Below are 45,251 nucleotides of genomic sequence, written 5' to 3'. Positions count from 1 at the left end.
TGGAGAAGTCGCCTGCAGGCAGACGCTTCGGTCAGTGATCCAGCCGTGCCGGAAGAACCGGACCCGACGCACCCTACGCAGCCCCCGAGGATCCCGGGAAGCCACCGTCAACGCTAAATGTCAGTGCCGCGCCGTACGGTAGGCGCATGGACAGTCATGGGCAGTACGAACACCAGCTGGTGTGGGCCGTGGTCGGCACGGACATCGGTCCGCTGCTGCTGGCCGCCACTCGGGACGGCTTGGTGAACGTGGTCTTCCATGCGACGGACGCCGTGCGCGACAAGGCAGTGGAGCGGCTCGCGTCCCGGCTCGGTACGGAGCCCGTCGAGGACCCCGGCTCACCGCTCCTGACCGAGGCGATACGCCAGGTGGAGGCGTACTTCTCGGGTGAGCGGCGCGACTTCGAGCTGCCGTTGGACTGGTCCCTGATCACCGGGTTCAACCGCCAGGTGCTGCGCGAGCTGGCGTCGGGGGTGCCGTACGGCGCGGTGGTCGGGTACGGCGACCTGGCCGGCCGGGTCGGTCAGCCGGGCGCGGCGCAGGCCGTGGGGGTGGCGATGGGCTCGAATCCCTTGCCGGTGGTGGTGCCCTGCCATCGGGTGGTCGAGAGCGACGGAGGCATAGGCGGCTTCGGGGGCGGACTCGAGACCAAGCGGAAGCTGCTCGCGCTCGAGGGAGTGCTGCCGGAGCCGCTGTTCTGAGCCGGGTGGCCGTAGGGGCGTGCGTGGCCCTGTAGGCGCTCTCTGCACCTGAGGGACTGCGCGCACCTCTCGTGGTGCCGCACTAGGCGACGTGCCGGCCGGCCCGCTGCGGAACGGCCGCTCCGTGCCGCACTCACCGGAGAGATCGACACGGTCGAGACACGGCGAATTGTCCGTCACGCCCACAGGCTGGTGTCCTCCCCCAAGCCTCGCGGGGGGGTTTGGCGGGTCGCGCCGCCCGCCAGAGATGAGGGAAGACCCGAAGACAGGAGGCAGGCGCGTGCTGGTGGTGTCCGAAGAGGTACGGGAGGCGCTCGCCGCGCGCCGGCCGGTGGTGGCCCTGGAGTCGACGATCATCGCGCACGGACTGCCGCGCCCCCGCAACCTCCGGGTCGCGCTGGAACTGGAGGACGTCGTCCGGGAGGAGGGCGCCGTACCGGCGACGATCGCCGTCCTGGACGGCCGCGCCCATGTCGGTCTCGACAAGGGGCAGGTGGAGCGGGTCGCGAACGAGGAAGGGATCCGCAAGCTGGGGCATCGCGATCTGCCGCTCGCGGTCGCTGCGAAAGTGAGCGGGGCGACCACCGTGTCCGCGACCGCGCTGCTGGCCTCGCTCGCGGGGGTACGCGTGTTCGCGACAGGCGGGCTCGGCGGTGTCCACCGGGAGTGGACCGTGACCCAGGACGAGTCGGCCGACTTGGGACTGCTGGCACGGACCAGGATCACCGTGGTGTGCGCGGGTGTGAAGTCGATCCTGGACGTGCCCGCTACGCTGCAGCGCCTGGAGACCCTGGGAGTGGCGGTGGCCGGCTATCGCACGGATCGCTTCCCGGGCTTCTATCTGTCCGACTCAGGACACCCGGTGGACTGGACCCTGGAGTCACCGGAGCAGGTGGCGCAGGTCATGCGTGCGCAGGACGGGCTCGGAGGCCCTGAGTCGGCCCTCATCGTCGCCAATCCGGTTCCCCGGGAGGAACAGCTCGATCCGGGTATCCACGAGCGCGTACTCGCCGACGCGCTGCACGCCTGCGAGGAGGACGGCATCAGCGGTCAGGCGGTCACACCGTTCCTCCTCGACCACCTGGTCCGGCACACCGACGGAGCCTCGTTGAACGCCAACCTGGCAGCCGTACGGGGAAACGTACGCCTGGCGGCGCGGATCGCGGCGGCCTGGGCGGGGGCGTGAGCGGGGCGCTGCTCGTCGTCGGGGACGTCGTCACGGATGTCGTCGCCCGGCACCGCGGCCCGCTGGCATCCGGCACGGACACGGCAGCGGTCATCCGGACACTGCCCGGTGGCGCGGGCGCGAACGTCGCGTGCTGGGCGGCCCACTGGGGCTGCCCGGACGTACGGCTGCTGGGTCGCGTCGGAGCCGAGGCGGTCGCCTGGCACGAGAGGGCGCTGACGGCCTCGGGTGTACGGCCCCACCTCGTCGTCGACCCCGAGGCACCCACGGGACGGTCGTCTGCCTCGTGGACAACGGCGCCTCGGCGGAGCGCACCTTCCTCACAGACAGCGGGGCATCACTGCGGCTGACGCCCGAGGACTGGTCGGACGCGCTGCTCGACGGTGTCCGGCGGCTGCATCTGTCGGGCTACCTGTTCTTCTCCGACTCGAGCCGGGAGCTGGCGAAAACGGCACGGGGGGCAGCACGCGCGCGTGGAGTGCCGGTGAGTCTGGACCCGGCATCCGCCGGATTCCTGACGGAGGTGGGCGTCGACACCTTCCTTGCACTCGCCGAGGGGGTCGATGTGCTGCTGCCCAGCCAGGACGAGGCGTGTCTGCTGACCGGACTGCCCGACGCGGCCGACGCGGCAGCCAAGTTGAGCCGTCACGTCCCTTTGGTGGTCGCCAAGCTGGGCGCCCAGGGAGCACTGGTTGCGGCGTCGGGAGAGGTACGGGCCTGGATTCCCGCGGTCCCCGCCGCCCCACGTGACACCACGGGAGCGGGGGACGCGTTCACCGGAGCGTTCCTGGCGGCACTGCTCGCGGGAGCCGACCCGGAGGACGCGGCAACCGACGGGTGCAGGGCGGGAGCCGTGGCGGTGGAGAGGGTGGGAGGCAGACCCGCGAGCGACGCCTGGTAGGTGCCGACCGAGTCCGCCCGCCGAGGGGCGCCACTCTCCCTTGTTCCTTTACTCCTTGTTCCTTTACTCCTTGTTCCTTTACTCCTTGTTCCTTTACTCCTTGTATCCCCATGCCGAGATCATCGGTGCCGTCGCAAGATCCATGGTGCCGGAGGCGACATTGGACAGATGACGGTCGATCTCCTCGTCCGTGGCGAGGCCGGCGGAGACGAGGCGGTCCCGGATCTGACGGACCGTCGCCGCTTCGAGGGCGGTGCAGGCCGGCGAGGTGATGGGGAAGTGGGCATCGGCCTCCACGCGACGCAGGCCCGCCTCGCGCAGCAGACGCGGGAGCCGGCGGCCGTACGACAAGTCGGCGCCGCGTTCGGCGAGGAGGGTGCGGAAGCCCGTGCGCAGCCGGTTGGCAAGCTGCTGTTCGGGGCCGTACTCGTCCGGGCAGATGAGCGGCTGGAGCGCGGGGTCGGCGTCCTCGATCAGGAGCCGTCCGCCGGGACGCAGCGCCTTGATCATCGATCGCAACGCCCGCTCCCGGTCCGGCACATGGACGAGGACGAGCCGGGCGTGCACGAGATCGAAGCCCTCCCCCGGCGGTTCCTCGGCACCCACGTCGTGCGTGCGGATCTCGATCGGGGCGCGCGCGGCCGCTGCCGCCCAGGAGGTGTCGATGTCGGTCGCGAGGACCTTTCCGGTGGGGCCGACTTTCCTGGCGAGCCAGGAAATCACGGAGGTGCCTCCGGCGCCGACCTCCCAGCAACGCCAGCCGAGTCCGAGGCCGAGGTCCTCGAGATGGCGGAACGTCGTGGGGTCGAAGAGCGTGGAGAGCGCCTCGAAACGCCGGCCCGCCTCCGTCTGCTGGTTGTCGAGGAGATACCCGTCGGTTGGCGTCATGAGGAGATCATCCCAGGTGGCCCGTCCCTTCGTGCGGGGCGACTCTCCGCACGGCTCCCGCGATCGGACCCTCGAAGGGCCGCGGCAATACCCCACGCGCCCCACCGAGGTCCTGCACAACGACCGAAGCGGAACGTACCGTTTCCACAGGCTTTTCCGGCGATCGAGCCGGACTGGCAGACTGGCCCGAAAGCCGCACTTCGGCGCGGGGAGATCCACGCAAGGAGATCCAGATGTCCATGGCAGGGAATCTGCGGAAGGTCACGAGCCTCGGCAGGGTCGACGGCCTCCGCAGGGTAGCGGGGTTGGCGCGGCGTCGTGGGCGCGTCGATCTGAGCCACCCTGCCCGGTCACCTCTGGGCTCCGCGGTGGTCAACTGCGTGACGTACCGGGACGGTGTACGCGTTCCCGGCGGCCGCGATCTGGTCGAAACGGTGGAACAGGTGCGCAAGAGCGGCGACGGCTTCGTGTGGCTCGGCCTGCACGAGCCGACGGTCCAGGAGTTCGAGGGCATCGCCGATCTCTTCGACCTGCACCCGCTCGCGGTCGAGGACGCGGTGGAGGCCCACCAGCGCCCGAAGCTGGAGCGGTACGGAAACACGCTGTTCGCGGTCTTCAAGACCGTCTGCTACGTGGAGCACAAGGAGCTGACCGCGACGAGCGAGGTCGTGAACACCGGTGAGATCATGGTGTTCGTCGGCCCCGCCTTCGTCATCTCGGTGCGACACGGCCGGCACGGTTCGCTCGGCCCACTCCGGGAGGAACTGGAGGCCGACTCGCAGCAACTCGCCAAAGGCCCCGCCGCGGTGCTGCACGCGATCGCCGACCATGTGGTGGACGACTATCTCGGCGTCACCGACGCGGTGCAGCAGGACATCGACCAGGTCGAGTCGGACGTCTTCGCGGAGAACGGCGCACGACTGGATCCAGGCCGCATCTACCAGCTCAAGCGTGAGCTCCTCGAGCTGAAGCGGGCGGTGGCGCCACTGAATCGTCCCATCCAGGAGTTGGCCACCACCCCGATCCGGGTGATCGCCCCGGAGATACAGGCCTACTTCCGCGATGTCTCCGACCACCTGCTGCGCACCACCGAGCAGATAGCGGCCTTCGACGAGTTGCTCAACTCGATCCTGCAGGCGCATCTCGCGCAGGTGAGCGTGACGCAGAACGAGGACATGCGGCGGATCACGGCATGGGCCGCTCTCATCGCGGTGCCGACCATGGTCACCGGCGTGTACGGCATGAACTTCAGCTACATGCCCGAGTTGCGCTGGAAACTGGGCTATCCGCTGGTTCTGGTCGTCATAGCCGTCGGTTGTCTCGTCCTGTACCGAGGGTTCAAGCGCAACGGCTGGCTGTAGCAGCCGGTCAGCGCCTCAGCTCCCGGCGTAGACGCCCTCGACCCAAGTGGCGAGCTGCTCGGCCCTCAGATGACGGGCCAGATCGGACTCGCTGATCATGCCGACGAGACGCTTGTTCTCGATGACGGGAAGCCGGCGGATCTTGTGCTCCTCCATCTCGTTGAGCACCTCGTCGACATTGGCGTCCGCGTCGATCCAGCGCGGCGTGCCCTGGGCCATGTCGCCCGCGGTCACGCGTGAGGGGTCATGGCCCATGGCCACACAGCCGACGACGATGTCGCGGTCGGTGAGGATGCCGCAGAGCCGCTCGTTCTCGTCACTGATGGGCAGCGCACCGACGTTGAGTTCGCGCATCAACTGGGCGGCGCGGTCCAGGGTTTCGTGGGCGGGGATCCACTGGGCGCCACGGTGCATGATGTCTCCGGCGGTGGTCATGGAGCACCTCCTGATGCCGGACGGCCGGCGCGGCACGGAACGCACCGCATGTCCCGGCGCCTTTCATTCTCGCCGTGTCCCTGAGGCATTGCACCCGGAGCAGCCGGGCAGTGCAGGTGCTCGGGAGTGCCGGGTGCGGCGGTGAGCCGAGGAGGTTCGCGGTCGGGCCGGGGAGCTCTCCCCATCACATGCACGCACATGCAGAGCGGAACCAGCGCGTCAGCCGTTCCACGCGGGGTGGCGCGGGTCGTCCGCACGGATCAGTACGTCCGCGGCGGCACCCGGGTCCGTCTCGGCCTCGTACCGCTCGAAGGCGGGCAGCGTCCAGTGCTCCGCCTCCGGGGTACGGCGGCGCAGCGCGCCAGGCGAGAGGAACACGTGGACGGTCAGGTCGAAGGGGAACCAATGCCTCAGGAGGAGGGGGCCATGGAGCAGGAGGAGCCCACCGAGCGGAAGCCGTACATAGGGACTGCGGGTGGCGCGGTCGGTGACCGGGTCCCACAGGTCGGGCAGGAGGCGGCCGTCGCCACCGGGTTCGAGGGGGCCGAAGACCTCGCGCCACAGGGCGCCGGTGTCGAGCCAGCCGTCGTAATAGGCATCCAGGTCCCGGTGGCCGTGCTCAAGGCGGACGGATGCGGGACGCAGGAAGCCGTCCGTGCCGACGACGAGCGAGGGCAGGCCACGTATGCGCAGCGCATCGGATACGCGCAGGGCGAGGTCGCCGGGATGCGCCGCCGGGGCTCCGTCGAACGCGATGCGCGGCCAGGGGCTGCCGTCGGCGGGCTTCAGGTCGAGCAGCCGGTCGGCAAGGAGGTCGCCGAGCCGTTCCCAGGTGATCGCTTCGAGTCGCACAGGGCCCATGATGCCGCGCCCCGACGGGAAACCCCCGGCCTGGCCCGTGCGGGCAGGACGGAAGGGGCGCGACAGCCGGCCGGCGTCACGATCGGTGCCGGGAAGGCGACGCATCGATCGCCGAGGAGGCCGGACAGGGTCGGCCGCCCGGTTCACCGAGTCGCCCGGCGGGGCCGCGCCCGCAATGACACCGGATCGGATCGGTGCGCCGAGGTCGTCGTCGGGACGGGAGGGGAATGAAGCGGTTATGGCGCCGACCTCAATTCCTCCGCCCTGGAGCGGACTTCTTGTGTTCCAGCCGGTCAAGCGACGGCACTGTGCCCGGTGCGGAAGGGGGCCGTTACCGTTGCTGGTGCTGGAGGAGGGTGCGCCCAGATGTCTGGACTGTGCGGACCTCGGGCACCTGGTGTTCCTGCCCCGCGGCGATACGGCGCTGACCAGGCGGTCACGCGAGGCGAGCACGCTGTCCGCTGTGGTGGTGCGGTTCAATCGGCGCCAGAGCCGGTACGAGCGGCAGGGGGTGCTCGTCGAGGAGGCGGCACTGGCGCTGGCCGAGGAGCACTGCCTGGCGGACGCCGAGGCACGCCGCAGACGCCGGGCGCGGGACGCACGGCGCCGGGCGGCGGAGGATGTGCGGTTCACGGAGGCGTTCGCCCGGGAGATCCGGCGGCTGTTTCCCGGATGTCCGGCAGCGCAGGCGCAGGAGATCGCGGCCCATGCGTCGCTGCGCGGAAGCGGGCGGGTCGGGCGCAGTGCGGCGGGCCGGGCACTGTCGCCGGAGGCGGTGGCGGCCGCGGTGCGCGCCGCCGTACGTCACACGCAGACGCCGTACGACCAGCTCCTGATGAACGGGGTGCTGCGGCTCGAGGCGCGGCGGCGCATCGCGAACGACGTGGAGTCGGTGCTGCGGGACTGGCAGCTCCGGGAGGCGGCATGACCCCGGACCAGGCTGAGCGGTCGAGCGGGAACCAGCGCCGACTGCCTTGCGTCCCGTGATTCCGCGCCGATGGGCCATGGACGGTCGGGCGTGCAGCCGCGCCAGCCGTGCATGGTCACAGGTCTCGCGCGACATGTCACTTCTGGTGACGGGAAGAGATGGGAAGGATCCCCCTGTTCGGGGACCGATGCGGGAGTTGACATGACGGATTGGCCGTACGCTCTGCTGGCCGTGCTCGGGGTGCTGGGTACCGGGCTGGTGGCAGGGGTGTTCTGCGGGTTCTCCACGTTCGTGATGCGGGGGCTCGGCTCCCTGCCGCCGGCGCAGGGGATCGCCGCGATGAACGCGATCAACAAGGCGGCGGTGACACCGGCCTTCATGATCATATTCGTTGGGTCCGCGATGGTGTGCGCCGTGGTCGCCGTGGTGACGTTCGTGCTGTGGCCGGCCGAGGCGGTGGAACTGCTGGTCGGCAGTGCCCTCTATCTGATCGGTGTGTTCGGAGTGACCGCCGTGGCGAATGTTCCGCGCAACGAGGCACTTCTGCGGACAGGCCCCGGCTCTCCGGAGGCGTCCGCGTACTGGCACACATATGTGAGCGAGTGGACCATGTGGAACCACGTCCGCATGGTGGCCTCGACCGGCGCTGCGGTCTCCTATGTTCTCGCCCTCACCTGAGGCCCCCGGGAGCCCTTTCCGCAGGTCCGGCGCCGAGGAGCGGGTGGGGCGGTGGCGTCGTATCGTGACCTGAAGCGGTCCCGTACGCGCACGCAAGGGAGACGGCCATGGCCGATCCCAAGGGATTCATGAGCACACCGCGCGAGGAGTGGCCCCGCAGGCCCGTCGAGGAGCGGGTACGGGACTGGAACGAGGTGTACGTCCCGGGTGCGTTGTTGCCGATCATCAGCAGGCAGGCCAACCGGTGCATGGACTGCGGAATCCCGTTCTGCCACGAGGCCTGCCCGCTCGGGAACCTCATCCCCGAGTGGAACGACCTCGTCTCACGCGAGGACTGGCGAGCGGCGAGCGACCGGCTGCACGCCACCAACAACTTCCCTGAGTTCACGGGGCGCTTGTGTCCGGCGCCCTGCGAGGCGGGGTGTGTCCTCGCCATCAACCAGCCCGCGATCACCATCAAGAACGTGGAGGTGGCCATCGCGGACCGGGCCTGGGAGGAGGGGTTCGCTCCGCCCTGCCCACCGGAGCGGCTCTCGGGGCGGACCGTCGCGGTCATCGGTTCGGGACCGGCGGGTCTGGCGGCGGCCCAGCAGCTCACCCGTGCCGGACACACGGTGGCGGTGTACGAGCGGGCGGACCGGATCGGGGGGCTGCTGCGGTACGGGATACCGGCTTTCAAGATGGAGAAGCGACATCTGAACCGGCGGCTGGAGCAGATGCGCGCCGAAGGGACGAAGTTCCGTACGTCGACGACCATAGGGAAGGACATCGGGGCGGACGAACTGCGGGCTCGGTACGACGCCCTGGTGATCGCGACCGGTGCGACGGCCTGGCGCGAACTGGATGTGCCCGGGCGGGAGTTGGCCGGGATACATCAGGCGATGGAGTACCTTCCGCTGGCCGACCGGGTGTGCGAGGGCGACCTTGAGGTCTCGCCTCTGTCGGCGGTCGGCAAGCACGTCGTGATCGTGGGCGGCGGGGACACCGGGGCGGACTGCCTGGGAACCGCGGTACGCGAACGAGCCGCCTCCGTGACACAGCTGGACATCTACCCACTGCCGCAGGCGGAGCGGGACGAGGACACCGAGCCATGGCCGACGTATCCGAAGATCTACCGGCTCTCGGGCGCGCACGAGGAGGCGCGGGATCTGGGCACAGCGCCCGCGGCGGACGCGGACGCACGGCTGTTCGCGGCGTCCACCCTGCGGTTCACGGGCGACGCGGACGGGCATGTGCGGGCCCTGCACCTGGTCGAGGTGGACGAGCGGCGACAGCCGATGCCTGACACCGGGCGCACGCTCCCCGCCGACCTGGTACTGCTCGCGCTGGGGTTCTCGGGACCCGACCGCGGGGACGGGCTGATCGACCAGCTGGGAGTGGCACTCAATGCCCGGGGGACGATCGCACGGGACGAGGACTTCGCGACGAACGTCCCCGGCGTGTACGCCGCGGGGGACGCCGCACGGGGACAGTCGCTGATCGTGTGGGCGATCGCGGAGGGCCGGGCCGTGGCGGCGGCGGTGGACCGGGGCCTGAGCGGCGGTGCGTCGCGCCTGCCGGCACCGATCGGCCCGTACGACCGACCGATGACGGCGTAGCGACCGAGGACGCGGTAGCGACCTCCGGGGTCCACGCTCACGGCCCGGGGCTCTCAAGGCGGCCATCCGCCCGCGATCGGGGTCCACAGGGACACGACCGGGGAGAACACGTTCGGGAGGAACACGCACGTCCGGCAGGGACGCACCCTGCCGGACCACGACTCGCAGGAACACGTCCGGCTGAACGCACAGCCGCCCAGGGACACGTCCGCCGCCCGTACGACCGTTACGGCCAGGACGACCGTGGTGGCCTTGTGGCCTGGTGGCCGCGGGGTACCCAGTTGGCGCCTCCACGACCCCACGGTCATATACGGGCCTGCTCGGCCCGGTCCCTACGCCTTCCGGCCCACCGCTCCGTAGCCGGGGATGACGCCGTCGTCCTGCCCGGGAACCGGCTCGCCCAGCTCGGGGTGCCACTTGTGGACGACCTCGACACCGGGTTCGACCAGTTCAAGTCCGTCGAAGAAGCGGGCGAACTCGGCGCGGGAGCGGAGCGCCAGCGTGACCCCGGCGGCCTTGAGCTTCTCGGTCGCCGCCACCGACTCCTCCGGAGTGAAGTCGGGGGTGGCGTGGGTCATCATCAGGTAACTGCCGGAGGGCAGTTCCGACAACAGTCGGCCGACCAGTTCGTGCGCCCCGTCCTCGTCGGAGATGAAGTGGAGCAGCGCGACGAGGGAGAGCGCGACGGGGCGGTTGAAGTCGAGAACCTTCCTGGCACCCTCGATGATGGCGTCCGGGTCGCGCACATCCGCCTGCAGGTACTCGGTCACGCCTTCGGATGTGCTGCGCAGCAGGGCCGCGGCGTGGGCGAGCACGATGGGGTCGTTGTCGCAGTAGACGACACGCGCGTCCGGCGCGATCCGCTGCGCGATCTGGTGGAGGTTCGGCTCGGTCGGGATGCCTGTGCCGATGTCGAGGAACTGCCGGATGCCGCTCTCGGCCAGCCAGCGCGTGGCGCGGTGCATGAACGCGCGGTTCACCCGTGCCATCACCGGTACACGCGGGTCGAGGGCGAGCATCTGCCGGCCCATCTCCTCGTCGACGGGGTAGTTGTCCTTCCCGCCGAGGTACCAGTCGTACATGCGCGCGGGGTGAGGCTTGCTCGTGTCGATGACGACGGCGTCCTGGGCGGGGTCCTGCCCGGTCATGAGGAGCTCCGTGAGTCTGTAGGACAGTCAATGGTCAACTGAGTGTCAATTTAGCGGTGGGACAGCAACGTCATGAACCAGCAAGGGAGTTAAGAGAGCAGGAAGTCCGCCTCCCCCGCCTTGGCTCCCTCGATGAACGCGGTCATCTCGTCGGAGGTGTAGATCAGCGCGGGACCGTCGGGGTCGGTGGACTGGCGGACGGCTATGCGGCCGTCGGCGAGCTTCATGGCCTCGAGGCAGTTGCCGCCGTTGCCTCCACTCCACGGCTTGTGCCAGCCCTCGCTGCCCAGTTCGCGGGCGGGCATGCCGTTGTAGACGCGTCTGCGCGGCGTGATGCGATCCATTACAGCTCCTTGCGGAGATCCTCGAGGATCTCCTTCGTGCGTTGTGCCGTGGCGGCCTGAGCCGCCATGCGGTCCATGACCTCGAGGTGGGTCGCCACCTCGGCGCGAGCGTCCAGGTAGACGGCTCCGGTCAGGTACTCGCTGTAGACCATGTCCGGCAGTTCCGGCATGGCGAATCGGAACAGTACGAAAGGCCCGTACGTACCCGGATGGGGGCCCGAGGAGAACTCGAGCACCTGGAGCGTCACGTGGGGCAGCCGCATGACCTCGAGGAGCCGTTCGACCTGGGTGCGCATGACCCGAGGGCCGCCGACGGTACGGCGCAGCGCCGTCTCGTCCATCACGGCCCAGATGGCGGGCGCGTTCTCACGTGTCAGCAGTTCCTGGCGCTGCATGCGCAACGCCACGTGCCGTTCGATGTCCTCGGGCCTGGCCTGCCCGACGGCGCCCGACTTCAGTACGCCCCGGGAGTACTCTTCGGTCTGCATGATGCCGGGCACGAAGTGGGGCTCGTACTGACGGATGAGCGCGGCGGCGCCCTCCAGGCTCACATACATCGAGAACCAGCCGGGCAGGATGTCGTGGAACCGCTGCCACCAGCCCGGTTTGTTGGCGTCCTCCGCCAGTTGGACGAACGCCTCGGCCTCGTCGTCGTCCACCCCGTACGACTTCAGCAGCAGTTGAAGATACGGGATCTTCAGCGCGACCTCGGCCATCTCCATACGGCGGACGGTGGCGGGTGCCACACGAAGGATGCGCGCGGCCTCCTCCCGCTTGAGACCTGCCCGTTCACGCAGGTCCAGCAGGCGTCGGCCAAGGACGACCTGACCGACCGTCGGCGCCGAACGCGGCTCGCTCAACGCCGCACCTCCTCCCGTCCTCCGATGTCCTGACAGCCCGGACGCCGCCAGTAGAAACCTTTCCGCACCGCTCATCGCCTGTTCATGCCCGGCATGCGAACCGCAGCCCTGAGCGGCGGACCGGCAGGCCAGTGCTTCGGATCCCAACTGGCGCCGATCAGCGTGCTGTTGCGAGCAGTGTGCCATGCACCTTCTCGCAGTCACACTGCACTCTGCAATTTTCACAGTGACTCTTGCCAAGTGTTCACGCCGCGGCGATAGTGGCAAGCGTGATTCCGTCCGCGTCGTTAGGAACAGACGCCACCGCAGACCGGTTCGGGCCTGGTGGCGCCGCGGGAATGCCCCCCGGCGCGGCCGCTGAACGCCGGTTCCGCTTCGAGCTCGTCGCACATCCGGGCTCCGTCGCACGGGCCCGGCAGCTCACGCGCTCCCGGCTGTCCGGCTGGGCGGTGGGCGAGGACACCTGTGACACGGCGACGCTGGTCGTCTCCGAACTGGTGACCAACGCCATCGTGCACGCGGCCGGAGAGAACGTCGTCTGTGAACTGCGCGACGAGGACGACGTGGTCCGCATAGCGGTGACGGACGAGGGATGTGCTCCGGGTGAGCCACACCCCGGCCCGCAGCGGCCCGACGAGGAGCACGGGAGGGGACTGCTTCTCGTAGCGGCCCTGTGCCGGGCCTGGGGTGCTCAGACGGCGGGTTCCGGACTCCTGGTCTGGGCCGAGCTGGCACGGGACGCCGCCCGGTCGGCGTCCGGCGCCCACCTGGCACAGCCGTCCCGGGACCTGTCGAGTTCCGGCGACAGGCCCCGGGCATCGGAACACACCGCCGCGCAGTACGACCTCGGGTGGAGCGCCAAGAAGCCGCCGGTGAGCGGAGAGCCACGGGCCGACCTGGGCTGGAGCGCGAAGCGCCCTCCGGCCGACGGCGGCGGGTCCGAGGCGGAGGCGTCCTCGGAGGCGGGGCCCTCATGGGTGTGAGGAGTGCACGGGCGGCGCAGGTCCTGACCCTGGACTCGCTGGTACGCCTCAGGCGGGCACAGCCGAAGCCCGGAGCAGTGTCCCGGCGGGTTCAACTGCCCGACGGCATGGCGCTCCCGCTCGGTTGCGACGCGGTGGCGATGCCCGCGCGCCACGGCGCGCTGCTGCTGTCCCGGCTGCCCAGGGTGGGCTGCGTGTACGGCGACCGGACGGACTGGTGGTGGATCGTGCCGTCCGACTCCGATGTCGCACTGGACTGGCCGGCGCCCGCACGTTACGTACCGGGCGCGTTGCTCCCGGGCGCACCGGACAGCCCCGGGCTCGTCCACCGCCCGGACGACAACACGCCGTACACCCCGCCGATCCCGCTGTATCTGGCGCTGTGCCGGATCACCGGCACCGCCCCGGCGTGGTCGCGTCCGCTCAGCGCCTGACCGAACGACCACCGTCTACGACCAAAATCGCCCGCCACGCGAAAGTGCGGTGCCCGGCGGATGGAGGGCTGTCTTCCTGGGGAGACCCTCTTTCGTCCGCACTCGGGGGAGGTCATGCGTGGCGAGGAAGTCCCAGGAATCCGGCGAGAAGAAGGCCGCAGCGGAGGCCCCGGCCACATCCGACTCGGAGTTACTGCTCTTCGGCGGTCGGCTGCGCTACGACATGGGCTGGTCCCAGCACTCCGACGCGTTTCTCGAGCTGAACTTCCGGGCCATGGTGACCCGGCTGCCGTCGCTGCTCGCCTCGAGCTTCCGGCTCGCCTGGCAGGCGGACCGGGGCGCCGCCCGTGTCGTCCTGAGCGCCGAAGGAGGCCGCGGGTCGCCCAGGCGGTGAGCTTGCTGGCGGTCAACTCCGTGCTGGCCCGGCTGATGTCCGACGGCCCGGACGAGGACCGACTGCGCGGCGCCGTGCCGGCGCTGTTCGCGGTCGCCGCGGTCTTGCTGGTGTCCGCACTGCTACAGGCGGCGTCGGCGTACGCCACCGGGCGACTGGAGCCGAAGGTGGAGCGGGTCGCCACCGAGCTCTATCTGGAGCGGGCCGCGGCCGTGGAGCTGCCGAGCGGGGCCGGCTCCTGTGCGACGACGTCGACGCGGCGAAGGCCGACCGGCGGCAACTCGCCGAGCGCGTCGCCATGGTGGCTCAGGACTTCAAGCGCTGGCCGTTCACGGCCCGCGTCGATGTCGCGGTCGGACGCACGACCGCGCCCGTCACCGATGAACGCATCACCTCTTCGGTCGCCCAGGCCGGTGCCCAGGACGTCCTCGCGGACCTGCCCGGCGGCCTCGACACGCTGCTCGCGCGCGGTTTCAGCGGCGGGCACGACCTGTCCGGCGGCCAGTGGCAGCGGCTCGGCATCGCCCGCGCCGCCTACCGGCAGGGGCAGATCCTGATCGTGGACGAGCCGACGGCCGCGCTCGACGCCCGGGCCGAACTGGAGGTCTTCGACAGGATCCGCGCGCTGGCGGGCTCCGGCCAGACGGTCGTCCTGATCACCCACCGGCTGGCGTCGGTGCGCCACGCCGATCTCGTGCATGTGCTGGAACAAGGGCGGCTCGTGGAGTCCGGCACGCCGGACGAACTCCTCGCCGCGGGTGGCGTCTACGCCGACCTGTACGCCCTGCAGGCGGCGCAGTTCACGGCGAAGGTCACCAGCCGGGAAGCCGGCTCAGACCCGAGGACCGGCTACTCGGTGGCGTCGGCTCCGGCCACGATCACCAGGAACGCATCCGTCGCGAGGTCCATGACCACCTCCGCGGGCAGCCCCTCCAGGCGGCGCGCCTGCGCGAACTCCTCCGCGGGCCACGATCCGCGCGGCCCGCCCGCGGGAAACCGCTCCAGCACCGTTCGCCCGTTCACCCTGCACCTCCTTGCCACGCCGTCTTCCGGCGAGCCGACCCCGGTCGGCTCACAAAGTTAAACGCCCCTTCCCGCATGAACGGATCGTGAAGTGACGGTACTGAGACGTATTCGACACTCGCTCAGCACGGAATGGCCGTGGATGAACGCATAGTTCCGCTTTGCTGGAACGCGGTGACCCACCAGCACGGCTCAGCCGTCGTACTCCTGGATGCGCCGGCCATGGCCGCGGTCCACGAGGGCGGGCAGCCGCTGCTCCAGCTCGCGCAGGGTCGACGGCAGGTCGATGGTGAGCAGTTCGCGGTCCCGCATGAGGACGCGCCCGTCCACGATCGTGGTGCGGACGTCCGACGCCCGGGCGCTGTGCACAAGGGTGGCCGCGAGGTCGTGGACGGGCTGGGTGTGCGGTCCGCCGATGTCCACCAGCACGATGTCGGCGCGGCGTCCCTGGGCGATGCTGCCGATACGGTCGCCGAGTCCGACGGCCCAGGCGCTCTGGAGTGTGGCGTGGTGCAGCGCCTGCCGGGACGTCAGCCAGCCGGGGTCGCCCTCGGCCGACTTCTGTGCCAGGGAGGTGAGAGCCATGGACTCCCGTACATCCAGGGAGTTGTTGGAGGCGGCGCCGTCCGTGGCGAGTCCGACCGGGATCCCGAGCGCGCGCAGTGCCCGTACCGGTGTGGTGGTGGGCCAGGCGAACTTGAGGTAGCCGCGAGGTGCGGTCGCCACGGCCACGCTTCCGGTCGCCCGCTCCAGCACGGGCAGGTCGCGCTCCACGATGCCGGTGCCGTGCGCGATGAGCAGGTCACTGCCGAGGAGTCCGGCCGCTTCCAGGACCTCGATGGGGGTACGTCCGTGCCGCGCCAGGTGGTGTCGGTCTGTTCGCGGTTCTCGGCGGCGTGGATGTGGACGGGGAGGCCGTGGTCTCGGGCGAGTCCGGCGGTGGCCACGAGGTCCGCGTCGCTCACGGTGTACGGGGCGTGCGGGGCGAGGGCGGTGGTGATGCGCCCGTCCGCGGAACCCCGGTGCCGCAGCGCGAAGTCCAGTGATCGCTCGCGTCCCGCGGCGCCCTGCGAAGAGAAGAACACCTCCCCCAGATGGGCTCGGAGTCCGCAGTCGGCACGACGGAGGCCACGGCGTCCATCGAGAAGTAGTGGTCGGCGAAGCAGGTGACACCGCCGCGGATCATCTCCGCGCAGGCGAGCCGCGCCGCCGACGCCACATCATCCTCGGTGAGGTTGGACTCGATGGGCCAGATGAATTCGTTGAACCACTCCTGCACGGGCAGGTCCTCGGCGATGCCCCGCAGGGCGACCATCGGGGAGTGCGTGTGGCAGTTGATCAGGCCGGGCACAGCCACCTGGTCGCGCGCGTCGATGCGCTCGACGGCAGGCACGTCCCTGACGTCCGCCGCGGGCGTCACCGACTCAACGATCCCGTCCCGTACGACGATCGCGGCGTCCTCCACGAAGCCGATCCGCTCCTGGTCGTCGTGCACGAGGACGGTGCAGCCGGTGAGGACGAGGTCGGCGGGAGCCGTCAGCCGGGCGGCCTGAGTGGACGTCATCCGGTCACCGTACGGCGTGGTCGTACTCCTGGGTGACATGTACCGCGCATCCCGTCGCCGCCCTGTTCCACCGGCGGTTGCGCGCGCAGGCTGGGCCTCACCACAGCCCGCCACCCGGCTTCTGGAAGGAGCCCGGCATGCTCGTCGGCACCTGGAACCTGGAGAACCTGTACCGGCCCGGGGGCCCGTTCGGCCCCAAGGACAAGGCCGCGTACGAGACGAAGCTCGCCGCCCTGGCCGCCGTGATCACGAAACTCGATCCGGCGCTGCTCGGCGTCCAGGAGGTCGGAGAACCCGAGGCACTGGAGGACCTGGCCGGAATGCTGGACGGCCAGTGGCACGTCACGGTCTCCCAGAACCCGGACGAACGCGGCATACGAGTGGGTTTCCTCAGCCGAGCCCAGCCGCGCGTGCTCGCCGACACCAATGGTTTCCCCCACCTGCTGCGGCCGGTTCAGGGAGACGACGACGGGACGCCCGTGGCGCACGCGGGCCGGGGTTTCCTCGCGGTGGAGGTCACCGTCGGCGAGCTGACGCTGAAGGTCGCGGTGGCGCATCTGAAGTCGAAGCTGCTGTCGTACCCGGGCGGTCGCTTCCAGCCGCGCGACGAGGGCGAACGGGCCCGCTTCGGCGCATACGCCCTCTACCGGCGGGCCGGCGAGGCGACGGCACTGCGGGCGCTCGCCGACGACCTGCTGGCCGGCCAGGGGCGCACCCGCGATGTGGCGGTGCTGGGCGACATGAACGACGAGGTGCAGGCCGCGACGACCCAGATCCTGCTGGGCCCGCCCGGATCCGAGATCGGCACACCCGGGTACGAGCACCCGGACCGGGGCGACGCGGTGCGTCTGTGGGACGTGGCGCCGCTCATCCCGGAGCAGCAGCGGTACTCGCGCGTCACCTCCGGGCGGCATGAACTCATCGACCACATATTGGTCAGTCATTCCCTGGTCCACCGCCTTACGGCGGCGGGCACGGGCCTGCCCGACGACGGACCGGTCCTGCCGTCGGTCGGCGCCGATCCGGAAGAGCGACGCGGGGCACCGGGGTCGGACCACGCCCCCGTGTGGGTGCGCTTCGGGTCGTGATGGCAGGGCAGAAGGCCGTAGCCGTGCCGGGACGGGAGCGGGCCCGGGGGCGTAGCCGGCCCCCGGGCCCTGGAATGCCGCCCATGTGGGCACGCCGGCACGCTTGAGGACCCAGGTCAGTCGTGATGTCGCCGCGTCCTGCCTTTGGACCACCGCGTATCGAGCTACGCGGACTGGACTTGAACCAGTATTTCGGCGTCCGGGGCCCGGGCCCGGTCGATCCGGCGATCGGCGGCGAATGCTGAGTCTGGAGCGATAGTCTGAGATTGATCGCGGTCTGCCTCTGCCGAATTGGGCTACCGCGGCCGGGGATTGTGCCGCGGGGAGGACTCGAACCTCCACTGGGACCGCGTCGTCACGACAAGCTTCAGCTTCAGCTTGCGCTCCTCGCGCGCCCCGGCCGTCGTTCGTGGTGGCCGGGGAGTTCTTGAGGCTACCCGAACAGGTAGCCGAAGACGGCGTCACCGACGCGCTGGTCGACGACGTCCGTTCCGTTCGCCTCCTCCCGGGCGAACTTGACGGCCTGCTGGAGCCTCTCGACCCGGTCGAGCAGCTCGTTCACACGCCTGGCGGGAAGGGCGCCGGAGAACTTCACGGTCGTCCAGTATCCGACCGGCACGTCCTCGTAGTACACCTCGACCTGCGCCGGGTGCTTCTCGGTGGCCTCCGCCTTCACATGGTTGCGGGGCACCTTCTTCGTGCGCAGGGTGCGTACCGGCTCCGTCTTCCATGCGTCGGTGGACGGGTCCTGGATCCAGGACTCGGCGGCGTCGAGGACCGGCAGCTTGCGGACGAAGGTGTTGAGATCGACGAGCTGCTTCTCCAGGAAGAGCAGATACGCCACGGGGACATCGGCGACGAGCACCCGCCCGTCCACCTTCACGTCCGCCCTGGCGGCGCAGTTGGCCCAGTCCTTCGTGGCGGTCACGTCGAACAGCCGCGTGAGCGTCGCCGCGGTCTGCCGCAGCACGTCCTCCGCCTTCACCTGGACCCGCGTCGACTCGGGCGGCAACTGCTCGCCCTCTTCGTCCTTCGGCTGGTACGTACGCGAGATGCCGGCCAGCAACGCGGGCTTCAGGAGCCCGTGGTGAGCTGCCGTCAGGTCTTGATGGGACTTGGACTTGATGCCCTTCTCGACTGCGATGATCTGATTGAGTTTCGCCACGCCGGAGACGGTAGCAGCGAGATACTCGACGTTTCGAAGGATTATCGGGCCGCGGATTCCCTTGCGGCGACAAGGGCTTCACCGAAGACCTCCTCGGCCGACCCGATGGCCTCCGCGAGCCCGTCCGGGGCGGCTCTCAGCCCCGACACGATCTCGTCGACCCCCCGCAGCCCCGCCCGCTCCAGCAACCGCTTCTCGTTGGTCACCCACTCCCCCCGTGCGGCCAGCACGGCGTGTGCGGACTGGGCGGCGGCCGTGGCCAGGGCGCCGGCGACCTCGGTGAGGCGGGACTTCGGTGCGTGGTTGGCCTTCGCGTACGAGAGGGTGGCGCGTGCCGTGCCGTACCAGCGCTCGGCTGCGGAGCCGCGCAGCGGCTCCGGATATGCCTGCGGGCGCGGAACGGTGCCTCGCAGCACGCGGTTCACGGCCAGTTCGGCGACGACCAGATAGCTGGGGATGCCGGCGAGGTGGAACAGCAGCGGCTCGACATGGAAGCGGCCCTCCTCGGCCTCGGCCAACTCGTGCTCCACGACGTCGAGATCGCGATAGTGCACGTCGACGCGGCGGCCGTCGACGGTCAGCCAGGCGCCGCCGTTGAAGACTCCCCCTCCCCAGCCGCCGATGCCCGACACCTCGCCGGGCCAGCCGGTGGCCCGCAGGTGTGCGGGGTCGAAGTCCGGACCCCTGTAGTACACGGCCAGGTCCCAGTCGCTGTCCGGGCCGTGGGTGCCTTGCGCGCGGGAGCCGCCGAGGGCCACGGCCCCGACCGCGGGGAGGCCCGCGAGCCGGTCCGCCACGTGGTCGAGGAACGCCTTGTCGTCCACGGTCACCCCCGGCCGTCCCCGTGACCGCGAGTCTCGTCGCCGGCCGAGCGCGCCTCGATCCCTCCGGCCGCCGTCGGCTCCGTCAACTGGTCCACCGGGCCCCTTCGTCGCAGATACGGCCACCTACCGTAGCCGTCGCCGGACCGTCCGTCCGCTGGGTTTGCGGGGATATCGCGAGGGCGCGGGTCCGGGTCGGGGCGATTGTCAGTGCCGCGCGTTATCAATGGTGGTGTCGTCACAGAGCGTGACGATCCGCGGGTTATCGGCGGGGTACGGGGAGGCAATGATGGCCGGTTACGAGGCACCGGACAGCCGGCGGCACGTCGCGCGGGCGGAACCGGAGGGGGCGGCGACGTGGCAAAGGCAGGCGGTGCTGGAGCGGATCAGGGCCGAGGCGATCGAGATCCCTCGCCTGGACCCCGGGACCTTCGCGCTGCGAGCCCTGGAGCACCGCGCACGTACGGAGAGGGAGCGGCGGCTCTCCGGTGGTGCCGCCGGGGGCACCCGCGACACCTCTCCCGCTCCGCCCGCCATCTCACCCATGCCTGCGCGCGGTGGCTCGCCGCCAGTCCCGGCCGACCGTTCCGCGCTCGACCCCTGGAAGGTCGGCTATCTCCTGCACCGGCTCAGCCATCATGACCGGCTCCTGGACGACATCTCCGGTGCCGGGCGAGCAGAGGCCATGGCAGTCCTGCGGCAGCGGATCTGCGCGGCCATCGCCGAGGCGTATCCCGCCCTTGCGGAGGAGTGCGTGCGGCAAGGGAGTGGCCCCGCGATGGTCGACCGTCCTGACGGGGATGGCCGGCCGCCTTGATGAGGCCGGGAACCGGCTCGCTGGGCGAGGGCGGTCTCGGCGTGTGCGTCACGGTCCGGACGTGCCCCGGATCGGGCAGGCGAAGCGGCCGTGCGCGGTGGGGCTTCACCGGTGGACGCGACCCAGGGCAGGGCCGGTTCGCGGCGGGGCCGCGCGATGCGCTCGGCCCCGCCGCGAACCGGGACGAATTCGGATGCGGTCGATGGGCGGCACCGCGCATGATCGGCGGGTTGCGGTGCGATCGGCACGCGGCCGGTCGCACCGGTAGTCGCTCCCCGGGAGGCACCATGCTCAAGCGCGTCACCGTTCCCACACTCTTCCCACCGCCCCGCTACGCGCACGCCTCCGTCGTGGAGGCGGGGACCCGGCTCGCGTTCCTGGCCGGATCCGTGCCGCTCGACGCGGACGGGAATCTCGTCGGCGAAGGCGATCCGGTACGGCAGGCCCAGCAGGCGCTCGCCAACCTCGATGAGCAACTGCGCGCGGTCGGAAGCGACATGGCGCACGTGGTGTCGACGGACGTGTATGTGGTGAGCGGCGAGCCCTCGGTGCTCTCCGCGGTCTGGGACGTGGTCGAGGCCTCGGGGCTCAGCACCGGGCCGCATTCGTCGACGCTCATCGGCGTGGCCTGTCTCGGGTACACCGGACAGTTGGTCGAGATCACCGCGACCGCCGTGATTCCGACCTCGTCGGCCGTCGCTCCCACCGCGGCAGACGTGGTTCCCACCGCGACGGCCATTGTTCCCAACGCGAGAACCGTCGCTCCCGCCGCCCCGCAGGAGGCGTAACAGCCCCTTCTCCCGGGAGTTGTGGCCCGTCATCGCCTGCACGACGCCGTCTCCCAGCGGCGCATCGCGGCGGCTCGCGTCGTCTGAGCGCCCGGACACCGTCCGAGTCGCGGTCCAGGCGGGGCGCGGCTCGGCGGCGGGCGCCCGCGTCCGTCACCGCGACCAGCGCCTCCGCCACGCTCGTGCGCAAGGCCGCCCCGTCATGGCCAACCGGCCGGGGAGCCGGCTCGTCGGAGTCGCGGACGTCGTGACCGCTCGGCCCCGGTCTACCGCTCGGCGGGCAGACCCGCCGCCTCGGCCGCCGTGCGCAGCACGTCCCGCAGCATCTCGGGGGTGAGGCGACCCGTGAAGGTGTTGCGCTGGCTGACGTGGAAGCAGCCGAAGAGCTCGAGGCCCTCCAGCGTCACCCGGGCCCCGTGCCCGAACGCGGGTCGGGGTCGCGGCACCGCCCAGCCCGCCTCGGCGAGTGCGGTCAGCGCGGCCTGCCAGCCGAAGGCGCCGAGCGCCACCACGGAGCGCAGGGACGGCCGCAGCAGCCGCAGTTCCTGGACGAGCCACGGCCGGCAGGTGTCCCGTTCCCCGGGCGTCGGCTTGTTGGCCGGCGGGGCGCAGTGCACCGGGGCTGTGACACGCACCCCGTACAGTTCCAGGCCGTCGTCGGCGGCCACCGACGTGGGCTGCGACGCCAGGCCCACAGCGTGCAACGCTGCGTACAGGACGTCGCCGGACCGGTCGCCGGTGAACATCCGCCCGGTGCGGTTCCCACCGTGGGCCGCGGGGGCGAGACCGATCACCAGCATCCTGGCGTCCGGCGGTCCGAAGCCGGGCACCGGCCGTCCCCAGTAGTCCCAGTCGGCGAACGCGGCGCGCTTGGTACGGGCCACTTCCTCCCGCCACTCGACCAGACGCGGGCAGGCGCGGCATCCGGTGATCCGCTCGTCCAGCGCGGCGAGGCTGCTGCTGTCCATGCCTCCACGGTAGAGCCGGACGGAAACGGTCCCGCACGAGGGCTGGGAGGGGTCCCGAGAAAATGACGTCCGGTTGACCCAGCTCAGGGGACTAAGGTCGAGGACATGGCTGCTGCAGATGCGGACGACGACAGGACGGGCGCGACGGGCGCGGCCCAGGCAGGCGGCACGGGCCGGGACGCCGAGCCGGGTCCGGCCCGCGAGGCGGATCGGCGCGACTCCGACGGCCCTGAAGAGGACCGCGCGGCCGATGCCTCGGCCTCGGTGGAACCCACAGCCGACGCGAAGAAGGCTGCCGCTGCGGCCGCCGCCGACGCCGCCGGACCGTCGAACGGCGAGAGCGTTCGCATCGACAGCTGGATCTGGTCGGTGCGGCTCGTCAAGACCCGCTCGGTCGGTGCGACTGCCTGCCGGGGCGGTCATGTCCGGGTGAACGGCGAGCGCGTGAAGCCCGCGTACGCCGTGCGCGTCGGTGACGAGGTGCGTCTGCGGCACGAGGGCCGGGAGCGGGTCGTCGTCGTGAAGCGTCTGATCCGCAAGCGGGTCGGGGCCCCGGTGGCCGTCCAGTGCTACATCGACAACAGTCCGCCCCCGCCGCCCCGCGAGGCCGTGGCCCCGGCCGGCGTCCGCGACCGCGGCACCGGCCGCCCCACCAAGCGCGACCGCCGCGAGATGGAACGCCTCCGCGGCCTGGCAGCGGCCCCCGGCGGCGGCTTCGCGGACGCCTATGCGGCGGGGCGCCATCCGGGCGGTCAGCGACGGGCCAAGGGCGGGAGTCGGCCGGACGGCCGGGGCGGCTCCGGGGCGAGCTGAGGCCGGGGCGGAGCAGGGGCGGTCCCCCGCCCCGCCCCGTTCCGCGCCGCACACCCTCGCTCTCATGGGCGGAGCCGGTCATGCGCGGCGCAGTACCAAGCGCGCCAGGTCCGCCACACGGTGGCGCCGGGCCCAGGCGATCAGCGCCAGCGGGACCAGCAGGATCAGCGGGGTGGCCGCGTTCTGACCGTCGAAGACGGTGAGCTGGACGATGAACGCGCCCACCATCAGCCCGGACAGCGCCATCGCCGCGACCGGCGCGAGGAGCGGGATCACCAGGGCGACAGCCCCGGCCAGCTCGAGTGCGCCGATGGTGTACATCCCCGGGTGCCCCCAGCCGATCCTGTCGAAGGAATCGGCCGCCGACGGGTGCGCGATCAGCTTGGGAAGCGCGCTCGCGAGCCCATAGAACAGCGCGAGCGCGATCTGCAGAGCGCGCAGGGAGATCTCGGCACGTCGGCTCCGGCTGCGCCCACGGCCCGGCTCGCGGGCGGCGGGGACGGCCTGGGCGGCTGAGGCGGTGGTCTCGGACATGAGGTTCTCCTCGGGGTAGCGGGTCAGCAGTGCTGTCACAGAGGTAGACCCGTCCATGTCCCGCGACTCATCGCTGCCCGGCCGCCTTTCCCCACCCGGTTCTCATGCCCGTCCGACGGGCGGTCTTCCGCGCCTCGTTCCCGATCCCGCATCACCCGATGCGGTGACACGTTCGAGAGTGAACCCCGCGGAGCCCCCGCACGGGGGGCGCGGTCAGAGCGCGAACCAGCCGTGCCCGCCGTACCAGTGCCCGCCGGACCGCAGATGGTCCACCACCGCCCGCTCCACACTGCTCCGCCGAGGCAACCGCTCCACCGGAAGGTCGGGGTCGCCGAAGACGAAGCCGACCGGCATGCCGTCGTCGGGCGTCGTCTCCTGGTGCGCGAGCTCGAAGCGGTCCTGGAAGCGGATGATGTTGGAGTCGGCCGGGAGATAGTTCTTGAGCTGCGGATCGAGCAGCCAGGAGTCGCACACGGCGATCTCGTAGCGCTCCTCCGGATAGTGCTCGGCGAAGAAGGCCCGGGCCAGTGCCAGGGACCGCTCGCACGCGGACGCCGACAGGGGGCCGCTGAAGTCCGGTATGTGCAGGCTGAGACAGGGGTCGCCGGGTCCGAGCGCATGGCCCGCCGCGGCGACGGCCCGTCCGGTGCGCTGCCCGAGCCGTGCGCGCTGGTACTGCAGCCGCCCCAGCTGGAACAGCTCCCCGTGGAAGTGCAGCGCCGTCCACCACGGGAACAGCAGCCCGCCCGTGCCACACCGCCGGCGGTGCACGGCCATCTGCCGCCCGAGGTCCGCGAGGGTGCGGCGTGACACCTCCTCGGGGATGCCGCGCTCCCGGTGGTGGGCGCGCACATAGGGAAGGGCGGCGACGAAGACGTACACATGGAAGAACCGTCCGAGCGCCCCCGCCGACTCCGGGAAGGACGGCGGTTCCCAGGCCCTGCCGATCTCCCCCATGTCCCGAACGAACCGGGTGACGCACCGCCCCAGCAGCGTCATGGCCTCCGCGTCCCGCGCCAGCCGGGCGCGCAGGGCGACGAGGTCGTTGATGTCCTCGTGGGGTACGGACAGGTCGAGCAGGATGCCGGGGAGTTCGTCCGCGTCGGGCAGGACGAGCCCCGTGGGGGCACCGCCCTCGCTCTCCAGGTCCCGCATCCATTCGGCGAGCCGCGTGTCCTCCCGCAGCGCCTCCAGCACCGTCGCCTCCCCTCGAGGACCCGCCCCGCGCTCGCCGCGACCCGTCGGATCCGGTCACCGTTTCATGGTGAACGTGCATCACGAAGGGTACTTGTCCCGGTAGGAACGGTGATGGTGATGCGTACCGGCAGCGAACCGACGACAGCGCGCAGTGCCCTGCGGGCGCGGTTCTGGCTGAGCGTCTGGGGCCTCGTCTGGGCGACCTTCGGAACGGTCGTGTTCGCCCTCCTGGGGCGGCCCGGCTGGGCAGCCGCCTGCGGCGTGCTGTGGCTCATCGTCACGGTGGACATGGCCGTGATCCTGCGCCACATCCATCAGGGCCCGCACTGGCAGCCGGGCCGCGATGTCCCGCCGTATCCGCCGCCCGACCACCGCCGGTAGGGCACCTCGGTGACGGAACTCCGCCGGTCCCCTCGGAGCGGTGGGGCGCCCCTACGGGGAGTCGAAGCGCGCCGCTCTCAGGTACTCCGGGTTCGGGTCCAGCGCGGCGGCGAGCCGGAAGTGCCGCTTGGCCTCCTCCGGACGTGACTGGCGCTCGTAGGTGCGGGCCAGCGCGAAGTGCGCGAACGCGTTGTCGGGTTCACGCTCCAGCACGATGCTGAACTCCAACTCCGCGGGCCGCAATTGCGCTGCGGCGAAGAAGGCACGCGCGCGCAGCAGCCGCGCAGCGGTGTTCTCGGGGTGCGCGGCGATCACGCCGTCCAGCAGTTTCACCGCGCCCCGGGGGTCCCGCGCGGCGAGCAACTGCTCGGCGGCGCGGAAGTCGATCACATGGGTCTCCGGAGTACGTCCGGTCGGATCGCTGGTGTCGGGCACGGCAGAGTCCTTCCCTAACTTCCGGGGTTCAACGCCCCCGGGGTCGACCGCTATTCCTGCGGGAGCCGCGCTCGGCGCACCAGATCAGCCCATATGTCCCTTACGTTCCGTTCCAGCTGCTCCAGTGGCCCGTCGTTGTCGATGACGATGTCCGCCGTTTCCAGCCGCTTCTCCCGCGTGGCCTGGGCGGCCATGCGGGCGCGTGCGTCCTGCTCGGTCATGCCGCGCAGACGGACCAGCCGGTCGAGCTGGGTGGCGGGGTCGGCGTCGACGACGATCACCACGTCGTACAGCGGGGCCAGCCCGTTCTCGGCGAGGAGCGGGACGTCGTGCACGACCACGGCGTCCTGGGGCGCGGCGCTCTCCAGTTCGCGCGAACGGGCGCCCACCAACGGGTGCACGATCGAGTTCAGGACGGCCAGCCTCTCCGGGTCGGCGAAGACGATCGAGCCGAGCTTGGGGCGGTCGAGGCCCCCGTCCGGCGCCAGGACGTCCTCGCCGAAGGCCTCGACGACCGCGGCCAGCCCGGCCGTTCCGGGCGCGACGACCTCGCGCGCGATGCGGTCCGCGTCGATCAGCACGGCCCCGCACTCCACGAGCAGCCGCGACACCTCGCTCTTGCCGGCCCCGATACCGCCGGTCAGGCCCACCTTCAGCATGACGCGAAGCCTACGGCCTGGCACCGGCGGCACCGGCGACGGGCCCCGCGTTCAGCCGTCGCCCTCACGCTCCGCCAGGAAGCGCTCGAATTCCTGCCCGATCTCGTCCGCGGACGGGATCTCGAGGGGCTCGGCGAGCATGTTGCCGCGTGTCTCGGCACCTGCCGCGGCGTCGTACTGGTGCTCGAGGCCCTGAACGAGAGCGACCAGTTCCTCGTCGCCCTCCTGGATCTGCCGGTCGATCTCCGTCTGTGTGCGGTGCGCGTCCGAGCGCAGGGAGTGGGCGATCGTGGGGAGAACCAGCCCCGTCGCGGCCGTGATGGCCTCCAGGGCGGTCAGTGCCGCGTCCGGGTAGGCCGAGCGGGCGATGTAGTGCGGGACGTGGGTCGCGACGCCCAGTACGTCGTGTCCGGCCTGCATGAGCCGGTACTCGACCAGGGCCTCGGCGCTGCCGGGGACCTGCGCCTCGTCGAAGGGGCTGCGGTGGCCCGGCACGAGGTCGGTGCGGTTGCCGTGCGGGGTGAGGCCCACCGGGCGGGTGTGCGGCACGCCCATCGGGATCCCGTGGAAGCTCACCGACAGGCGGACGCCGAGCCGCTCCACGATCTGCCGGACGGCCACGGCGAAGCGCTCCCACTCCACGTCCGGCTCCGGGCCGGTCAGCAGCAGGAAGGGCGCCCCGGTGGTGTCCTGGACGAGGCGTACCTCGATCGTGGGCTCCACGTAGTCCGTCCAGCGGTCGCGCTCGAAGGTGAGCAGCGGGCGGCGTGCGCGGTAGTCGACCAGCCGGTCGTGATCGAACCTGGCCACAACTTGGTGGGGCAGCGAGTCCAGGAGCCGGTCGACGATCTGCTCGCCGGCCTCACCTGCGTCGATGTAGCCGTCGAAGTGGTAGAGCATGACCAGTCCTGCCGACTCCTGGGCGAGCGCCATGTCGACGACGGCCAGGCCCTTCGGCTCCCATGCGTACAAACCCTGCGGATCAAGCACTAGACCGCTCCTCCTCGTGTTCGTACTGCACAACGTGGGCCGGGACACGTCCATTCCCGATCCGTGTACCGACACACAACACTCAGTCAGTCCCCGGAGGCTCCGGGCCCGGGAAGCTGCCGGGAGGGCCCCGGAGACCCGACGCGCGTGAGCCCCTGGGCCGAGGTCACGACACGCCGGACAGCATGCCCGGACGCCGCCTCGGCGATGCGACGAACCGCCGGCCGGCGACGCTGCCGATCTCCCCTCCCTTGGGGAGGTGCGGCGCCCGGTAGGCACGGCTGAGGGCCCGCCCCCAGGGGGACGGGCCCTCAGTCATCGGCTAACGCCTAGCGGCGAGCGTTCAGCTCTGACCGCCGGCCAGCTTCTCGCGCAGCGCAGCCAGCGCCTCGTCCGAGGCCAGGGCGCCAGAGTTGTCGCCACCCTCGGAGGAGTACGAACCGCCGGTCGCGGCCGGAGCGGCGGGCTCGCCACCCTCGGCAGCGGCGGCAGCGTCGGCCTCGCGGGACTTGATGACCTGCTGCTGGTGCTGCTCGAAGCGCTGCTGCGCCTCGGCGTACTGGCGCTCCCACTCCTCGCGCTGCTTCTCGTAGCCCTCGAGCCAGTCGTTGGTCTCGGGGTCGAAGCCCTCGGGGTAGATGTAGTTGCCCTGGTCGTCGTAGGACGCGGCCATGCCGTACAGCGTCGGGTCGAACTCGACCGAGGCCGGGTCGGCGCCGAAGGACTCGTTGGCCTGCTTCAGCGAGAGGCTGATGCGACGGCGCTCGAGGTCGATGTCGATGACCTTGACGAAGATCTCGTCGTTGACCTGGACGACCTGCTCCGGGATCTCCACGTGGCGCTCGGCCAGCTCGGAGATGTGGACCAGACCCTCGATGCCCTCGTCCACGCGGACGAACGCACCGAACGGAACCAGCTTCGTGACCTTGCCGGGCACGACCTGGCCGATCTGGTGGGTGCGGGCGAACTGCTGCCACGGGTCTTCCTGGGTCGCCTTCAGCGACAGGGAGACGCGCTCGCGGTCCATGTCGACGTCGAGGACCTCGACGGTGACCTCCTGGCCGACCTCGACAACCTCGGACGGGTGGTCGATGTGCTTCCAGGACAGCTCGGAGACGTGGACCAGACCGTCGACGCCACCCAGGTCCACGAAGGCACCGAAGTTGACGATCGAGGAGACCACACCGGAACGGACCTGACCCTTCTGCAGGGTCGTGAGGAACGTCTGGCGGACCTCGGACTGGGTCTGCTCGAGCCAGGCGCGGCGGGACAGGACCACGTTGTTGCGGTTCTTGTCCAGCTCGATGATCTTCGCCTCGAGCTCCTTGCCGACGTACGGCTGGAGGTCGCGGACCCGGCGCATCTCGACCAGGGAGGCCGGGAGGAAGCCGCGGAGGCCGATGTCGAGGATGAGACCACCCTTGACGACCTCGATGACGGTACCGGTGACGATGCCGTCCTCTTCCTTGATCTTCTCGATCGTGCCCCAGGCACGCTCGTACTGGGCGCGCTTCTTCGAGAGGATCAGGCGGCCTTCCTTGTCCTCCTTCTGGAGGACGAGGGCCTCGATCTCGTCGCCGACGGCAACGACCTCGTTCGGGTCGACGTCGTGCTTGATCGAGAGCTCGCGGCTCGGGATGACACCTTCGGTCTTGTAACCGATGTCGAGCAGGACCTCGTCCCGGTCGACCTTCACGATGACGCCGTCGACGATGTCGCCGTCGTTGAAGTACTTGATCGTCTCGTCGATCGCTGCGAGGAAGGCTTCCTCGTTACCGATGTCGTTGACCGCTACCTGCGGAGTGGTGGCGGTGGTGGTCTCGGTGCTGCTCGTCATGTGGGAAAGGGCTCCGGTACGGACATTAAGTCGTAGGTACTGCTTACGCCGGGAGCCCGTTTCGCTCTGTAGAAGCCGGACAGCCAAGGAAGCGCCACCTTGCAGGACACTGGGTGCCCAGTGGCGCCTCGAGAACCGAGGGGACATACAACAGATGCGAGCGCAACCTGCTACGTCTGAGGTGCGCAGGCCCGCAGCGCAACTTGTAGCATACGGGGGCAGCCGGGCAGGGTCAATGCGCGAAGCCGCCCACCCGGGGCGAATCGCCACATTTCCGGCACAAAGCCCACCCGGCTGACCGCATACCGGGTGACGTCACAGGCCACGCAGACCCAGGACACCTCTTTCCTGACACGCCGAAGCGGGTTGGTCGGAAGAGTACGACGAGGGAGCCGATCATCCAAGAGCCCGAGCAGTTCGAGCCGGAAGCCACCCGGCGTGCCGTCGGCGTCACGGAGAGTTCCCGGGCCAACCGGGGCTGGTGGGACCGGAACGCGGACGAGTACCAGATCGAGCACGGCACCTTCCTCGGCGACGACCGCTTCGTCTGGTGCCCGGAGGGCCTCGACGAGGTCGAGGCCGAGCTGCTCGGCCCGGCGGAGGACCTCAAGGGCAAGGACGTCCTGGAGATCGGGGCCGGCGCGGCCCAGTGTTCACGCTGGCTGGCCGGCCGGGGTGCGCGGCCGGTGGCTCTCGACCTCTCCCACCGTCAGCTCCAGCACGCCCTCCGCATCGGCGGGGACCTCCCCCTCGTCCAGGCCGACGCGGCCGCCCTGCCCTTCCGCGACGCCTCCTTCGACCTGGCGTGTTCCGCGTACGGGGCGCTGCCGTTCGTCGCGGACCCGGCGCTCGTCCTGCGCGAGGTGCACCGTGTGCTGCGCCCCGGCGGCCGTTTCGTGTTCTCGGTGACGCACCCGATCCGCTGGGCGTTCCCGGACGAGCCGGGGCCCGAGGGCCTGTCGGTGTCGGGTTCGTACTTCGACCGCACCCCGTACGTCGAGCAGGACGAAGAGGGCCGGGCGGTGTACGTCGAGCACCACCGGACGCTCGGCGACCGGGTGAGGGACATCGCGGCCGGCGGGTTCCGGCTCGTCGACCTGGTGGAACCGGAGTGGCCCGCCTGGAACACCTCGGAGTGGGGCGGGTGGTCGCCGTTGCGCGGCGCCGTGCTCCCGGGGACGGCGATATTCGTGTGCGAGCGCGGCTGACACGAAGGGTTCCGGCCAAACTCGGCTCACGGCGGGCGAGTGCGTATGCCCGGACTCCGGGCAGGGCACAAACGAATGACCGGCAAGTCGTCCCCCGGGCTGCGCACGCAGTGCCGGGTGTTCGGGGGTGGGCGCGTGCACATCTGCCCGGTCTGCGAGCGGAGCGACAGGACCACGAAGCTCAGCGCCCATTGGAGGACGCTCTCACCTGAGGGGCGGGCCCTGGCACCGCACCTGGCCCGTCCCGCGCTGCACGACGAGCGCTGGTCGGCGCCACTGGGGCTGCTGGCCCTGGGGTGTGCACTGCTGCTGTCCGAAGCGTGGCTGGGGTTCGTGGGCGTGGCCGGCGGAGGTCTGTGGCTCGTGTCGCTGCGCGACAAGGTGGCCCAGACCGCGCGCCGGCGGGCCGACTGGCACAGGAAGGCGTTCTGCCGCCGGTGCCACCAGGCCTTTCTGCCCTGACGGTGCCGCCTGGAACACTGGTGCGGTGATCCGCCACGACGCCCTCGACCGCCTCGCCGTCCGTTCCGCGGTGCCCGCTCTGCGCGGTGCGCTGGACGAGCACGGTGTCGCGGTGCTGTGCGCGCCGCCCGGGACCGGCAAGACGACGCTCGTGCCGCTGGTCCTGTCCGGGCTGGTCGGCGATGGCCCGGCGCGTCGTGTGGTGGTCGCCGAGCCCCGGCGGATCGCGGCACGGGCCGCGGCCCGGCGGATGGCCTGGCTGCTCGGGGAGAAGCCCGGGGCGAGCGTCGGCTACACCGTGCGCGGCGAGCGCGTGACGGGGCCGCACGCGCGCGTGGAGGTCGTCACGACCGGTGTGCTGCTCCAGCGGCTGCAGCGGGACCAGGAGCTGGCCGGTGTCGACGTGGTCGTGCTGGACGAGTGCCACGAGCGGCATCTGGACGCGGACACGGTCGCCGCCTTCCTGCTGGACGTACGGGGCGCCCTGCGGCCCGAGCTGCGGCTGGTGGCGGCGTCTGCCACGACGGACGCGCAGGGCTGGGCCCGGCTTCTGGGCGGGGCCCCGGTGGTCGAGGCGGAAGGCGTCTCGTACCCCGTGGAGGTCGTGTGGGCGCCGCCCGCGCGTCCCGTCCGGCCCCCGCGCGGGTTGCGCGTGGACCCGGTTCTGCTGGCGCATGTGGCCTCCGTGGTGCGGCGCGCGCTCGCCGAGTGCGACGGGGACGTGCTGTGCTTCCTGCCCGGCGTCGGGGAGATCGCGCGGGTGGCGGGACAGCTGGGCGACCTGGGCGGTGTCGAGGTGCTGCAGGTGCACGGGCGGGCGCCGGCGGCCGTCCAGGACGCGGTGTTGTCCCCCGGCACCGGACGGCGGGTGGTTCTGGCGACGGCCGTCGCGGAGTCGTCGCTGACCGTGCCGGGGGTCCGGGTGGTGGTCGACTCGGGACTCGCGCGGGAGCCCCGGGTGGACCATGCGCGGGGGCTGAGCGCGCTGACGACGGTACGGGCTTCGCAGGCGGCGGGCCGGCAGCGCGCGGGCCGGGCCGGACGGGAGGCGCCGGGCCGGGTGTACCGCTGCTGGCCGGAGGCCGAGGACGTGCGGCTGCCCCGCTTCCCCGCGCCCGAGATCAAGCTGGCCGACCTCACGGCGTTCGCGTTGCAGACGGCCTGCTGGGGCGACCCGGACGCATCCGGGCTTGCGCTCCTGGACGCGCCCCCCGTCGGGGCCATGGCGGCGGCGCGGGTGGTGCTGACGGCGATCGGAGCCGTGGACGCGGCGGGGCGGCCCACCGAACGGGGCGTGCGGATGTCCCGGTTCGGCCTGCACCCGCGGCTGGCCCGCGCGTTGCTGGACGCGGCGCCCGAGATCGGCGTGGACCGGGCCGCCGAGGTGGTCGCGCTGCTGAGCGAGGAGCCGCCGCGGGAGTACGGGGACGACCTGGCGGCGGCGTGGCGGACGGCCCGGCGCGGGGGCGACGCGTACGCGGCCCGCTGGCGGGACGAGACGCGCCGGCTGCGCGGCGCCCTCGGCGATGAGCCGGGCGCCCCTTCCCGGGACGGGCGCGCCCCCGGCCCCCGGGACGCTTCGTCCGGCACGGGCGGGGCGGGGCAGGCGCAGGACGATCACGTGGTCGGTCTTGTCGCCGCTCTCGCCTCTCCCGAACGGCTCACGCGGGCCGACGGCGGTTCCCATCTCATGGTGAGCGGCACCCGCGCCGAGCCGGCGGACGGGTCGCGGCTGCGCGGCGCCCCGTGGCTCGCCGTCGCCGTCGCCGACCGGCCCGTGGGGTCGGGGCACGCGCGCGTACGGCTCGCCGCTGTGGTGGACGAGGGCGTGGCGCGGCACGCCGCCGCGGCTCTGCACTCGGAGGGCGACGAGGTCCACTGGGCGGACGGGGACGTCGTGGCCAGGGCTGTCGAGCGGCTGGGGGCGGTCGAGCTGACGACACGGCCGTTGCGGGAGCCCGCCCCTTCCCTCGTCCGTGCGGCCCTGCTGGAAGGGCTGCGCGAGGAGGGATGGGAGCTGCTGCGCTGGACGGAACAGAGCCGTCTCCTGCGGCAGCGCCTCGCATTTCTGCGCCTGCATCTGGGCGAGCCGTGGCCTGACGTCGGCGACGGCGCGCTCCACGCGCGCGTGGACGAATGGCTCGAGCCGGAGCTGAGCCGTGCCCGTCGGCGTGCCGACCTCGCGCGCATCGACGCCGGGCAGGCGCTCGCCCGGCTGCTGCCCTGGGCCGGCGGGGACGCCGCCCGGCTCGACGAGCTCGCCCCCGAACGCGTCACCGTCCCCAGTGGGTCCAGGATCCGGGTCGACTATGCGGACCCCGAGCGGCCCGTGCTCGCCGTCAAGCTGCAGGAGATGTTCGGGCTGCAGGAGTCACCCGAGATCGCGGGTGTGCCCCTCCTCGTGCATCTGCTGTCCCCGGCCGGGCGGCCCGCCGCCGTCACCGCCGACCTCGCGTCCTTCTGGCGGGACGGCTACCGGGCCGTGCGGGCGGAGCTGCGGGGCCGCTATCCCAAGCACCCCTGGCCCGAGGACCCGGCGACCGCGGAGCCGACCCGGCACACGAACGCGCGGCTCAGGCGGTGACCGGCTCCGGCTCCACGGTCCCGGTGCGAGCCGCCTCGCCCTGGGGCCGGTCGCGTGCCTCCAGCCACAGGGACAGTGACAGCAGACAGATGCCGAGGACGAGGAAGCCCCAGGGCAGGTAGGACGTCAACATGAGGACCAGTTGGCGGTTGTGCTTGACGAGGGCGACCGTCGAGCGGATGTAGTCCTCGCGCATCTTCACATGGCCGGCGAACACCGTGACCTTGTCCCGGCCGCCCAGCAGTGTGCCGCCGCGCAGCTCCTCTTTGTGGATCTCCTCGCCGTAGACGGGCGCGCCGGTGACGGGCTCGACCCAGAACTTGCGGACCGTGGTGTACCACCGGGTCGTACCGGTCTTGGCGACGGATGCCGCGGTGATGCCCTGGACGGGCATGACCTTGGGGAAGGGGACCTTGGTCCAGGGGATGGTCTGTTCGAAGTAGTAGACCTCGACGCCCCGGAAGGTCTGCGTGCCCTTGTAGTGGATGGGTGCCGTGAGGCGGGCCTGCGCGTCGAAGTACTCGTAGTCCCTCTTCTGCGTCAGGAAGGGCCACTTGAACTCGATGCCGTCGCGCCGGACGGGGTCGTTGTCGACCATCTCGCCGGTCGCATGGACCGGTTCCTGGCTGTGCGCGTCGAAGATGTAGCGCTCGGGGATGCGGGAGACCATCTTGCCGTCGGGGCCCTGTACATAGGACAGGCCGTCCCAGACCACCACGTCCCGGCCGGCCGTCTTCTCGATCTTCTTCGCGGCCTCCACATCGCCCTTGAGGGTCTGCACGATGGTGACGTTCGAGACCCTGCGGGACTTCATGGTGCCGTAGTCGAGGAGGGTGGCGCCCTTCGCCTCCAGGACCATGTCCTGGTACTGGTTCGCGGGGACCTTGGCGAGGCGCGGGAAGACGTACCAGCGCATCAGCGGGGACAGCGCCGTGAAGAACACGGCGAACGCGAGCAGGATCAGGCCGGCCCTACGGCGCATCTCGGCGTCCTCCCTGTGCGTGCGGTGCGCATGTCCGGGTGCCGTGCCGTGCCGTCGCGGCGCCCTTGCGTCACGGATGGCTGGGGACGGTCGTCAGCAGAGGCTTCGGCGAGGTCTTGCCGGTGGGCGCCCCCATGGCCGTCATGGTGAACACCAGGGCGAGCGCCGCGCAGAGACCGATCGCGGCTGCGATGAGGGCGCGCATGGGGGCCTCCCGGCCTTTGCTGATGCATCGTCAGATCCGGCACGGTAGCAACGTCCGCGTGAGATGAGAACACGTCGCACGCACGACGGCGGCGCCTGTGCGCCGGGGCCGGTCAGGCGGTGGAACTGGCCGACGGGCTGGGGTCGCCCGACGGTGCCGCCGCCGCGACGTCCAGCTCGACCGTCAAGGTGGCCCCGCCCGCGGTGGTGATGCGGAGCAGGAACGTTCCGGTCGTGTCGTCGGCGTAGAGCTGCGGAAGCTGCAGCTGGCCGTCGGCGTCGGTCTTCAGGCCCGTGAGGGTGCGCACGGTGTTGCCGTTCGCGTCCTTGAAGTAGGGGCCCTTGTCGTTCTCGGTCGGGTCGTCGGCCGACTTGACGAGCGTCGCGGTGGCCGCGACGCCGTCCGCGACGGCGCCCTGGTAGGTGGCCTTCACCGTGACCTGGTCCGCGAACTGGCCGCCAGGGGTGCAGGTCAGCGGGGTGTCGCTGGTGCGGACGAGGGCGTCGGCCTGGCGTTCGGTCACCGTGACCGGGTAGTCGAGGCCGGCGACGGTCCGGCCCACGACGAGGGCGCGGACCTGGAAGTTGCCGGTCTTCTGGCCGGCGACGAGCGCGGGTGCGGTGGCCCTGCCCCAGCTGTCGGTGACGACGGTCGCCACGGTCTCGCCGCCCGTGAAGGTGGTGTCGGTGTCGCCGCTGATGGTGAACCGCACACGGACCTTGGACACGACCTTGCCCACCTTGGTCACGGCCTTCACCACGACCTTCTGGCCGAACGTGTCGCCTGCCATGGCGGAGAGGCTTCCGGTGCCGCCGTCCGCCAGGTGGTCCACCGTGTCGGTGGCGGTGGGCGGCGTGGAGGGCGTCGGCCTCCCCGGCGTCGGCCTCCCCGGCGTCGGCCCGCCCGGGCGGGGGCCGGTGGAGCCGGGCTTCGTCTTCCCCGGCTTCGGCGAGTGGCTCGCGCCGGGCTTCTCGTCGCTGCGGTGCCTGGGCACGCGGCCCGTGCCGTCCGGGATCGAGTGGACGCCCTTGCGGTAGTACTCGTACCAGGACAGAACGGTCTTCAGGTAGTCCTGCGAGTTGTTGTAGCCGAGGATCGCCGCGTTCATCTCGGACTGGACCGACAGGTCACGGTCGAAGCGGCACAGATAGTGGGCGGCGGCGAGGGCGGCGTCGTAGACGTTGTTGGGGTCCTTGACCCCGTCGCCGTTGCCGTCCCGCCCGGCCCACGCCCACGTCGAGGGTATGAACTGCATCGGGCCGACCGCGCGGTCGTAGACGATGTCGCCGTCGTAGACGCCGTTGTCGGTGTCCGTGATGTTCGCGAAGCCGTTGCCGTCGAGGACCGGGCCGAGGATCTTCGTGAACGTCGTGCCGTTGGCGTCGACCCGGCCGCCGCTCGCCTGGCCGGATTCCACCTTGCCGATCGCGGCGAGGAGTTGCCACGGCAGGTTGCAGCCCGGCTTGGCCTGCCGGAGTTCGGCCTCGGCCTTCTTGTAGGCGTCGAGGACGGTGGCGGGTATGCCGGACTCCCCGGCGCCGACCACCCCCGTGGTGGGGCCTACGGTCGGGGTGGGCGAGTCGGTGGGGCTGTTGAGCGGCGGGAGGTCGGTGTAGTAGCCGCCGTTGCCGGTGGCCGTGTCCCCACCGCCACTGCCGGTGCCGTCGCCGGCGGCGTCGGGCGCGGACTGCGCTCCGGTGGTCTGTCTGGCCTGGTCGTCGCCGGTCGCTCCCGGAGCCTGGGACGCCGCCAGAGCCGCGACCGCTGCCGCAGCCACAGCGGTGGTTGCCGCCCCCTTGCGCAGCCGCCTGCCCATATGCGCCGCCATTGAGTGAACCCCTCCCGTCGACGACCCAATATCTGTTCGTTTTCGGTACTGCGCGCATTCGATCACGCACCCGTGCGCCGACCAAGTGACCCTACGACAACTCCTGGCACCCCGACACCGGTTGGCGCCCGGTTTTCACCAGTTGGTCATGTGTGGTTGGGCGGGACGCAGGAGACGGACGGACCGTCTTGTCCGCTTCTTGCCTCCCGCATACTGGACGTCTGTGATCGCCGGGACGTTCCACCCGGACGACGACTGCCGCGGGGGGCCCACTTGCCGTTCACTCTCAGCCACGCCGCGGCCGTGCTGCCCGCCGTGCGCGGGGACGGGTCCGGCCGCGGCCGGCTGGTGCCATCGGTCCTGGTCGCCGGGTCGTTCGCGCCGGACCTGACCTATTACGCGGCGAGTGCGGTGTCAGGGGCGATGCGGTTCGGTGAGGTCACGCACTCGTTCGCAGGGGTGTTCACGGTCGATGTGCTCATCGCCTGGGCACTCGTGGGTGCCTGGCTGGCCCTGCGGGAGCCGCTGGTGGCGCTGCTGCCCAGAGCGCGGCAGGGACGAGTGGCGGCGCTGGTGCGCTGCGGCACCCCGCGGCAGGAAGTGTCGTTCCGTGCGGTCTTGTGGTGGTACGTCTCGGCAGCGCTGGGCGCGCTGACGCACGTCGTGTGGGACGCGTTCACGCATCACGACCGGTGGGGAGTGAGGTTGTTCCCGGTGCTGGGACGGCAGGTCGCGGGGGCGCCTCTGTACTGGTATCTGCAGTACGGGAGTTCGGCCGTCGCGGCGGTCGTGATCGCGGTGTTCGTGGTGGTCGCGCTGCGGCGGGCGCCGGACAGCGCGTCGGCGGTTGCCCGGCTACCGCTCTTGTCCTGGGCCGACCAGTGGCTGGCGGGCGCGGTGATCGGTGCGTGCGCGGCGGCGGGGGCGGTGCAGCGGGCCTCGCGGTGGTGGGCGTACTGGGGCGCCACGGCGAGGCCGTGGGAACTGATCCCGACGGTGTGCTTCGGAGCCGGGGCGGGTCTTGTCGTGGGGCTGGCCCTGTACGCGGCAGGGGTCAGGGTGTGGCGTCCGGCCGCCGGCGACGCGGCGGATGTTGCGGAACCGCGCCGGCCTGTGTCCCGTTGACCGCCCTCGCGATGCGGGCAGGGAAACGGGCGCGGTGGGCGGCGACGAGTCCGCGCACCAGTTCCCGGGCCGTGGTGAGTGCGGTGCGCAGCCGTGCGGCGGCCGTGCCGTCGGCGGCGCTCTCCCGCCGCTGCCCGACGCGGAAGCAAGCCGGCTCGGAGCCGCGCGAGAGGGCCAGGGGAAGGGCTTTGAGCCGGGAGACGAACATGGCCCGGAGGTCTTGGATGTCTCGCCACACCTTGGTGCCGAGCGCGGTGGCGCGGGCGGCAAGGGTGGGGACGGGTCGGCGGAGGGCGCCGGCGTCGAGCGCGTAGGCCGGGACGGGGCGCTGCAAGGCGGCGGCCATGACGGTCCCCCGGATCGCCGGGCGGCGTGCAAGACGACGAAGCGGACGTATGCCCATGGGGCATCTCTACGCCGTCTTCGCCGCCGAGGCGCTTTCACGGCGGCCGCCCGAGTGATGGTCTCGGGCGGCCGTGCGACCGTGCGACCGGGTGCGTGGTGGCCGGGGCTGCCCTGCGGGGCGGCGCAGCGTCCGGGCGCGCAACCACCGGCCCGGGACGCACAGTGCTCCGTGTGTTCAGCCCGGCCGACGGCCCCTCCCCCGGCACTCGCCGCAGGCGGTCAGGGTCAGTGCGCCGCCGACTCCCAGTCCCCCCCGGCTCCCACCGAGACATCCAGTGGGGCCCTCAACTGGACCGCGCCCGCCATCTCGCGGCGGACCAGTTCCTCCGTCTTCCCGCGCTCGCCCGGGGCGATCTCCAGGACGATTTCGTCGTGGACCTGGAGGAGGATGCGGGACTTCAGGCCCGCCTCGCGCAGGGCCCCGTCCACCTTCAGCATGGCGATCTTGACGATGTCCGCAGCCGTGCCCTGGATCGGGGCGTTCAGCGCCATGCGCTCCGCCGCCTCACGGCGCTGACGGTTGTCGCTGTTCAGGTCGGGCAGATAGCGGCGGCGGCCCAGCACGGTCTGTGTGTAGCCGGTGGCCCGGGCCTCGTCCACCACGCGCCGCAGATAGTCCCGCACGCCGCCGAACCGCTCGAAGTACGTGTCCATCAGGCCACGGGCCTCCGCAGCTTCGATGTTCAGCTGCTGGGACAGACCGAACGCCGACAGACCGTAGGCCAGACCGTAGGACATCGCCTTGATCTTGCGGCGCATCTCCGCGTCCACCGCGTCGCGGCCGACCCCGAACACCTGGGAGGCGACTGTGGTGTGCAGGTCCTCCCCGGACGTGAAGGCCTGGAGCAGGCCCTCGTCCTCCGAGAGGTGAGCCATCACGCGCAGCTCGATCTGGCTGTAGTCCGCCGTCATCAGGGACTCGAAGCCCTCGCCCACGACGAACCCGCGGCGGATCGCCCTGCCCTCGTCGGTACGCACCGGGATGTTCTGCAGGTTCGGGTCGGTGGAGGACAGTCGGCCGGTCGCCGCGACCGTCTGGTTGAAGGTGGTGTGGATACGGCCGTCCGCCGCGATCGTCTTGATCAGGCCCTCGACCGTCACCCGCAGCTTCGCCTGCTCACGGTGGCGCAGCATGACCACCGGGAGTTCGTTGTCGGTCTGGGCGGCGAGCCACGCCAGCGCGTCCGCGTCCGTCGTGTAACCCGTCTTCGTCTTCTTCGTCTTGGGCAGCCCCAGTTCGCCGAAGAGGACCTCCTGGAGCTGCTTGGGCGAGCCCAGGTTGAACTCGTGCCCCGCCGCCGCGTACGCCTCCTTCACCGCCTGCTGGACGGCGCCCGCGAACAGCTGCTCCATGGCCTCCAGGTGGGTGCGGTCCGCGGCGATGCCGTGCCGTTCCATACGGGCCAGCAGTGCGGAGACGGGCAGCTCCATGTCCCGCAGGAGCTCCGCCGCGCCCACCTCACCCAGCTTCTCCTCGAATGCCTGACCAAGGTCGAGGATCGCGCGGGCCTGGATCATCAGCGCCTCGGCCTCGGCGCCCTCGTCCGTACCGAAGGCGAGCTGCCCGTCGGCCGTCGCCGCGGGCGCCAGCTCGCGGTTCAGGTACTCCAGCGACAGCGCGTCCAGCGCGAAGGAACGACGGCCCGGCTTGACCAGGTACGCGGCGAGCGCCGTGTCCATGGCCACTCCCTCCACGGACCAGCCGTGCTCGGGGAAGACCCGCATCGCGCCCTTGGCGTTGTGCAGCACCTTGGGCTTGGCCGGGTCGGCGAGCCATGCCGCGAACGCCCTCTCGTCCGCCTCGTCCAGCTGCGCCGGGTCGAACCACGCCGCCGCGCCGTCTGCCGCGGCCAGCGCGATCTCGGCCACCGCGCCCGTGCCCAGCGCCCAGGAGTCGACCGTGGCCACGCCGAGGAGCTCATCGCCGTGCCCGGCGAGCCAGGGCTGCAGCTCGCCCGCGCCCAGCACCGCGCCGTCCAGTTCGACGCCGTCCGCGGTGACGGGGGTGGTCTCGGCCTCCTCGGCCCCGGGGTCGACGGCGAAGAGCCGCTCACGCAGCGAGGGGTTCCTGATCTCCAGGGTGTCCAGGACCATCGCGACGGTCTTGCGGTCGTACGCGGCCCGCTCCAGGTCGGCGACCGCCTTCGGCAGCTCCACCTGCCGCTCCAGCTCGGTGAGCCGGCGGTTGAGTTTCACCGACTCCAGGTGGTCGCGCAGGTTCTGCCCGGCCTTGCCCTTGACCTCCTCGACGCGCTCCACCAGCTCCGCGAACGAACCGAACTGGTTGATCCACTTCGCGGCCGTCTTCTCGCCGACGCCCGGGATGCCCGGCAGGTTGTCCGACGGGTCGCCGCGCAGCGCCGCGAAGTCGGGGTACTGCGCCGGCGTCAACCCGTACTTCTCGAAGACCTTCTCCGGAGTGAACCGGGTCAGCTCCGAGACGCCCTTCGTCGGATACAGCACCGTCGTGTGCTCGGAGACCAGCTGGAAGGAGTCGCGGTCGCCGGTGACGATCAGCACCTCGAAGCCCGCGGCCTCGGCCTGGGTGGCGAGGGTGGCGATCACGTCGTCCGCCTCGTACCCATCGACCGCGAAGCGCTCGGCGTGCATCGCGTCCAAGAGCTCGCCGATCAGCTCGACCTGGCCCTTGAACTCGTCCGGGGTCTTCGAGCGGTTCGCCTTGTACTCCGTGAACTCCTCGGAGCGCCATGTCTTGCGGGAGACGTCGAACGCCACCGCGAAGTGCGTGGGCGCCTCGTCGCGCAGCGTGTTCGCCAGCATCGACGCGAAGCCGTAGATCGCGTTCGTCGGCTGGCCCGTCGCGGTCGTGAAGTTCTCCGCGGGCAGCGCGAAGAACGCGCGGTAGGCCAGTGAGTGCCCGTCCATGAGCATCAGCCGGGGTCGGCCGCCGCCGGAGGTCTTCTCGGTCTTCTTCGATGCTGTCTCTGCCACGCCCCCGATCCTGCCACGACCCACTGACACTCGGCCTCGCCCGTGCTTCCGGCGGGCAGGCGGCGGAGCCGGGCGTGCGGCCCGATCGGCCGCCCCGGAACGCCCTTTCGGGGCGGCCGCCGTCACGGTGGGAATCCCTTCAATTACGCAGAGTTTCCGGTCCGCGCTTCCGCACGCTGTCCGGACCGCAGCCGGTTGCCGGCCCGCGCGCCCCGCGCGGTCGCGGAACGTCACGAGGCCGCTTGCTCGCGACGGCACGAGGTCATGTGCTCCCTGCCTCGCGAGCCCGTCCGCTCGCGACGGCGCCCGCAAGCGCACGCCGGCCGGCGCACGACCGGGCACGAACGCCGTCACCGTCACATGCGAGGATCTGAGACACCGTTCACACGCGTCGGCGAAGGAGAGCGCAGCGATGGCAACGAAGCCGCCCAAGGGTGACCCGATCCAGGACGCGCCGCAGGTCTCCGAGCCGCAGCACGCGGCGGCGGGACTCCCCGCCATCGGACACACCCTGCGCATCGCCCAGCAGCAGATGGGCGTGCGCCGCACCGCGCTCACCCTGCTGCGCGTCAACCAGAAGAACGGCTTCGACTGCCCGGGCTGCGCCTGGCCCGAGCCCGACCACCGGCACACGGCGGAGTTCTGCGAGAACGGCGCGAAGGCGGTCGCCGAGGAAGCCACCCTGCGCCGCGTCACTCCGGAGTTCTTCGCCGCGCACCCCGTGGCCGACCTCGCGACCCGCAGCGGCTACTGGCTGGGCCAGCAGGGGCGCCTGACGCATCCCATGTACCTCCCCGAAGGGGCGGACCGCTACGAGCCGGTCACCTGGGAGCGCGCCTTCGACATCATCGCCGAGGAGATCGCCGCCCTCGACTCCCCTGACGAGGCCGTCTTCTACACCTCGGGCCGCACCAGCAACGAGGCGGCGTTCCTCTACCAGCTCTTCGCCCGCGAGCTGGGCACCAACAACCTGCCCGACTGCTCGAACATGTGTCACGAGTCGTCAGGTTCCGCGCTCTCGGAGACGATCGGCGTCGGCAAGGGCAGCGTCCTGCTCGAGGACCTCCACAAGGCGGACCTGATCATCGTCGCCGGACAGAACCCCGGCACCAACCACCCGCGCATGCTGTCGGCCCTGGAGAAGGCCAAGGCGGGCGGCGCGAGGATCATCAGCGTCAACCCGCTGCCCGAGGCGGGACTTGAGCGCTTCAAGAACCCCCAGACCGCCCAGGGCATGCTCAAGGGAGCCGCCCTGACCGATCTGTTCCTGCAGATCCGCATCGGCGGCGACCAGGCCCTCTTCCGCCTGCTCAACAAGCTGATCCTGGAGGCGGACGGCGCGGTCGACGACGAGTTCGTCCGCGAACACACCCACGGCTTCGAGGAGTTCGCCGCTGCCGCGCGCGCCGCGGACTGGGCCCAGACGCTCGATGCGACCGGTCTCGGCCGCGAGGAGATAGAGCAGGCCCTGGCCATGGTCCTCGCCTCCGAGCGGACCATCGTCTGCTGGGCCATGGGGCTCACCCAGCACAAGCACGCCGTCGCCACGATCCGCGAGGTCGTCAACTTCCTTCTGCTGCGCGGCAACATCGGGCGTGCCGGCGCGGGAGTGTGCCCGGTGCGCGGTCACTCGAACGTGCAGGGCGACCGCACGATGGGCATCTTCGAACGGCCCGCGCCCGCCTTCCTGGACGCTCTGGAGAGGGAGTTCGGGTTCGCGCCGCCGCGCGCACACGGCTACGACGTCGTACGGGCCATCCGCGCCCTGCGCGACGGCGAGGCGAAGGTCTTCTTCGCGATGGGCGGCAACTTCGTGTCCGCCTCCCCCGACACCGATGTGACCGAGGCGGCCATGCGGCGCGCCCGGCTCACCGTGCACGTGTCGACCAAGCTCAACCGCTCGCACACCGTCACCGGCGCGCGTGCCCTCGTCCTGCCCACACTCGGCCGCACCGAGCGCGATCTGCAGGGCAGTGGCGAGCAGTTCGTGACCGTGGAGGACTCCATGGGCATGGTGCACGCCTCCCGCGGCGGCCTGGACCCCGCGAGCCCCCATCTGCTGTCCGAACCGGCCATCGTGTGCCGGCTGGCCCGCCAGGTGCTCGGCGCGGACAGCACCGTCCCGTGGGAGGAGTTCGAGAAGGACTACGCGACCGTCCGCGACCGCATCTCGCGCGTGATCCCCGGCTTCGAGGACTTCAACGCGCGCGTGGCACATCCGGGCGGCTTCGCGCTCCCCCACGCGCCCCGCGACGAGCGCCGCTTCCCCACCGCCACGGGCAAGGCCAACTTCACCGCGGCGCCCGTGGAGTTCCCGGCGCTGCCCGAGGGCCGGCTGCTGCTGCAGACCCTGCGCTCGCACGACCAGTACAACACCACGATCTACGGGCTGGACGACCGCTACCGCGGCATCAGGAACGGCCGCCGCGTCGTCCTCGTCCATCCCGAGGACGCCCGGGCACTCGGCGTGGCGGACGGCTCGTACGTCGACCTGGTCAGTGAGTGGCAGGACGGCGTCGAGCGGCGCGCGCCCGGCTTCCGGGTCGTGCACTACCCCACCGCCCGCGGCTGCGCGGCCGCCTACTATCCGGAGACGAACGTGCTGGTCCCGCTGGATGCCACCGCCGACACCAGCAACACCCCCGCCAGCAAGTCCGTCGTGGTCCGCCTGGAACAATCGGCGACCGACTGAGCGTTTGCTCAGCCATAGGCGAGTGACCGATCCCCGACGAACGGAGCCGTACCCCATGGGCGAGCAGCACACCGTGAAGTTCCCGCAAGAGATCGTCGACGAGTACGCCGCGCTCGGCGTCGACCTGCCCGCCCTCTTCTCCGCCGGACACCTCGGCACCCGTATGGGCGTCCAGATCGTCGAGGCCTCCGCGAAGCGGGTCGTCGGCACCATGCCCGTGGAGGGCAACACCCAGCCGTACGGGCTGCTGCACGGCGGCGCATCCGCCGTGCTCGCCGAGACCCTCGGCTCCGTGGGCGCCATGCTCCACGGCGGCAGTTCGAAGATCGCCGTCGGCGTCGACCTGAACTGCACCCACCACCGCGGGGTGCGCTCCGGCCTCGTCACCGGCGTAGCCACCCCGGTCCACCGGGGGCGCTCGACAGCGACGTACGAGATCGTGATCAGCGACGAGAGCGGCAAGCGCGTGTGCACCGCCCGGCTGACCTGTCTGCTGCGCGACGTGCGGCCGGGCGACGGCGACCACCTCCCCACCGGAGGCTGATCACCGGGGGCCGGTGCCCACGCGTCCCCCTCGGCCCCCACCCGTACACGGTTGCCCCGCCGCTCCGCGCGATCCCCGGCGCGCTCGGCGCGGCACCCTCAACTCCCAAGCCCGGCAGGCACGTCACCGCACCTTCCCGGCCGGGCCCCGGGCCCCTACCGTGGCCCCATGAGGCGCCGGCCATGAGCGGCACAGGACCCGTCGAGCCTGTGGAGCCGTCCGGCCCCGAGCCGGGGCGCGATGTCGTCGGCAGCGACGCGCCCCGCCTGTCCGACCGATGGACGCGGCTGCCGGTACACACCCGCAGAGTCACCCTGGGCGCCGTCGCCGCCCTCGCCGTCACCGGCGCCCTGCTGCTCCTGCCCGCCCGGTCCGCCACCACGCCCCCGGAACCGGCCCTACCGCCCTGGCCCGTGAACGTAACGGAGTTCTCCTACGCGGGAGTTGTCCACCCGGCCACCACCGCCGCCCCGGTCGCCACCTTCCGGTTCGACGTCTCGGTCCGCGACGGACCGCCTGTGACCGTCTTTGGCATCACGGCCGGGTTCACCGGACTGCGGGCCCGGACCCTGCCCAATGCGTCCATTACCGTGCACGCCAGGACAACACGCCGCATCACACTCGAGATATCCGTATCCGACTGTTCCGGACTGCCACTCAATCCGGATCTTCCATTTCTTGATGTGACGCTGCGTAACATGCGCGCAATACAAGACCACAGCTTCATCTTCGACGGCGCCTTCTCCCGCGATCTTTCGCAGCTGATCGGCACTGTCTGCGGCACCCACCGCCCAGGGGTCCGGTCAAGACCAAGCGGAAGTGCGCATTCTCAAAATGCGGACTACACGGAAATTCTGCCAAACCGGCCAAGACTCGACTTCCTCGATACGCCCCAACCTGCACGGCATAACAAGAAAGTCACAAGCCGGTCCGCGACGATGCTCATCTCCTCGGACCAGGCTTAGAGTCACGGCCAGTCACCGCTCCATCGGGAGTTCGGTACCAGCGCGGCATTCGCGTCGCCCGTCAGGGCGGCCAGGCCGCGGAAAGGACTGATTGTGCGACAGCGTTCTCTGGTGATCCTCACCTCCGTGCTCACCACCGGAGCACTGACTCTGACCGCGTGTGGCTCCCGCGACGACAACAGCAAGAGCGGCGACAGCGGCTCCTCCACGACCATCACCATCGGCGTGGACGCCCCGCTCTCCGGCGAGAACTCGACCACGGGCCTCGGCATCCAGTACGGCGTCCAGATCGCCGTCGACGACGCCAACAAGAAGAACACCGTTCCCGGCGTGAAGTTCCAGGTCAAGGCCCTGGACGACAAGGCGCAGCCCGCCACCGGCCAGCAGAACGCCACGGCTCTTGTCGGCGACAAGAGCGTCGTCGGCGCCGTCGGCCCGCTCAACTCCGGTGTGGCCCAGTCCATGCAGCAGGTCTTCGCCTCCGCCAACATGGTCGAGATCTCCCCCTCGAACACCAAC

41 protein-coding genes, 1 tRNA gene and 3 pseudogenes (1 of these 45 running past the window's edge) are annotated in these 45,251 nt (G+C 71.1%); 23 read left to right on the top strand and 22 right to left on the bottom strand.

Translation table 11 applies throughout. From position 1 onward, the window contains the following. The first annotated feature begins 146 nt into the window (after window positions 1–146). The 3 genes and pseudogenes from ABZ904_RS06840 to ABZ904_RS06830 all read left to right on the top strand — a co-directional run bounded on the left by ABZ904_RS06840 (window position 147) and on the right by ABZ904_RS06830 (window position 2,788). The gene (locus ABZ904_RS06840; RefSeq protein ID WP_359392321.1) at window positions 147–701 is read left to right on the top strand and encodes a methylated-DNA--[protein]-cysteine S-methyltransferase; all 555 of its coding nucleotides are present in this window, start codon (window positions 147–149) and stop codon (window positions 699–701) included. Between the two features lie 280 nt (window positions 702–981). After that, a complete protein-coding gene (locus ABZ904_RS06835; protein ID WP_359392319.1) occupies window positions 982–1,887 on the top strand; it encodes a pseudouridine-5'-phosphate glycosidase in 906 nt (301 codons plus the stop codon). Further along, window positions 1,884–2,788, top strand: a pseudogene (locus ABZ904_RS06830) (sugar kinase). The gene ABZ904_RS06835 and the pseudogene ABZ904_RS06830 overlap by 4 nt, the downstream one beginning before the upstream one ends. Before the next feature lie 93 nt (window positions 2,789–2,881). Here ABZ904_RS06830 and ABZ904_RS06825 read toward each other — a convergent pair. After that, window positions 2,882–3,676: a methyltransferase domain-containing protein gene (locus ABZ904_RS06825; RefSeq protein WP_359392315.1), complete on the bottom strand. Its 795-nt coding sequence runs from the start codon at window positions 3,674–3,676 to the stop codon at window positions 2,882–2,884. A 233-nt stretch (window positions 3,677–3,909) separates the two neighbouring features. On the opposite strand from ABZ904_RS06825, the gene ABZ904_RS06820 reads away from it, so the two are divergent. Further along, the gene (locus ABZ904_RS06820) at window positions 3,910–5,037 is read left to right on the top strand and encodes a magnesium and cobalt transport protein CorA (RefSeq protein ID WP_360989423.1); all 1,128 of its coding nucleotides are present in this window, start codon (window positions 3,910–3,912) and stop codon (window positions 5,035–5,037) included. 15 nt (window positions 5,038–5,052) lie between these two features. On the opposite strand, the gene ABZ904_RS06815 is transcribed toward ABZ904_RS06820, so the two are convergent. Together ABZ904_RS06815 and ABZ904_RS06810 are read right to left on the bottom strand one after the other, a co-directional pair. Continuing rightward, a complete protein-coding gene (locus ABZ904_RS06815) occupies window positions 5,053–5,472 on the bottom strand; it encodes a CBS domain-containing protein (protein WP_359392311.1) in 420 nt (139 codons plus the stop codon). Window positions 5,473–5,691: 219 nt separating this feature from the next. Further along, window positions 5,692–6,333, bottom strand: a complete 642-nt coding sequence (locus ABZ904_RS06810) for a uridine kinase (RefSeq protein ID WP_360989420.1) — start codon at window positions 6,331–6,333, stop codon at window positions 5,692–5,694. Between the two features lie 238 nt (window positions 6,334–6,571). Here ABZ904_RS06810 and ABZ904_RS06805 point away from each other — a divergent pair, with 238 nt between their 5' ends. From ABZ904_RS06805 to ABZ904_RS06795, 3 genes are all read left to right on the top strand, one after another. After that, on the top strand, window positions 6,572–7,261 hold the full coding sequence (locus ABZ904_RS06805) for a DUF2293 domain-containing protein (protein WP_360989417.1): 690 nt from the start codon (window positions 6,572–6,574) through the stop codon (window positions 7,259–7,261). Between the two features lie 201 nt (window positions 7,262–7,462). Continuing rightward, a complete protein-coding gene (locus tag ABZ904_RS06800; protein ID WP_359392305.1) occupies window positions 7,463–7,939 on the top strand; it encodes an anthrone oxygenase family protein in 477 nt (158 codons plus the stop codon). A gap of 107 nt (window positions 7,940–8,046) precedes the next feature. Continuing rightward, window positions 8,047–9,537 (top strand): glutamate synthase subunit beta, encoded by a 1,491-nt coding sequence (locus ABZ904_RS06795; RefSeq protein WP_360989414.1) that lies wholly within the window; start codon window positions 8,047–8,049, stop codon window positions 9,535–9,537. 332 nt (window positions 9,538–9,869) lie between these two features. On the opposite strand, the gene ABZ904_RS06790 is transcribed toward ABZ904_RS06795, so the two are convergent. From ABZ904_RS06790 to ABZ904_RS06780, 3 genes are all read right to left on the bottom strand, one after another. Beyond that, on the bottom strand, window positions 9,870–10,685 hold the full coding sequence (locus ABZ904_RS06790) for an SAM-dependent methyltransferase (protein ID WP_359389511.1): 816 nt from the start codon (window positions 10,683–10,685) through the stop codon (window positions 9,870–9,872). 89 nt (window positions 10,686–10,774) lie between these two features. Further along, a complete protein-coding gene (locus ABZ904_RS06785; RefSeq protein WP_359389508.1) occupies window positions 10,775–11,029 on the bottom strand; it encodes a DUF397 domain-containing protein in 255 nt (84 codons plus the stop codon). Then, on the bottom strand, window positions 11,029–11,889 hold the full coding sequence (locus tag ABZ904_RS06780) for a helix-turn-helix transcriptional regulator (protein ID WP_359389506.1): 861 nt from the start codon (window positions 11,887–11,889) through the stop codon (window positions 11,029–11,031). Before ABZ904_RS06780 ends, ABZ904_RS06785 begins: the two co-directional genes overlap by 1 nt. 269 nt (window positions 11,890–12,158) lie before the next feature. Between ABZ904_RS06780 and ABZ904_RS06775 the strand changes: the two genes are divergently transcribed. The 3 genes and pseudogenes from ABZ904_RS06775 to ABZ904_RS06765 all read left to right on the top strand — a co-directional run. Further along, window positions 12,159–12,872: an ATP-binding protein gene (locus ABZ904_RS06775; RefSeq protein WP_360989411.1), complete on the top strand. Its 714-nt coding sequence runs from the start codon at window positions 12,159–12,161 to the stop codon at window positions 12,870–12,872. Then, window positions 12,863–13,306, top strand: coding sequence for a hypothetical protein (locus tag ABZ904_RS06770; RefSeq protein ID WP_360989408.1), 444 nt, complete (start codon window positions 12,863–12,865; stop codon window positions 13,304–13,306). The genes ABZ904_RS06775 and ABZ904_RS06770 overlap by 10 nt, the downstream gene beginning before the upstream one ends. 223 nt (window positions 13,307–13,529) lie before the next feature. After that, window positions 13,530–14,514, top strand: a pseudogene (locus ABZ904_RS06765) (ATP-binding cassette domain-containing protein); the annotation flags it as partial. Window positions 14,515–14,915: 401 nt separating this feature from the next. On the opposite strand, the pseudogene ABZ904_RS06760 reads toward ABZ904_RS06765, so the two are convergent. Further along, window positions 14,916–16,287 (bottom strand): annotated as a pseudogene (locus tag ABZ904_RS06760) (amidohydrolase). 137 nt (window positions 16,288–16,424) lie between these two features. Here ABZ904_RS06760 and ABZ904_RS06755 point away from each other — a divergent pair. Beyond that, complete coding sequence (locus ABZ904_RS06755; protein WP_360989405.1) at window positions 16,425–17,375, top strand: endonuclease/exonuclease/phosphatase family protein; 951 nt, start codon at window positions 16,425–16,427, stop codon at window positions 17,373–17,375. A gap of 165 nt (window positions 17,376–17,540) precedes the next feature. Here the strand turns inward: ABZ904_RS06755 and ABZ904_RS06750 are convergent. From ABZ904_RS06750 to ABZ904_RS06740, 3 genes are all read right to left on the bottom strand, one after another. Continuing rightward, window positions 17,541–17,681, bottom strand: a tRNA-Pro gene (locus ABZ904_RS06750). A gap of 127 nt (window positions 17,682–17,808) precedes the next feature. Then, window positions 17,809–18,540 carry a hypothetical protein gene (locus ABZ904_RS06745; protein ID WP_359389493.1) on the bottom strand — a complete coding sequence of 244 codons (732 nt, stop codon included), beginning with the start codon at window positions 18,538–18,540 and terminating at the stop codon, window positions 17,809–17,811. A 41-nt stretch (window positions 18,541–18,581) separates the two neighbouring features. Beyond that, complete coding sequence (locus tag ABZ904_RS06740; protein ID WP_361821567.1) at window positions 18,582–19,370, bottom strand: nucleotidyltransferase domain-containing protein; 789 nt, start codon at window positions 19,368–19,370, stop codon at window positions 18,582–18,584. A gap of 280 nt (window positions 19,371–19,650) precedes the next feature. Between ABZ904_RS06740 and ABZ904_RS06735 the strand changes: the two genes are divergently transcribed. Both ABZ904_RS06735 and ABZ904_RS06730 read left to right on the top strand, forming a co-directional pair. Beyond that, window positions 19,651–20,178 carry a hypothetical protein gene (locus ABZ904_RS06735; RefSeq protein WP_361821564.1) on the top strand — a complete coding sequence of 176 codons (528 nt, stop codon included), beginning with the start codon at window positions 19,651–19,653 and terminating at the stop codon, window positions 20,176–20,178. A gap of 287 nt (window positions 20,179–20,465) precedes the next feature. Further along, on the top strand, window positions 20,466–20,966 hold the full coding sequence (locus ABZ904_RS06730) for a RidA family protein (RefSeq protein WP_359389484.1): 501 nt from the start codon (window positions 20,466–20,468) through the stop codon (window positions 20,964–20,966). 266 nt (window positions 20,967–21,232) lie between these two features. On the opposite strand, the gene ABZ904_RS06725 is transcribed toward ABZ904_RS06730, so the two are convergent. After that, window positions 21,233–21,934, bottom strand: a complete 702-nt coding sequence (locus ABZ904_RS06725; protein ID WP_359389481.1) for a uracil-DNA glycosylase — start codon at window positions 21,932–21,934, stop codon at window positions 21,233–21,235. 105 nt (window positions 21,935–22,039) lie between these two features. On the opposite strand from ABZ904_RS06725, the gene ABZ904_RS06720 reads away from it, so the two are divergent. After that, window positions 22,040–22,747: an RNA-binding S4 domain-containing protein gene (locus tag ABZ904_RS06720; RefSeq protein ID WP_361821560.1), complete on the top strand. Its 708-nt coding sequence runs from the start codon at window positions 22,040–22,042 to the stop codon at window positions 22,745–22,747. 78 nt (window positions 22,748–22,825) lie between these two features. Here the strand turns inward: ABZ904_RS06720 and ABZ904_RS06715 are convergent, their stop codons facing one another. Together ABZ904_RS06715 and ABZ904_RS06710 are read right to left on the bottom strand one after the other, a co-directional pair. Further along, complete coding sequence (locus ABZ904_RS06715; protein ID WP_359389475.1) at window positions 22,826–23,320, bottom strand: DoxX family protein; 495 nt, start codon at window positions 23,318–23,320, stop codon at window positions 22,826–22,828. Window positions 23,321–23,494: 174 nt separating this feature from the next. Then, window positions 23,495–24,436, bottom strand: a complete 942-nt coding sequence (locus tag ABZ904_RS06710) for an acyltransferase domain-containing protein (RefSeq protein WP_360989474.1) — start codon at window positions 24,434–24,436, stop codon at window positions 23,495–23,497. A 153-nt stretch (window positions 24,437–24,589) separates the two neighbouring features. Between ABZ904_RS06710 and ABZ904_RS06705 the strand changes: the two genes are divergently transcribed. Further along, window positions 24,590–24,859, top strand: coding sequence for a DUF6343 family protein (locus ABZ904_RS06705; RefSeq protein ID WP_359389472.1), 270 nt, complete (start codon window positions 24,590–24,592; stop codon window positions 24,857–24,859). Window positions 24,860–24,910: 51 nt separating this feature from the next. Here the strand turns inward: ABZ904_RS06705 and ABZ904_RS06700 are convergent, their stop codons facing one another. The 4 genes from ABZ904_RS06700 to rpsA form a co-directional block, all read right to left on the bottom strand. Beyond that, the gene (locus tag ABZ904_RS06700) at window positions 24,911–25,294 is read right to left on the bottom strand and encodes a tetratricopeptide repeat protein (RefSeq protein WP_359389469.1); all 384 of its coding nucleotides are present in this window, start codon (window positions 25,292–25,294) and stop codon (window positions 24,911–24,913) included. Window positions 25,295–25,344: 50 nt separating this feature from the next. Continuing rightward, complete coding sequence (gene coaE, locus ABZ904_RS06695; protein ID WP_361821556.1) at window positions 25,345–25,953, bottom strand: dephospho-CoA kinase; 609 nt, start codon at window positions 25,951–25,953, stop codon at window positions 25,345–25,347. Between the two features lie 51 nt (window positions 25,954–26,004). Beyond that, window positions 26,005–26,943, bottom strand: coding sequence for a PAC2 family protein (locus tag ABZ904_RS06690; protein WP_361821553.1), 939 nt, complete (start codon window positions 26,941–26,943; stop codon window positions 26,005–26,007). 343 nt (window positions 26,944–27,286) lie between these two features. Beyond that, window positions 27,287–28,780 (bottom strand): 30S ribosomal protein S1, encoded by a 1,494-nt coding sequence (gene rpsA, locus ABZ904_RS06685; RefSeq protein WP_359389460.1) that lies wholly within the window; start codon window positions 28,778–28,780, stop codon window positions 27,287–27,289. A 395-nt stretch (window positions 28,781–29,175) separates the two neighbouring features. Between rpsA and ABZ904_RS06680 the strand changes: the two genes are divergently transcribed. The 3 genes from ABZ904_RS06680 (at window position 29,176) to hrpB (ending at window position 33,034) form a co-directional block, all read left to right on the top strand. Further along, window positions 29,176–29,988 carry a class I SAM-dependent methyltransferase gene (locus ABZ904_RS06680; RefSeq protein WP_361821588.1) on the top strand — a complete coding sequence of 271 codons (813 nt, stop codon included), beginning with the start codon at window positions 29,176–29,178 and terminating at the stop codon, window positions 29,986–29,988. Window positions 29,989–30,063: 75 nt separating this feature from the next. Continuing rightward, window positions 30,064–30,450, top strand: coding sequence for a hypothetical protein (locus tag ABZ904_RS06675; RefSeq protein ID WP_359389458.1), 387 nt, complete (start codon window positions 30,064–30,066; stop codon window positions 30,448–30,450). 25 nt (window positions 30,451–30,475) lie between these two features. Further along, entirely contained in the window at window positions 30,476–33,034 is a 2,559-nt protein-coding gene (gene hrpB / locus ABZ904_RS06670) for an ATP-dependent helicase HrpB (protein WP_361821550.1), read from the top strand. Here hrpB and ABZ904_RS06665 read toward each other — a convergent pair. The 3 genes from ABZ904_RS06665 to ABZ904_RS06655 form a co-directional block, all read right to left on the bottom strand. Then, window positions 33,024–34,016 carry a DUF3068 domain-containing protein gene (locus ABZ904_RS06665; RefSeq protein ID WP_361821548.1) on the bottom strand — a complete coding sequence of 331 codons (993 nt, stop codon included), beginning with the start codon at window positions 34,014–34,016 and terminating at the stop codon, window positions 33,024–33,026. The genes hrpB and ABZ904_RS06665 overlap by 11 nt on opposite strands. 70 nt (window positions 34,017–34,086) lie before the next feature. Next, the gene (locus ABZ904_RS06660) at window positions 34,087–34,221 is read right to left on the bottom strand and encodes an SPW_0924 family protein (RefSeq protein ID WP_360989374.1); all 135 of its coding nucleotides are present in this window, start codon (window positions 34,219–34,221) and stop codon (window positions 34,087–34,089) included. Between the two features lie 112 nt (window positions 34,222–34,333). After that, a complete protein-coding gene (locus ABZ904_RS06655) occupies window positions 34,334–36,049 on the bottom strand; it encodes a lytic transglycosylase domain-containing protein (protein WP_359389446.1) in 1,716 nt (571 codons plus the stop codon). A 273-nt stretch (window positions 36,050–36,322) separates the two neighbouring features. Between ABZ904_RS06655 and ABZ904_RS06650 the strand changes: the two genes are divergently transcribed. Beyond that, window positions 36,323–37,174, top strand: a complete 852-nt coding sequence (locus ABZ904_RS06650) for a DUF4184 family protein (protein ID WP_359389443.1) — start codon at window positions 36,323–36,325, stop codon at window positions 37,172–37,174. Here ABZ904_RS06650 and ABZ904_RS06645 read toward each other — a convergent pair. Next, window positions 37,104–37,520 carry a hypothetical protein gene (locus tag ABZ904_RS06645; protein WP_359389441.1) on the bottom strand — a complete coding sequence of 139 codons (417 nt, stop codon included), beginning with the start codon at window positions 37,518–37,520 and terminating at the stop codon, window positions 37,104–37,106. The genes ABZ904_RS06650 and ABZ904_RS06645 overlap by 71 nt on opposite strands. Before the next feature lie 284 nt (window positions 37,521–37,804). Then, on the bottom strand, window positions 37,805–40,531 hold the full coding sequence (gene polA / locus ABZ904_RS06640) for a DNA polymerase I (protein ID WP_360989362.1): 2,727 nt from the start codon (window positions 40,529–40,531) through the stop codon (window positions 37,805–37,807). Between the two features lie 412 nt (window positions 40,532–40,943). Here polA and ABZ904_RS06635 point away from each other — a divergent pair, with 412 nt between their 5' ends. The 4 genes from ABZ904_RS06635 to ABZ904_RS06620 form a co-directional block, all read left to right on the top strand. Then, window positions 40,944–43,223 carry an FdhF/YdeP family oxidoreductase gene (locus tag ABZ904_RS06635; protein WP_360989359.1) on the top strand — a complete coding sequence of 760 codons (2,280 nt, stop codon included), beginning with the start codon at window positions 40,944–40,946 and terminating at the stop codon, window positions 43,221–43,223. Between the two features lie 55 nt (window positions 43,224–43,278). Beyond that, window positions 43,279–43,767, top strand: a complete 489-nt coding sequence (locus ABZ904_RS06630; RefSeq protein WP_359389433.1) for a hotdog fold thioesterase — start codon at window positions 43,279–43,281, stop codon at window positions 43,765–43,767. Between the two features lie 182 nt (window positions 43,768–43,949). After that, window positions 43,950–44,732 carry a hypothetical protein gene (locus ABZ904_RS06625; RefSeq protein ID WP_359389430.1) on the top strand — a complete coding sequence of 261 codons (783 nt, stop codon included), beginning with the start codon at window positions 43,950–43,952 and terminating at the stop codon, window positions 44,730–44,732. 108 nt (window positions 44,733–44,840) lie between these two features. Next, window positions 44,841–45,251: the beginning of a branched-chain amino acid ABC transporter substrate-binding protein gene (locus ABZ904_RS06620; RefSeq protein ID WP_359389538.1), read on the top strand. It continues 813 nt past the right edge of the window; only the first 411 of its 1,224 coding nucleotides appear in the window; its start codon is at window positions 44,841–44,843; its stop codon lies beyond the right edge, outside the window.

Source organism: Streptomyces sp. NPDC046900 (assembly GCF_040644975.1).
Classification (GTDB): domain Bacteria; phylum Actinomycetota; class Actinomycetes; order Streptomycetales; family Streptomycetaceae; genus Streptomyces.
Note: the sequence above shows the minus strand (reverse complement) of the source record. Positions and strands in the feature narration are given on the sequence as shown.

Excerpts from the sequence above, each read along its gene's own strand:
- ABZ904_RS06840 (WP_359392321.1), top strand. The coding sequence starts at position 147 with ATGGACAGTCATGGGCAGTACGAACACCAGCTGGTGTGGGCCGTGGTC.
- ABZ904_RS06825 (WP_359392315.1), bottom strand. The coding sequence starts at position 3,676 with ATGACGCCAACCGACGGGTATCTCCTCGACAACCAGCAGACGGAGGCG.
- ABZ904_RS06820 (WP_360989423.1), top strand. The coding sequence starts at position 3,910 with ATGTCCATGGCAGGGAATCTGCGGAAGGTCACGAGCCTCGGCAGGGTC.
- ABZ904_RS06815 (WP_359392311.1), bottom strand. The coding sequence starts at position 5,472 with ATGACCACCGCCGGAGACATCATGCACCGTGGCGCCCAGTGGATCCCC.
- ABZ904_RS06810 (WP_360989420.1), bottom strand. The coding sequence starts at position 6,333 with ATGGGCCCTGTGCGACTCGAAGCGATCACCTGGGAACGGCTCGGCGAC.
- ABZ904_RS06805 (WP_360989417.1), top strand. The coding sequence starts at position 6,572 with ATGGCGCCGACCTCAATTCCTCCGCCCTGGAGCGGACTTCTTGTGTTC.
- ABZ904_RS06800 (WP_359392305.1), top strand. The coding sequence starts at position 7,463 with ATGACGGATTGGCCGTACGCTCTGCTGGCCGTGCTCGGGGTGCTGGGT.
- ABZ904_RS06795 (WP_360989414.1), top strand. The coding sequence starts at position 8,047 with ATGGCCGATCCCAAGGGATTCATGAGCACACCGCGCGAGGAGTGGCCC.
- ABZ904_RS06790 (WP_359389511.1), bottom strand. The coding sequence starts at position 10,685 with ATGACCGGGCAGGACCCCGCCCAGGACGCCGTCGTCATCGACACGAGC.
- ABZ904_RS06785 (WP_359389508.1), bottom strand. The coding sequence starts at position 11,029 with ATGGATCGCATCACGCCGCGCAGACGCGTCTACAACGGCATGCCCGCC.
- ABZ904_RS06770 (WP_360989408.1), top strand. The coding sequence starts at position 12,863 with ATGGGTGTGAGGAGTGCACGGGCGGCGCAGGTCCTGACCCTGGACTCG.
- ABZ904_RS06755 (WP_360989405.1), top strand. The coding sequence starts at position 16,425 with ATGCTCGTCGGCACCTGGAACCTGGAGAACCTGTACCGGCCCGGGGGC.
- ABZ904_RS06735 (WP_361821564.1), top strand. The coding sequence starts at position 19,651 with ATGGCCGGTTACGAGGCACCGGACAGCCGGCGGCACGTCGCGCGGGCG.
- ABZ904_RS06730 (WP_359389484.1), top strand. The coding sequence starts at position 20,466 with ATGCTCAAGCGCGTCACCGTTCCCACACTCTTCCCACCGCCCCGCTAC.
- ABZ904_RS06725 (WP_359389481.1), bottom strand. The coding sequence starts at position 21,934 with ATGGACAGCAGCAGCCTCGCCGCGCTGGACGAGCGGATCACCGGATGC.
- ABZ904_RS06720 (WP_361821560.1), top strand. The coding sequence starts at position 22,040 with ATGGCTGCTGCAGATGCGGACGACGACAGGACGGGCGCGACGGGCGCG.
- ABZ904_RS06710 (WP_360989474.1), bottom strand. The coding sequence starts at position 24,436 with ATGCGGGACCTGGAGAGCGAGGGCGGTGCCCCCACGGGGCTCGTCCTG.
- ABZ904_RS06705 (WP_359389472.1), top strand. The coding sequence starts at position 24,590 with ATGGTGATGCGTACCGGCAGCGAACCGACGACAGCGCGCAGTGCCCTG.
- coaE (WP_361821556.1), bottom strand. The coding sequence starts at position 25,953 with ATGCTGAAGGTGGGCCTGACCGGCGGTATCGGGGCCGGCAAGAGCGAG.
- rpsA (WP_359389460.1), bottom strand. The coding sequence starts at position 28,780 with ATGACGAGCAGCACCGAGACCACCACCGCCACCACTCCGCAGGTAGCG.
- ABZ904_RS06675 (WP_359389458.1), top strand. The coding sequence starts at position 30,064 with ATGACCGGCAAGTCGTCCCCCGGGCTGCGCACGCAGTGCCGGGTGTTC.
- ABZ904_RS06665 (WP_361821548.1), bottom strand. The coding sequence starts at position 34,016 with ATGCGCCGTAGGGCCGGCCTGATCCTGCTCGCGTTCGCCGTGTTCTTC.
- ABZ904_RS06660 (WP_360989374.1), bottom strand. The coding sequence starts at position 34,221 with ATGCGCGCCCTCATCGCAGCCGCGATCGGTCTCTGCGCGGCGCTCGCC.
- ABZ904_RS06655 (WP_359389446.1), bottom strand. The coding sequence starts at position 36,049 with ATGGCGGCGCATATGGGCAGGCGGCTGCGCAAGGGGGCGGCAACCACC.
- ABZ904_RS06645 (WP_359389441.1), bottom strand. The coding sequence starts at position 37,520 with ATGGCCGCCGCCTTGCAGCGCCCCGTCCCGGCCTACGCGCTCGACGCC.
- ABZ904_RS06635 (WP_360989359.1), top strand. The coding sequence starts at position 40,944 with ATGGCAACGAAGCCGCCCAAGGGTGACCCGATCCAGGACGCGCCGCAG.
- ABZ904_RS06630 (WP_359389433.1), top strand. The coding sequence starts at position 43,279 with ATGGGCGAGCAGCACACCGTGAAGTTCCCGCAAGAGATCGTCGACGAG.
- ABZ904_RS06625 (WP_359389430.1), top strand. The coding sequence starts at position 43,950 with ATGAGCGGCACAGGACCCGTCGAGCCTGTGGAGCCGTCCGGCCCCGAG.